We start from the raw sequence: 57,671 nt of genomic DNA on the forward strand, positions 1-57,671 counted from the left end.
CAGCAACCAACCAGACCCTCACGGAACTTGATCAAGCCCTGGCCCCGCACCACGCTCCATCGCGAAGGCCCACTTCACCTTGAAACGCTCTTGGGGCTAACGGGCACCCTGTTGTTCCAGCCATTGCAACATCGCTTGGTTGGTCTCCTCCGGGTTCTCCTGCTGGATCCAGTGACCGCAATCCAGACTGATCACATCCACATTGGGCACGAACGCCGTCAGGTTCGCGGACCTCGAGACCGGGTCCCGGTCGCCGAAGATCATGAGGGCGGGCTGCTTGATGACCGGGTCCACGTCCGCGAGCAGGCGCCAGTTGCGGTCCAGATTCCTGTACCAGTTGATGCTGCCCGTGAACCCCGATGATGCGAAGGCGGAGACGAATACGGCCAGTTCGCCGTCGCTCATCACGGGCTCGCCGAGCGGTGTCGCCGCTCGGGCGAGGTTGATCATCGCCATGCCCGGCTGCGGCTCTGTCGGGGGCTCGTTCTTCCGGTACAGGTTGCGAAGGAACTGGAAGGTGTTGTCTTCGAGTACGGCATCCGCGACGCCCGGCTGCCGATTGAAATGGACGAAGTAGAAGTCGCCGCCGAGCATGGCTTCCATGAACTCGATCCAGGGAGTTTCTCCGCGCTCCTGATACGGCAGGCTCAGGTTGATCACCTTGTTCACGCGGTTCGGATGCAGCAAGGTCAATCCCCAGACGACCATCGCGCCCCAGTCATGGCCGACGAACGTGGCGTCTTCGTATCCGTAGTGATCGAGCAGTGCGATGAGGTCACCGGCGAGGTGCGCGATGTCGTAGTCGGTCACTTCAGCCGGACGGGAGGAGTTGCCGTAACCCCGCTGGTTCGGGACGATGACGTGGTAGCCCGCTGCGACCAGGGCAGGCACTTGATAGCGCCAGGAAAAGGCGAGCTCCGGCCAGCCGTGACAGAGCACAATGGGCGCTCCGGCGTTCTGCCGGCCCGCTTCGAACACTTCGAGTTCCACCCCGTTGACCGGGATGACGGTGGGCTCGGGGAAATCAGTGGGATTGAACATTGCGCTTCCTCCATGGCTTTTCGAGACGATCAGGCGTCCTGAGCGCCGGTCGCCACCACCGTAGGGCGCATTGCGGACAAGATCGGTCCTCGATCAGTGGCACACTGAGAAAATGCGGAAAGATCCCACCGGTCGAGCGCTGCAGCTGCTCTCGCTCCTGCAGACCCATCGATGGTGGCGCAGCGCCGAACTCGCCGAACGCCTCGAGATCACGGAGCGAACTGTGCGCCGCGACGTCGACCGGCTGCGCGATCTCGGCTATCCGGTCGATGCCACGTCGGGTAGATACGGGGGCTACCGGCTTGCGACGGGGACGCACCTGCCGCCCCTGGTCCTCGACGACGGCGAGGCCGTCGCAGTGGCCGTCGGTCTGCGCTATGCCGCGGAGGCCGCCGTCGTCGGCATGGAGGAGACGTCGCTGCGCGCCCTGATGAAGATCGAACAACTCCTGCCGCATCGGCTGCGCCGACGGGTGTCGGCGCTCCATTCAAGCGTTGTTTCGATCCGGCCGGAAGACGACGGCATCGTCGACCCCGAAGCGCTCAGCTTGCTCGCCGCGGCGTGTCGAGACTGTGAGGAGGTGCGTTTCGACTACCGGCGGCACGACGGCGAGCCCAGCGGACGGCTCGTCCAGCCGCACCGACTCGTCACCGCCGGTCGCCGCTGGTATCTCGTGGCGTGGGACCGGCATCGCGGTGACTGGCGCACGTTTCGGCTGGATCGGCTCCGGGAGCCCCGACTGACGGGTGAGCATTTCACGCCCCGCGCGATCCCGGGAGGCGACGCTGCGAGCTTCCTCGCAAGCTCAGTCAGCTCGATACCCCGTCTCCATGTAGCGAAGATCGCCGTCGAAGCCGCGTTCGCCGAGCTCGAGGGTGTGCTCCGGTGGGTGGACCACACGCCGATCGAGATGGAGACGGACGCTTGCCGCGTCCAGATCCGCAGTGAGGATCTCGGCCGGCTCGCCATGACTGTCGCCCGCATCGCACTCACCGCCCCAGTGGCCGTCATCGAACCAGCCGAACTCGCCGACACCGCCAGACAGCTCGCCACCCACCTCACCGCCCCGCCACCATGACCATCAGGAGCGGATCGACCGATCAAGTCATGCAGGCCAGGCCACCGCCGAGAACGGTTTCGCGGCCATGGCCCACGACATTCCAGCGGCGCACCCGTTCGACTGCACCGACGACGACTCGTTCATCGTGTCCGTGCGCGGTGACGACGCAGGCGAAATCACCCAACTGCGCGAGACGCTCGGCGACGGGCGACCGTGATCGTCGATCTGAGTCCGAACGGTCACAGTCCGTCGCAAGCGGGCACAGACGAATATGCGAAAGTTAATCGCCTGTGACCGGCTACTGCCAGTCACAGGCGATCACAAACGGTCACATGGGCCCCGCAAGGGGCCCATGGTGGTGTGGAGCTGCAGGGAATCGAACCCTGGTCCTCCGCTGCCTTTGTGAGGCTTCTCCGGGTGCAGTCCGCTGTGCCTTTTCTCGAGCCCCGCCGATCTCGCGGACAAGTCGGTGAGACGGGCTCCAGCCGCCGAAAGTGTCGTGCGACGACCCAGCGACCAAGTCGTCGACCTAGCGTCCTAGATGATGCCGCGAATCCGGAGCGGACGCGCCCCCGGTGCGGCAGACTACGCTATCGCTTAAGCAGCGAGGGCGTAGTCAGAAGTGCTTTTTGCGTTGGCACTTGTTGTTTTCCAACGTTGGTTTACGAGACAGCGTTGGCTTCCTCGACCCGCTTCCCTCACATCAACACACGGAGTCGAAACCGATCAGCCCCTTGGTTGAGGTGAGATACCCCTGTTCAGTTGTGCTCAGTGATTCTAGCTCAGTCCAACGGGACCCGGCCACGGGATATTCCCGCTACCGGTTCCCGCGCTTCGCGGCGCGGCCGACGGCCCGCTCGATCTCGCGGTCGGCCTCGCGCTTCGCGATGGCCTGGCGCTTGTCGTAGCTCTTGCGGCCCCTGGCCAGACCCAGCTCCATCTTCGCCCAGCCGTTCTGGAAATAGACGGCCAGCGGCACCAGCGTCAGGCCGGCCTCGTCGAGCTTCGGCTCCAGCTTGGCGATCTCGCCGCGGTGCAGCAGGAGCTTGCGGATCCGCCTCGGGGGGTGGTTCGTCCAGGTCCCGTAGTCGTACTCGGGGATGTGGAAGTTGTGGACGCGCGCTTCGCCGTTCCTGATCTCGGCGTACGCGTCGACGATGTTGCCGCGCCCCTGGCGCAGCGCCTTGACCTCGGTCCCGGACAGGACCATCCCGGCCTCGTAGGTGTCCAGGATGTCGTAGTCGTGGCGGGCTTTGCGGTTGGTCGTCACGACGGTGCGCTCGGGGCCCGAGTGCTTGGGCTTCGGCTGCTTCTTCTTGGACACGCGCCAAGCTTAACGATCGAACAAACGTATGTCGACGTCAATTCGGGTGCTGTAAGCGGCACAGACAGGACGGGAGGTAGCCCAAGGGGTTCACGCGCTCGCCGCCCTTCCGGACCTCGAAGTGCAGGTGCGCACCGGTCGAGGCCCCCGTGGAGCCCACCGCGCCGATGCCCTCATTGCGCGAGACGCGCTCGCCCTTGCTCACCCAGATGCTCGACTGGTGGGCGTAGCAGCTGTTCAGGCCGCCGCCGTGTCCGATGCAGGTGAGCATCCCGTAGCTGCCGCTCCAGCCGGCGTGGACTACGGTCCCCGAGTCGGCGGCGTAGATCGTGGAGCCGTGGCCGGCGGCGAAGTCGGTGCCGCCGTGGAACCGGGAGGTGCCGTAGATCGGGTGGCGCCTCCACCCGAAGTCCGAGGACTTCCAGCCGTTGACCGGCACCGCGAAGCCCGACCCTGATTCGCCGTCGGACGAGGAGTCGCCGCTGGAGCCCTCAGAGGAGGACGCGGACCGCAACTCCTCGGCCAGGCGCTCGGACTCGGCCTCCAGCCGCTCGTACTCGGCCTCCGCCTCGACTTCGGCGGCCTCGGCGACGGCGAGGGCGTCGGTGCGCTCGGCGACGAGCTGCTCCACCTCCGCCCGGGCGGCCACGGCCTCGTCGACGCGGACCTCGGCCGCGGCCAAGGCGTCCTCAGCCTCGGCCCCGGCTTCGGCGGCCACGGCTTCGGCGACGGAGGCGGCGGCCTCGACGTTGGCCGCCTCGCGGCGCTTGAGGGTCACGTCCTCGACGGCGGCGTTCTTGCCCTCGACCATGAATTCGAAGTAGGAGAGGCCGTCGACCACCTGGGACATGTCATCGGCGCCGAGGATCGCGTCGACGGTGAGCAACTCGACGCCCCGGTAGATGGCGGTCAACATCTCGGCCTGCGCCTCGCGGGCCTCCTCGACGGCCGCCGCGGCGGCCTCGAACTCGGCCTCGGCCGCTGCGAGCGCTTCACGGGCCTCCTCGGCGTCCTGCTGGGACTCGGCGGCGATGGCCTCGGCGGCGGCGATGCGCCCTTCGGCCTCGTCGACTGCCCGTTCGGCACCGGGCAACCGCGACTCGGTCTCGGCGAGGGTCTGTCCGGCCTCGGCGACCTCTTCTGAGGCACCTTCGAGTGCGGCGGCCATGCGGGCCTTCTCGCGCTCGACGGCGTCCAGTTCGTCTTGCGAGGGCAGGCCGGAGGCGGGGCCGCTCGCGGCCACTCCGAGGAGCAGGGCCGCGAGCGGCAAGCTAATCCGTCTCATGTGTCCCGAACCTAGTCCATCAATGACAGAGATTCGGGCGTTTGTGGCTTACTGCGCTAATAGGGCGACGGTTACACCTTGATATTGAAACGCAGCGTGATCCAGGCGGTGACCGCGCTGATCACGGCCGCGATGCCGGCCAGGATCGGCAGCAGCAGGATCACCGAGTTCCATTCGACCGGCGGCATCAGGCTGAACAGGTTTGAGAACTGGCCGTCGATCACGAAGACCTTCGCGGCGATCAGGGTCCCGAAGGCGAAGATCGCGCCGATGATGCCGGCGAAGACCGCCTCCATGACGAACGGGGCCTGCACGAACCAGTTCGGGGCGCCGACCAGCTTCATGATCGCTACCTCGCGGCGCCGCGAGTAGGCGGCGACCTGGATGGTGTTCGCGACCAGCATCAGTGCGGCCACGCCCTGGACGAGCGCGACGATGAGGGTGAGCTTCTGGGCGCCGCCGAGGATGTTGAAGACGTCGTCGAGGATCTCCCGCTGGTTCGTGGCCTGGTAGACGCCGTCACGCCCGGCGTACTCCTCGATGAGCAGGGGCGCATTGTCGATGTCCTTCAGTTTGATGCGGAACGCCGCCGGCAGGACCTCGGAGTTCACCGAGGCGATCAGCTCCTCGGATTCCGAGAAGGTCTCCTGGAACCGTTCCCACGCCTTCTCCTTCGACTCGAACTCGACCTCGGCGACGTACTGGTTCGACCGCAGGTCCGAATGGATCTGGTCGGTGACTTCTTCGGTGATCTCGCGGTCGAGGTAGATCACCACCTCGAGGTTCGTCTGGTAGTACCGCTCGATGACGTCGACCTGGTTGTACAGCAGCAGGCCGGCACCGAGCATGGTCAGGGAAACCGCCATGGTGATGATCATGGCGACGGTCATGGAGATATTGCGCCACAGTCCGAGGAACACCTCGGACATCACGTACTTCGCGCGCATGTGCTCTGCTCTCTGCCTTCCGCTTAGCCGTAGACGCCGCGAGCTTGGTCGCGGACGATCTGGCCGTTCTCGATCTCGATGACGCGACGGCGCATCTGGTTCACGATGTTGGAGTCGTGGGTGACCATGACGATGGTGGTGCCGGTCCGGCTGATGCGGTCGAGGAGCCGCATGATCTCGATGGAGGTGTCCGGGTCGAGGTTACCGGTGGGCTCGTCGGCCAGCAGCAGGAGCGGCCGGTTGACGAACGCGCGGGCCACCGCCACGCGCTGCTGCTCGCCGCCGGAGAGCTCGTGGGGGTAGCGGTGCTCCTTGCCGCCGAGGCCGACCAGTTCGAGGACCTCGGGCACGACACGGCGGGCGACCGACCGGGGCTTGCCGATGACTTCGAGCGCGAAGGCGACGTTCTCGGCCGCTGTGCGGTTGGGCAGGAGCCGGAAGTCCTGGAAGACGCAGCCGATGCTGCGCCGGTAGGCCGGCACCTTCCATCTGCGCAGCTTGGTCACGTCCATGTCGCCGACGGTGATGGTGCCCTTGTCGGGTACCTCTTCACGCAGCAGGAGCTTGATGATCGTGGACTTCCCCGCGCCGGTCGGGCCGATGAAGAAGACGAACTCTCCCTTGTCGATGAAGACGTTGACGTCCTCGACCGACGGACGGTTCGACCGGGGGTAGTGCTTGTTTACGCCCTCGAGCTGAATCACGTGGCGGAGTCTAGCCGCCAAAGCCCCGCCACGGTCGAGCGGCTCCAGTACATGCGTGGCATACCGTGGCACTTACGGCCCATATGTCCCGTCCGTTTCCGGGTAACGAATCGATTTCGTCCGAACGGGTGAAGCGACTATGGTCACGCGGCCCATGGTTTGCCGCACTTTGCCGCGAAGTGTCGCGCGATCGACCGGTGCCGCCCGCCTAGGACTCCTTCTCGCCGCTCCTGCGCCAGCGGATGCCCGCTTCCAGGAACGAGTCGATGTTGCCGTCGTAGACGCCTCTGACGTCGGAGGTCTCGAAGCCGGTTCGCAGGTCCTTGACCATCTGGTAGGGGTGCTCCACGTAGGAGCGCATCTGGTCGCCCCACGAGGCCGTCGCCGAGCCGCGGAGCTCGTCGACCTTGGCCTTCTCCTCCTCGCGCTTGAGCACGAGCAGCTTGGCCTTGAGCACGGCCATGGCGGTGGCCTTGTTCTGCAGCTGCGAACGCTCGTTCTGGCAGGCCACGACCAGGCCGGTCGGAAGGTGAGTCAGGCGCACGGCCGAGTCGGTGGTGTTGACGCCCTGGCCGCCGGGGCCCGATGACCGGTAGACGTCGACGCGGATCTCGTCGTCGGGGATGTCGATGTTGTCGGTCTGCTCCAGGGTCGGGACCACCTCGACGGCGGCGAAGCCGGTCTGGCGGCGCCCCTGGTTGTCGTACTTGCTGATCCGCACCACGCGGTGGGTGCCCTGTTCGACCGAGAGCGTGCCGTACGCGTAGGGGCCCTTGACGGCGAAGGTCGCCGAGCGGATGCCGGCCTCCTCGGCGTAGGAGACGTCGTAGACCTCGCTGGCGAAGTCGTGCGCCTCGGCCCACCGCAGGTACATGCGCATGAGCTGCTCGGCGAAGTCACAGGCGTCGGCACCGCCGGCGCCCGAGCGCACCGAGACGACGGCGTTGCGCTCGTCGTACTCGCCCGAGAGCAGGGTGCGGACTTCGAGCTCGTCGACGGACTTGCGGATGGAGCCGAGCTCGGCGACGGCCTCGGCCCTGGCGCTCGCGTCGTCCTCGCTCTCGGCGAGCTCGAACATGACTTCGACATCGTCCATGCGCCCGTGCAGGCCCGCGAGCTTGTTCAGCTCGGCCTGGACGTAGGAGAGTCGGGAGGTGATCTTCTGGGCGTGTTCGGCGTCGTCCCACAGCCCCGGGTCGGCGGCGGCGGCTTCGAGCTCTTCCTTCTCACGCCGCAGCGCCGGAAGGTCGAGCACGGCCTCGACGCTCGCGAGGGTCGCCTTCAATTCGCGCAGATCGGCGGAAACATCGACACTGGTCACAACAGATCAGGGTACGCCTGTAGCCCCGCTCATACGAAACGGGACGCTGGACCGCATGTGGTCCGGCGTCCCGTTCCGTGCTTGAAGTGCTTACCCGTGTCTAACGCGCTGCCTAGTGCTTGAAGCTAGGAAGCGCGCTTCTTGATCCAGCTGAGTGCCGACCGGTGGTAGCCGACCGCGAACTCCATCGCGGCTGCGGCGCCCGGGTCCTCGCTGGAGTAGTCCTTCGCCGCGGCGCGGGCCTCTGCCAGGGCTTCCTGGTGCTGCTCGGTGGCGTCGGCGAACATGTCGTTCAGCGTGTCGGCGGACATGTAGTCGGTGAAGGCGGTCCGCAGCGCGACGGGGTCGCGCAGCTGACCGATGCGGGCCGGCTCGTTGAGCCAGCGCGTGAAGGCGCGCTTGCCGTTGGCACTGATCGTGTACGGCACCGATGCGCGCGGACCCGGTTTGCCGACGCGGACGAGGCCCGCCTCGGCCAGCGCCGGGAGTTCGCGGTAGACCTGCGAGCGGGTCATGGTCCAGTACGGACCGAGGCGACGAGTCGCCTCTGCCATGAGTTGCCCACCGGTCATTGGACCTTCGTGTAGCAAGCCCAGCAATGCTGCTGAGGTTGCGTTCAGTTCTTTTCCTGCCATGCCCGACAGGATGCCATGTGGATACGGTTCTGACAAGTGGACAGCTCCAATGTGTCGATTGACCGTTACGAATGCACAGTAGTGACTGTCTACCGAATTCGTTGCAAGCCTTGCGAATCGGCTACGAGCTTCCAGTTCAGTACAACGTGTGTTTGGAGAATTCCAATGTTGTGATCCCGATCGCCTCACCGATTGCTCAAACGCAGTGTCGTGCTCTAGCTACGGAGCATTATCGACTGTCGCCATCGCATTCAGTTGCCCGGCATACGGGAGCCGATGAGGTCGGATCCGGGCATCTGGTCGACATGTTCGCCCTCATTGGAGTCTTCGGGAGCGCTGTCATTCTCGTCTGAATCGGACAAATCATCTGTTTCGATTGCAGGAGTGTCGCTATCCGCCTCGGGCTCATCGAGCCCCGGTGTCGTGGGGTCGACGGTGGGCTCCTCCGGGGGATCGGCGGGCCCGTCGGTCGGTTCGGGGCTGTCGCTCGTCTTCGCGGGGGCCGTCGTCGAGGACGGGTCGGCGACGTCGGTACCGTCGCCGCCGCCGATCCCGGGGAGAGCGAAGAGGACGCACGCGGCGACCGCGGCAAGACCGACCGCTCCGGCGCCGACGAGCGCCCGCGGCCACCGCTTCGAGGGCCTCGCGCCCTCGCGCACCGCGGCGGCGGCGATCTGTGGCAGCGGCGGCGTCGCCGGCGCGGAGGTGATCGGGGCGGTGGCGCCTCGGTCGCGCAGCTCCGGTTCGATCGGGGCGGTCGCCTGCCGCGACAGTCCGGGGGCGAGGCGGCGCAGTTCGACGGCGACGGCGTCGAGGTCGCCGCGCCCGCGCGGGTCGAGCGCGAGGAGCGTCTCGACCACCGTCCACAGGTCGGCGTCCACGGCGGCGGGCTTGACGGGGATCTGCGCCAGATGGCGTTCGAGCACGTCGGTGATCGAGCCGCCGCGGTAGGCGCTGTGCCCGGTGAGGGCCTCGTACAGGACCAGCCCCAGCGCGTAGTTGTCGATGCCCGGGCAGGCGGATTCACCGGCGGCGATCTCGGGCGCGGTGTACTCGGGGGTGCCGTGGGAGGGCGTGGAGGTGGAGCCGGCGGCGCGGGCGACGCCGAAGTCCACGAGCTTGACGCCGTCGCCGACGAGCATGAGGTTGCCGGGCTTGACGTCCCCGTGGAGGAATCCCGCGCGCTGGACGGCGGCAAGGGTCTCGGCGGCGTCCGCGCAGCGGAGGGCGGCCTCGGCGGCCGGGAGAGGTCCGTGGAGGCTCAGGTGCTCGCGCAGGTCGGTGCCTTCGGCGAGTTCGAGGACGATCGCGAGGACCGCGTCGGTGACGACGAAGTCGCGCACGCCGATCACGCCGGGATGGTCGACTGCGGCCAGGATCTCGGCCTCGGAGAAGAAGCCCTCGACGATGTCGACCTCGCCGCGCAGCTCATCGCGGAGGACCTTGACGGCGACCGGTTCACCGCTGGCCTGGTCGTGGCCGCGCCACACGACGCCGACCGCGCCTCGTGCGATCTCGGTCTGGAGGACGAAGCGGTCGGCCAGGACGGTGGCCATGGTGCCTCCTCGGGCTGGTTCGGACCTTGGCGATTCCACTGTAAATCGGCACTTCTAGCAGGTCAGCGGGCTGAGGGGAGGCTGGCACGATCCTGGGATACACGGGTCGCGGCGCGGACCGGCGGGCGCGGATCCAGGTCAGGCGGCCGTTCGGGCGAACGGCCGGGAATCGCGGGTCGTCTCTCGTGCCCGACCAACCACTACACTTGCGCCCATGTCCCTCGAACGGCCATGCTTCAAACAGAATGCCGAAACCCGGTGCGAACTCAGTGGTGATCGCCTGTGACCGAACTACGTTGGCGCTATGGCGCCGCCACCGACGTGGGCAAAGTCCGCGATCTCAACGAGGACTCCCACCTGGCGTCGCGGCGCCTACTCGCGGTCGCAGACGGGGTGGGCGGGGCCGCCGCCGGTGAGGTCGCGAGCGGAGTGACGATCACCGAGGTGACTCGGCTCGCGCGCCGTTCTCCGGTGGAGGCCGAGGCCGAGCTGGGCGAGGTCGTCGACGCCGCACGAGACCGAATCCGCGCGGCGGTGGCCGAGAACCCGGAGTCGGAGGGCATGGCGACGACGCTGACGGCCCTGTGGCTCGGCGACGACTCGGTCGACATCGTCCATATCGGCGATTCGCGGGCTTACCAGCTGCGCGGTGAGGACTTCGTGCAGGTGACCGTGGACGACTCGTACGTCCAGCACCTGGTCGACGAGGGCGCGATCACCCCCGCCGAGGCGCAGGACCACCCCTACAAGTCGGTGGTGACGCGCGTGCTCCAGGCGAATCCGGCGCCGGCGCACTTCGAGACGCGGCCGGCCGCGCTCAAAGACCGGTACATGCTGTGCTCGGACGGGTTGAGCGACGTGGTCGACGACTCGGTCATCGAGGAGACGCTGCGGGACTTCACCGACCCGCAGGCGGCGGCCGACGAGCTGGTGCGCCTGGCGCTGGAAGGCGGCGGGCCCGACAACGTCACGGTCGTGGTCGGCGACGTCTCGGAGCACAAGCGGTTCAAGCGGTGGCCCTGGGTCGCCGCGGCGATCGCGGTGGTCCTGGTCGTCGCGGCGATCGCGATCGGCCTGGCCCTGGGCGGCTGAGCGTCAGGCGTCGCCGAAGGGCACGCCCGCGACCGTCCCCTCCATTCGGGCGGTGTACTCGAAGAAGCCCGCGTCGTCGGCGGTCACGTTGTTCAGGTGCCCGTGCAGTTCGAACGAGATGACGCCGACCAGGCGGTTCCAGGCCAGGATGCCCCGGGCGACTTCGTCGACGACGAGATCTTCGCCCGGCATCAGGTCGAGCATGCCCGGCTCGACGAGGGACGGGTCGCAGGAGGGGCCGGGCGGCGGACGGAACTTCCCGGCGGCCTTCGCGTCCGACAACACCCGGGCCAGCGCGAGCGGCATCCGTCCGGCCGCAGTGGCGGTCTCCTGCGGGGCGGCGTAGCCGGGAACCGGAGTCCCGAACAGCAGCGCGAACTCGTAGCGGTGGGACATTGACCATTCGCGCACGGCCCGCCAGATTGCCAGCCAGCGCTCGCCCGGTTCGGCGGCGGGGTCGTCCGCACCTTCGGCCGCGGAGCCGATGTCGTTGTAGCCGTCGAGGATCAGGGCCGTGAGGAGTTCGTCGCGGCTGGGGAAGTAGCGGTAGATCGCCGAGGAGGCCATGCCGAGTTCGCGGGCGACGGCGCGCAGCGACAGGGCCGAGGGGCCGACCTCGCCGAGTTGGTGTTTCGCCGCGGAGAGGATTTCCTTGGTGAGCTCGGCGCGGGCGCGTTCCCTGGCGGTTCTCGGAGCATTCATGTGATCAGTGTACACAAAACAGAGCGCCGCTCTTGCCCTGAGAGCGTCGACCGGACCGCCCCGGGCGGCACCGAATCCTATGCGGACAGGGCGATGCCGTCGAGGATGTCGTGCTCGCTGATGAGCACGGCGTCCGCGCCGCTCCGCTCCATGATGGTCCGCAGCACCAGCGCCCCGCCGAAGATGACGTCGGCGCGCCCGGGGTGCATCACCGGGATCGCCAGGCGCTCGGCGTGATCGGCCGCCGCCAGGTCACCGGTGACCTTCGCCACCTGCTCGTAGCTCAGCTTGGTGCCGTCGATGGCGTCGGCGTCGTAGGAGGGCAGGTCGAGGGCGATGCCGGCGAGCGTCGTCGCCGTCCCCGCCACCGCCACCAGTTCGCCGGCCTCCCGGCCAGGGTCGGCCACCGACAGGGCCCTGTCCACGACCGACTGGATGTCGGCGACGGCGGCCTCGGCCTCGGGCCGAGTCGGCGGGTCGGAGCGCAGGTGGCGCTCGGTCATGCGCACGCAGCCGACGTCGACCGAGATCGCCGACAGGACCCGTGAGTCCTCGCCGCGCACGAATTCGGTCGAGCCGCCACCGATGTCGACCAGCAGGCGCTGGCCCTCGATCGCGGGAAGCGTCGCCACGGCGCCGGTGTACGACAGGCGGGCCTCGTCGTCACCGGTGATGACCTCGGGGGCCGCGCCCAGCGTCGATTCGACCATCTCCTTGAACTCGTGGGCGTTCTCGGCGTCGCGGCTGGCCGAGGTGGCGGTCATGCGGACCGCTTCGGCTCCGTGCTCGCGGATCTGGGCGGTGTAGTCGGCCAGCGCGACCCGCGTGCGTTCCAGCGCGGCGCCCGAGAGCCGCCCGGTGTCGTCGACGCCTTCGCCGAGTCGCACGACCTCCATGCGCCGCACCACGTCGTGGAGCCGCCCGCTTTCGTCGACGTCCGCGATGAGCAGTCGGATCGAGTTCGTTCCGCAGTCGATTCCCGCTACGCGCCTCATGCGCCCGCCTCCTGGTCCGCTTCGCAACTGCCGTGCTTCCACCATTCGGGGAGCCGTTCGATCGCCTCGTCGCCGAACGGGTCGACACCCGGTCCGGCCGCCAGCGCGTGGCCGACGAGGGCGTGCAGGCACTTGACGCGGTCGGGCATGCCGCCGGCCGAGACCCCGTCGATCTCCGACACGTCGCCGAGTTCCGCTCGCCGTGCGAGGTAGTCCTGGTGGGAGCGCCGGTGGGCCTCGGCGAGGTCTTCGTCCTCGGCGAGCCGGTCGTTCATCTCCTTCATGACCCCGCCGCCTTCGAGCCGCCCGATGGCCGAGGCGGCCTTCGGGCAGGTCAGATAGTAGGTGGTGGGGAAGGGCGTCCCGTCAGGCAGCCTGGGCTCGGTCTCGATGACGGCGGGCTGGCCGCACGGGCAGCGCCAGGCGACGGCGTGCGCGCCGCGGATCGGGCGTCCGAGCTGGTTCGAGACGGCCGCGGCGTCGGTTTCGGTCACCGGCTGCGGTTCTTGGGGCCACGCGTTGGGCTTCAATCCTCTGATTCCTCTTGGTCGAGCTGGTCGGCGTCTTCAAAGGTAGCGACCAGGTCGTCGTACCAGGGCCGGTCGGCGTCGGCTTCGGCGTCGTCGCCGCCGGTGTGCCTGGGGTCCTCCTCGTCCTGGACGATGACGAGGTTCTCCCCCGGTTCGACGAGCAGGAGGCTGGAGCGGATCTGGGCCTTGACGTATTCGGGGTCGTCCCATTTGATGCGCTCAGCTTCGAGCTCGGCGAGGCGTTCGCGCTGCTCGGACTGCTCGGCTTCGAGCCGGTTGATCTCGATGCGCTGTTCAACGTAGGTGCGCAGGGGGTAGGCGTAGGCGAGGGCGAGCGCGGAGAGGACGAGCGCGATGACGGCGGCCCGGCGGGAGAGCCGGCTCTGGGCCCTGGCACGGACGCGCTTGACCTTCGGGCGGACGGGGACGCCGGAAGCGGGCCTGCGACCGGCGCGAGTGCGACCTGGACCGGTCGATCGTGCTCCGGGGCGGCTGGGTCGTCGGCTGGCGCTCACGGGCCCAGCCTAGTCGATCCGGGGACGGGCGAGGCCCCCGCGCCGATCGGCGCGGGGGCCTTCGAACGCGGTGTCGTTACGCGGACTTGTACTTCGGGAAGGCGGACGCGCCGGCGTAGCGGGCGGCGTCGCCGAGGCTCTCCTCGATGCGCAGCAGCTGGTTGTACTTGGCGACGCGGTCCGAGCGGGCCGGGGCGCCGGTCTTGATCTGACCGGTGCCCATGGCGACGGCCAGGTCGGCGATCGTGGTGTCCTCGGTCTCACCGGAGCGGTGGCTCATCATGCAGCCGAAGCCGGCACGGTGGGCCATCTCGACGGCGTCGGTGGTCTCGGTGAGCGAGCCGATCTGGTTGACCTTGACGAGCAGGCCGTTGGCGGCCTGCTCCTCGATGCCGCGGCGCAGGCGCTCGGGGTTGGTCACGAACAGGTCGTCGCCGACGATCTGGACTTTGTCGCCCACCGCCGCGGTGAGGGTGGCCCAGCCGGCCCAGTCCTCTTCTGCGAGCGGGTCCTCCATCGACACGAAGGGGTAGGCGGCGAGGAGCTCCTCGTAGTAGGCGCTCATCTGCTCAGGCGTCCGCTTCTCACCCTCGAAGACGTAGGCGCCGTCCGAGTAGAACTCGGTGGCGGCTGCGTCGATGGCGAAGGCGATGTCAGTGCCGAGCTTGTAGCCGGCCTTCTCTACGGCGACGCTGATGAGGTCGAGGGCCTCGCGGTTCGAGCCGAGGCTGGGGGCGAACCCGCCCTCGTCGCCGAGGCCGGTGTTCAGGCCCTTGTCCTTGAGGACCGCCTTGAGGGCGTGGTAGGTCTCGGCACCCCAGCGCAGGGCCTCCTTGAACGTCGGCGCGCCGACAGGGGCGATCATGAACTCCTGGATGTCCACGTTGGAATCAGCGTGGGAGCCGCCGTTGAGGATGTTCAAGCACGGCACCGGCAGCAGGTGCGCGTTCGGTCCGCCGACATATCGGTAGAGGGGCAGCTCGGAGGAGTCGGCGGCGGCCTTGGCGACGGCCAGGGAGACGCCGAGGATGGCGTTGGCGCCGAGGACGGACTTGTCGGGGGTGCCGTCGGCGTCGAGGAGGGCCTGGTCGATCAGGCGCTGCTCGGAGGCTTCAAGGCCGATCAGGGCGTCGCGGATGGGGCCGTTGACGTTGTCGACCGCCTTCTCCACGCCCTTGCCGACGTAGCGCTTCGGGTCCTTGTCGCGCAGTTCGAGCGCCTCGAAGGCGCCGGTCGAGGCGCCGGAGGGGACGGCCGCCCGCTGTAGCGTGTCGTCGTCGAGCAGGATCTCCACCTCGACGGTGGGGTTTCCGCGGGAGTCGAGAATCTCCCGTGCCCGAATGTCTTCAATTGCAGCCACTGTCACTCCTGAAATAGCCGAATCTGACGTTCAGCCCGATTACGGGCCTGTGTCCCGAGGATTTCGACCGACCCGACACTGCGCCGGCCACAGCTCCTTAGCGTACGCCTCGCCCCCTCCGTCGGTGCTCGCGATCCGAGAAGGCGCGCCGCCGTGCAAACCATGATCGGAATCTGGCCGCAGCCCTATAAGGTGGGGGCGAACCTCAGATCAGACACCCGTGCTAGGCGTGCCCAGCGAATCCAGTGCGCCACTGGCATTCTCGAACGCCCGCACCTCTGGGAATTGGAGCCTCATGCCCACTCGGAACTCCCTGCACCGCCGCGCTGCCCTCGGTGCGGCGGCGGTACTCGCACTAGCGGGCTGCACGAACGACACCGGAGAGGAGACCGATACAGTCTCGGAGGACCAGGCCGCACTGGTGGAACTCGGCGAACGCTTGAACGGCGCCGACGGGCACGCCTACACAGCCGCGTACCTGGTGGAGGGCACCGGCACGTCGGTGCTCCTAGCGGTGGATCCCGAGGCGGCCACGGCCGCCGTGGTGGTCGACGACCGGCCCGAGTTCTGGACCGGCGAGGACGTCGAGGAGATCCCGGGCTGGTTGAGCGGCGAGCTCACCGGGGTGCTGCCGACCGGCGGCGAAGTGTCGGAATGGCTGACTGCGACCTCCGGAGACCCGTCGGCGCGGTCGGAGTTCTCGGACACGACCCTCGCCGGAGAGTTGGCGGACTGCGTGAACGTGCGGGGCGCCGCGGAGTCGCCGGTGGGCGCCTTCGAGGTGTGCGTGACCACGATCGGCGTGATCGCCTCGATCACGGCCGACCTCGGCGAAGTCACCTACACGGCCAAACTGGTGAACTACCACGATGGCGTCGACGACGCGCGGCTGGACGAGCTGGCGGGTACCAGCAGGCACAACAACGAGTAGTTCCGGCGTCGGCGAACCGAAGTCAGGTTAGAGTCTCCCGGCGGGCCGGGCCAGGCGCTACGGGGGTTCGCCCGAAAGGGTGTCAGCGCCGCCCGGTCCGCCCCGCACCATCCGCAACCCCTCGACGCGTATGCCGCGTCACAAGCGACATCCCTGTGGAGCTACCGCGAATCGGTCGGGTAAGCTTGTCGACGTTGCCGCATCGCAGGGTGCGAAACAAGGCCAAGCTCCCGTCGTCTAGGGGCCTAGGACGCCGCCCTCTCAAGGCGGAAACGGCGGTTCGAATCCGCTCGGGAGTACCAGAGTATTGATGTTCGAAAACGGTCGGGTCGAAAGATCCGGCCGTTTCGCGTATGTCCGTTTCTCACACATGAACATGCGCACCAGCATCGAGGGCGCGTCCCCTTCGTCGCGTTTGACGCGATTGCGTGCGGTCGATCAGTATCTGGTGTCTACAGCGCTGGTAGGAGGAGCCATGTTCAGGATCGAGTGGACCGCCCACGAGCCGAAGCCACAGGCCGAGATCGACGAGCTGTACAGCGAGCTGCTCGAATCGATCGAGATCGACGGTCCCTACGAGTTCTCCACCCTGGTATGTGCCGCTCAGCTTCTGGAGACGCGATATGTCGTGGCTCGCATCATCGGATACTCCGATTGCGAGCCGACCTTGGACTACACGGACATCGTCGACCTCTTCGAGAGTATGGATGCGGCGCTTGGGGCCTTGGAGGAGCACCGAACGGGAGTACTCGAGTTCTATCCGGCATCCTCCGAGTCCATCGCCTTCGATGCCTCCCACGACCAGGTCCGGCTCTTCCGAGTGCCCTGGCTCGAAGCGAACGGGATCGATATCAAGAGCCCATTGCCACACCATCTCACCGCGCGCCCAGAGGCCGTATGCGAGCGCAGCGTCCTCGCTGACCATCTCAGGGACCTTCGCCGAGAATTCGCCCAGGCCGCAATCAAGAGCGACCCTCGTCTGGCAGCACACGAACCTCTCCGCCGATGGTCGCTCAACGAGAGTGGCAGCACCTGAGTCTCCTGAAGATTGCCGTACCGAGACACTCCGCCCAGTCCTCGACCGGCTTGCGATCACCAGAGTGCGTGTGAACTACCTTGGTCGCGCCTCAGGGTGCCAGCCCGGGCCAGGGTCGCGCTCCTCCAGTTGGAGGGCGGCACCGGAAGTCGGCGAGATCGGTGACGGTGCCTCGGGCCAGCATGGGGTCAAGGTGGTTGTCGCTGTTGTATTCGCTGGGGTCGGTGAGACTGGAATCGAGGAGGATCGATCCACCGGGCGGACGTTCGATCAGGACCTTCACGTCACCGTGTTGCAGCAGGGTCTGGTCTGGTTCAGGATTCTGGCTGTGAACCGACGCCGGCGCGGAAACCGCATATGGCGACGGCGATCTTCGTAGGCTATGGCGGCGGGCATACGACGAAGCCGGAATGGCGGCCCGCCGATGGAACCGCCGAGAAGGATCAGACGGCTGGAGGCTGACATGGAGTATTGGACGGCGATTCGACTGCGGAAGCCGTTCGCCGACACGGTGGAACGGGTCCGTGAGGCGTTGCAGGAGCAGGGCTTCGGCGTACTCACCGAGATCGACGTGCAGGCGACTCTGCGAGAGAAGCTCGGCGAGGAGACCGAGGACTACCTCATCCTCGGTGCTTGCAACCCTCCCCTGGCACATCAGGCGCTGGAAGTCGACCGGCGGATCGGGTTGCTGCTGCCCTGCAACGTCGTAGTCCGCCGGGACGAGGACGAGACCGTGGTCGAGGCGTTGGAGCCGCAGGTCATGGTCGACGTCACCGGCAAAGCGGACCTCGCTCCGGTCGCGGCCGAGGCGGGTCGGCGCCTGCGTGCCGCGCTTGAGGGCATGCGTTCCTGATCCAGGAGGCCACGTCGGGGCCTTCCTCCGAAGGCGGCGGGGTGGCGCGGAGGGACACGGCGGCAGCTCGGTTCTGGCTCTGTGCCCCGACGGGATCCGACGGTGCGACCTCACCGTTCCTGGTTCGCGGCTCGCTCGGAGAGAGCGCGGCGTAGCCTGGCGGCCGCGCGCTCGGGCGGCAGAGGATTGACCGCGATCCCCGTCCCGAGCTCGAATCCCGCGGCGATGACCAAGCGCGGCAGCAGGCTCAGATGCCACGAGAAATAGTCGGTGTGCTCCTCCCCGTTGGGGGCGCTCACGAGCACGAAGTTGTAGGAGAAGTCGCCGAGCAGGTCCCGCAGTGCGACCAGGAGGCCGCGCAGCAGGGCCGAGGCATCGGTGAGCACCTCGTCGGCCACGTCGGCGAAGGACGCCTGGTGGACACGTGGCACCAGCCGGGCCTCGAACGGGACCCGTGAGGCGTACGGGGCGAGCGCCACGACATGGTCGGCGACGGCGAGGACTCGGGCGCCTTCGGCGAGTTCGGCCGTGGTGACGTCGGCGTACAGGCAGCTTCCGTGGTCGTCGTAGTGGGCCCGGGCGATGTCGAACAGCTGCCGGTATCGCAGCGGCACGATCGGGGTGGCGACTATCTGGGAGTGCGGATGCGACAGCGAGGTGCCGGCGGCCGCACCGTGGTTGCGAAACGGCAGCACCAGGCCCGGTCGAATCCCGCGGAGCGCGCGGGCGCGGGCGCGGTACGCACCGAGAACGGCCGCAACGGCCGCGTCGTCGGCATCGGCCAGGTCCAGGTCGTGGCGGGGAGTCTCGATGACCACCTCGTGCGCGCCGACGCCGTCGGCGGAGACGAGGAGGCCATCGCGGTGGTGGAGGGCCGGCCGATCGGCGGCGGCGAGGACTGGGAACCGGTTGGGCACCACTCGCACCGTCCAACCGTCACCGTCGTCTGTGGGCAGCCGCCACAGCTCGGCCGGCGTCTGGTCCTCGTTGCCCGGGCAGAACGGGCATTTCGGGTCGAGGGTGACAGGTCGAGCGCCCCGGGCGGGTGTCGAATCGGGCACCGGATGCGGCCGGCGCTCGCGCTCCGGGGCGATCACCGCCCAGGCGCGTGTGAACGGGTCCTGACGCAGTTCGGCATTGTCCGGGCCTGTCCTCCCGGCGCGGGACGTCACGCGCCCGCCCGACTCGCCGTACGTAGGAACAGCTGGGGGTTCGCGGCGAATTCGCGGGCGCAGGATTTCGAGCAGAACCGGAACCGCTGCCCGTGGTACGCGTGCTGGAGCTCGGAGTCGGGACGGACCCGCATGCCGCAGACGGGATCGCGATCCTCCCCGGACACACCCGCGGCCGCCAGCGCCTGAGGTGTCCCCGGGTGCCGCTCGAGCAGATCTGAGATCAGCCGCAGCTCGTCGCCGAGCAGGCGGGGCAGCAGGAACCGGTGCAGCACCCGCCTGCGGCCGGCGTCCGCGAGGCGGCGCCCGGCAGCGGGGTCGGCCAGCAGGTCCAGGACGCGCGCGGCGCATTCCTCGACCGAGTCGACCAGGTAGCCGCCCACGCCGTCGGCGAGCTGCAGCGGGATGCCGCCCGCGCGACCGGCCACGACCGGTGTGCCCTTCCAGGTGGCCTCGGACACCACCAGCCCGAACCCCTCACGCAGGGACTTCTGGATCGCCACATCGGCATGGCGCTGGAAGGCGTTGACCTCGATGTTTCCCACGCCGGTGAGGTTGGTGAACAGGTAGATGTCAGGGTCGTCGGCTGCGGCGTCGCTGATCTCGCGGTACACCTGCCAGCCCTCCGGGTCGTCGCGCGCCATCGCCCCGACCAGGGCCAGTTGCACGTCGGGCATCCGGCGCTTGACGATCCGGTACGCGGCGATCACGCCGAGCGGGTCCTTCCAGTGGTCGAAGCGGGACACCTGCAGCAGCAGGGGCCGCGCTACGTCCACCCCGATCCAATCGACGATGGAGACGGCCAGGTGCTCGTCGAGATCGATGTTCTTCGGGCTGAGCGGGTCGATCGCGGGCGGGATGATCTCCACCCGGCCGTGGGAAACGTCCGGCGGGGCGAACGATCCCAGGGTGTACACCGAGGCGTCATAGTCGTCCAGCAGCGGCATGAGTCGGGCCAGGACCTCCGGGTCGGGCGCCGAGCTGTCGATGTGGCAGCGCCAGATCCATCGCGCTTCTCCGCGGCCTCGCAGGTGCGGCAGCGCGAGGGGCTGCGGATCGTGGACGATGACGACGTCGTAGGGCTCTTCCATCTGGGCGGCGACGCGTGCGGAGGTCTGCTCGTATATCTCCCATTCGGCCTGGGTCACGCCGCGGGTGCCGCCTTGCAGTGCGTTGTGAATGGCCTTTGTCACCGCGAAGAACTCCTCGGTGCCGGTGATGGTCTTCCATCGGGCGACGATTCCCAGATCGCGCATCAACGGCACTTCGGACCGCAGGATCTCTGCCACGCCACCGCCGTAGGAGGTGGCGTTCACGTGCAGGACCCGTGCGCCCGCCAGCGGTTCGGCCAGTTCGCGCAGGTCCTGCAGTACTTCGTCTCCTACGGTCGCGCGGTATGCGTCTAGTCTGTTGCGCCCGACGTCAACGTTCTGCAGCATCCTCACCGTCTCCTTCGAGCGCGGTGGCAGGCGTTCGGCCCTCGCCGGCGAGCCCGCACCGTGGCGGTTCGAGGCGCGCCGGGACCGGCGTTTCGGCTGCGGGTCGTCCAGGTGGCGCGGGGTGCGTCCCATGCGATGGGCGAAGAGCGCCCGACCCCGGGCGAGTTCGGGGCAGACTGTCACGAGGGCATACCGCCCACCTGCTCATTCGGTCACCGTACCAGTCTCTCGCCGTCGGAGCCGGTGTTCGTTTGAGCGGTGCCCTGGCACGGATGCACCGAGCTGGTCGGTCTGGCGGACCGCCGCATCCTGCGACACCGTCGGCGGTGGACGAGCAGGCGGTGGAGATGGCGTAGCAGATTCAGATCAGGCGAGCTCCGGACTGAGTCCGGCGCTCGCCTGGTCGAGGCTACTCGGGGTCGGCCGAGCGGCTGGTCTTCTCCCAGGCCCGCCAGGTGGCCATCCTCTGCTCGTGCGAGGCGAGCACCAGGTCGTATCCCTGAGACGCAAGGAGCAGTCGGGTGGGCGGCTCTGCCGCGTCGACGACTTCGAACAGGGCCTCGACGCTGTCGTCCGCCCTCGGCGTCGGACCACCGCTCCAGTTCGCCATCGCGTCCCGCAGCGGCTGATAGAGGGGGTTCGCCTGGGAGCGGCCGGCGGAAGCGCCGGCCCAGTCGGTTGCGAAGGCGGACGGCTCGATCAAGGTGGTCTTGATGCCGAAACCTGCGACTTCCCGTTCCAACGCCTCGGTGAAGCCCTCCAAGGCCCATTTGGAGGCGTTGTAGATGCCCAGGCCGGGGAACGCGGTCACGCCGCCGATGCTGGAGACCTGGACGATGTGGCCGCCACCCTGTTCGCGCAGCAGCGGAATCGCGGCCTGGGTGATCCACAGGGCGCCGAAGAAGTTGGTCTCCATCTGCGCGCGGGCCTCGTCCTCGGTCGTCTCTTCGACGGCGCCGAAATGTCCGTAGCCGGCGTTGTTGACCACTACGTCGAGACGGCCGAAATGACTGTGCGCCTGGTGGACAGCGGCGATTCCGGCGTCGCGGTCGTCGACGTCGAGCCGGATCGGCAGGACGGCGTCGCCGAAGCGGTCGACCAGATCGTCCAATGCGCTGGAGTCGCGGGCGGTTGCGGCGACTCTGTCGCCGCGCTCGAGCGCGGCGGTGGTCCAGGCGCGGCCGAAACCGCGGGAGGTGCCGGTGATGAACCACGTCTTTGACATGCAATGTCCTTTCTTCACTCCGGCGTCTCCGGAGACGACTTGGCGTCGACCGATGCGAGTCGGCGCCGTTGATAATTTCATTGTACGCCAAAGATGTCTCACTGTGCCAACTATGGCTTGATGTGCTTAAGGCAACTCTTTGCGCCGAGCGAGGTATGCTGGTGGCATGGAGGAATCGAAGGTGGGGCTGCGAGAGCGCACGCGCAACATGGTGCGGGCGCAGTTGGCCGACGCCGCCTTGAAGCTGTTCGTCGAGCAGGGCTTCGAGGCGACGACGGTCGAACAGATCGCCGCGGAGACCGGCCTGTCCCGCCGCAGTTTCCACCGCTACTTCTCCAGCAAGGAGGACGTGTTCGGACAGTGGTTCGTGGAGATGGGCCGGCAGCTCGCCGAGGCCCTGGCGGCGCGTCCGCCCGAGGAGTCACCCTGGTTCGCGCTGCGCCGCGCCTTCGACGAGCTCGTGCAGGACATGAGCGCCAGACCCGAGGCGCTGGACATCACCCGAATGGTCGCGAACACCCCCGCATTGCATGCCACACATCTGCAGAAGCACGCCCACTGGCGGGACGTGCTCGCCGACGTGCTCCAGCGGCGCCTGGCCGAGAACGGCCGGGGACCGGACCGGATCGCCTCGGTGGCGCTCGTCGGCGCGGCCCTGGCCAGCCTCGACTCCGCCCAGTCGGAATGGGCCTCGGAAGGCAACGATCTGACGCTCGATGAGCTGTTGGACCGGGCCATGAACGCCGTCGCGCCGCTCTCGGCCCCCGAGGACCACCTGCAGCGCGACTGAGGGGCTCAGGAGGTTCGCACGATGACGGCGTCTCCCGCAGCGACGGGGATGTCGCCGGAGTAAGCGGTGCCGTCGAGGGCGTCGGCGCCTCGGATGCCGGGGACGGTCGTGTCCTGGTCGGTGTGGTTGATGAGGAAGCAGTAGTCGCCGCGGTGGACGATCTCGACGTGTTCGGGGACGCCGATCGGGCGCGGCACTCCAGCGTGGTCGAGGGCTTCGGAGAGCAGTGCCCGCAGCCCGGTGCTGTCGTCGAGGGCGGTGGCGGCGTACCAGGCGGTGCCGGCGCCGAGCCGGTGTCGAGTGAGGGCGGGGTGTCCGGCGTCGGGTCCGTCGGCGAAGGAGGTGAGCGCCTGGGCGCCTTCGAGTCGGACGCGTTCGGACCAGATCCGGCCCCTCGCACCGGAGTCGAGCGACGCCGCGTCGCCCTCGGCTAGCGGGTGGAACTCCTCGACCCACAGGCCGAGGGTCTCGCGCAGCGCACCGGGGTGGGCTCCGGGGTGGACGGTGTCGTGTTCGTCGACGATGCCGGAGAAGTAGGAGACGACCAGGTGCCCGCCGTCTTCGACGTAGCCGCGGAGGTTCTTGGCGGCGGCGTCGGTGAGCAGGTAGGAGGAAGGTGCGACGACGAGGCGGTAGCCGGACAGGTCGGCTTCGGGGTGGGCGAAGTCGACGGTGACGTGCTGCTTCCACAGCGCCTCGTAGTAGGCCTCGACCCTTTCGCGGTAGCCGAGATCGACCGAGGGCCGCCATTCGAGTTCGAGGGCCCACCACGACTCCCAGTCCCACAACAGGGCCACCTCGGATGCGACCTCGGTGCCGGTGACGCCGGCCAGGCGCTGCAGGTCCGCGCCGAGGGCGACCACGTCGCGCCACACTTCGGTGTCGGTGCCGCCGTGAGGGAGCATCGCGGAGTGGAACTTCTCGGCGCCGGACCGGGAGGCCCGCCACTGGAAGAACATGAGGCCGTCCGCGCCGCGCGCGAGGTGGGCCAGGGAGTTGCGGCGCATCTCGCCGGAGGTCTTGGCGAGATTGCGACTCTGCCAGTTGACCGCCGAGGTGGAGTGCTCCATGACCATCCACGGGCCGCCGGCGACGCCGCGGACCAGGTCGGCGCTCATGGACAGTTCGATGTGGTTCTCGGGCCGCTCGGCGACGAGGTAGTGGTTGTTGGAGACGACGTCGACGACGTCGGACCAGCGCCAGTAGTCCATGTCTTTGCAGTTGGGGACCATGAAGTTCGTGGTCGCCGGCGCGTTCGAGTAGCGGGCGACGATCTCGCGCTGGGCGCGGTAGTTGGCGATGTGCTCGTCGTTGGAGAACCGCTGCCAGTCGAGTTGCAGGGCCGGGTTGACGCCGGGCGGGGCGGCGCTGGGAGCCTCGATCTGATCGAAGGAGCGGTAGACGATGCCCCAGAAGGCGGTGCCCCAGGCGTCGTTGAGCCGGTCGATATCCCCGTATCTGCTTTCGAGCCAACGGTGGAAGGCCTGCCTCGAGACCTCGCAGTAGCACGCGACACCGGCCCAGCCGTACTCGTTGTGAACGTGCCACAGCTCCACGGCCGAATGGTCGCCGTAGCGGGCGGCGAGTTGCTCGACGATGCTCGCGCAGGCCTCGCGGTAGACCGGCGAGGAGGGGCAGACGCCATGCCGGGTACCGCCCGCGAGGACGCGTCCGTCGAAGTCGACCAGGCGGATCTCGGGGTGCTCCCTGCGCAGCCACGCAGGAGGCGAGGCCGTCGGAGTGCCGAGGTCGACGCCGATGCCGTTCGCGCGCAGGAGCTCCATGATCCGGTCGAGGCCGCTGAAGTCGTACTCGCCGCGGAGCGGTTCGATGATCCCCCAATTGAAGATCCCGAGGCTGACGAGGTTGACCCCCGCCTCCCGCATGAGCCGGACGTCTTCGTGCCAGACCTCCTCGGGCCACTGCTCGGGGTTGTAATCGCCTCCATAGCGAATCGTCTTCAACACGGTCTCCTGTGAATTCCTCGCACCGACGCCTGTGAACGTGCACGCTACCCGGCCTGCCACAGGTTGGCAACCTGACGCCTCGCAGGTGTTGTTTCAGAATTGTGATCGTTCTATGGACCATTATTGCGTAGATAGATCGCAAACAGGTGCATACTACCCTTGCTTTCAGTGACGCATATCGCTACGTTGATGTAATCGTTCACGGTCTGCCGCTGGACCCCAGCGCCAGAATCCCTCAACTGAGACGAGGACTTGATATGCGAGGCAAAGGAGCTGTCGCCGCCGCGGCGGCGGCGGCGCTCGGACTGTCCGCCTGCGGCGGCCCCCCCGAAGAGGAGCAGGCCACCGAACTGGAATGGGACGCCGACGCCCAGCAGTACGTCATCGAAGAGGAGATCGCCTCCGGCGAAGTGCCACTGAAGGTGTGGATCGAAGAGGAACACCTCGCCGAGGCCGTCGTCACCTCCTTCAAAGAAGAGTTCAAAGAGGAATATCCCGACATCCAGGTCGAGTACGAGCTGGTCGTCAAGAACGACGCTGTCGAGAAGATGTCCCTGGCCGGCGAGGCCGGCAACGGCGCGGACGTCTACATGAGCTTCTACGACCAGGTCGCCCGCGCCATAGACGACGGCACCGCGGCACCGCTCGGCGAATACGAGAACGTCCTCTCCGAGCGCATGAGCGGCACCTTCACCGACGTCGTCTCCGCCGACGACCAGATGTACGCCGTGCCGGTCACCACCGAATCCATGGCCCTGATGTACAACACGACCCTCCTCGAGGAGCTCACCGGCTCCCCTGAGCCGGCCCAGACCTGGGAGGAGATCATCGACCTGGCCGGGGAGTACAACGACCCGGCCGCCAACCGGTGGACCATCCGCATGGTCACCAGCGAGATCTACCGCGCCTACCCGATCTTGTCCGCTGCCGGCTGGCAGGTCTACCCCGACGGCGATGTCGACGATCCCGGATTCGACGACCCGGAACTGGCGGCGGCGCTCGACTACTTCGCCGGCCTGCGCGAGATCTTCAACGTGCCCAGCGCCGACACCACGTGGGAGACCGTCGAGGAGGAGTTCGCCAAGGGCGAGACTCCCTACGTCATCACCGGCCCCTGGAGCTTCTCCACCTTCGACGAGGGCGCCGAGGCAAACGGCTTCGAGTACGGCGTGACGACCTTGCCGACCGCGAACGGCGGCGAGCCCGCGGGGGCCTTCGCCGGCATGCACGTCGCCGTGGTCTCGGGCTATTCGGAGTACCCGGCCGCCGCGCGAGTCTTCGCCAACTTCCTGGCCAGCGACACCGGCGCCGCCACCATCTACGAGCAGACCGGCCAGATCCCGGCTATCACCGCCGATCTGCTGTCGGGGGTCGAGGGCATCGCCGATGACCCGAACGTGGCCGGCATCGTCGCACAGTCGGCCCAGGCGGACCTGATCCCGCAGGTGCCCCAGTACTTCTGGGAGACCGGCAATGTCCTGACGGTGGACGTGTGGAACGACCTGTCCGACACCGCCGCCGCCCAGGAGAAGGCCGTGGCCACCTACAACGAACTGCACGGACTCTAGGAACCGGTCACCGTGAGTACCACCGAATCCGCTACGACCTCCGAGTCCCCCACCCCGGCCGGGGGCCGCGCGCAGCGCGGCCCCGGCCGTGCGGGCCTCCCCTCGTGGGTGCCGGGCGCCGCTTCGGCGCTGGTGTGGGGGGCCGGCCAGCTGATCAACCGTCAAGTCGGCAAGGCCGCTTTCTTCTTCGGGTTCTTCGCCGGCGCCATCGTCACGGAGATCGCCACCGGCAACTACTACTCCGGGATGGAGTTCAGCCCGCGCGGCAACGGAGGGTTCTTCGCCAAAGGCCTGTGGGGCCTGGTCACGCTCGGCACGCAGCCGCGCGAGATGACCCTCACCGGTCTGACAGAGGGCGACAACTCGATCGTCCTCATGGCCAACGGCCTGATCGCGATCCTGACCATGGCGCTGCTCGCGATCCTGTGGATCTGGGGCGTCCGCGACGCCGTCCGCTACCGCCGGACTCTGAACGCCGGTGGCGACCGCGTGACCTCGAGGGACTATTTCCAACGGCTGTGGGATGGCGCTTTCGCCTATATCGCGCTGTCGCCTGGCCTGGTGCTCATCGTGTTCATGTCGGTGCTGCCGGTCCTGTTCGGCATCCTGGTCGCCTTCACCGACTACAACCGCGACAACCTGCCCCCGAAGAACCTCGTCAGTTGGGTCGGCTTCGACAACTTCGCCACCGTCTTCTCGGTTCCCTCCTGGGCCGGGACATTCCTCGGAGTCCTCACCTGGACCTTCGTGTGGGCCGTGCTCGCCACAGCCATGACCTACATCGCGGGGATGCTCCAGGCAGTCCTCCTGGCGAACAAGAAGGTCAGATTCCCGCGCGTGTGGCGCTCGATCTTCCTGCTGCCCTGGGCAGTGCCCGGGATCGTCTCGGCCCTGGTGTTCCGGTCGATGTTCAACGGCCAGTTCGGGCCCATCAGCCAGTTTCTGGTCGACATCGGCCTGACCGACGAGCGGATCTACTGGTTCACCGACCCCTCCAGCCCCAATCTGGCTCGCGGCGTCGCACTCCTGGTGAACCTGTGGCTCGGGTTCCCGTTCTTCATGGCTCTGGTCGGCGGTGTGCTCGCCAACATCCCCGACAGCTACTACGAGGCCGCCCGCATCGACGGCGCAGGCCCGCTCCAGCAGTTCCGGTACATCACGTTTCCGGTCGTCCAGCGAGTGGTCTCACCGCTGCTGATCCTGGCGTTCGTGAGCAACTTCAACAACTTCGGCCTGATCTACTTCCTCACCGAAGGCGGCCCCGACAACGTCGACTACCGGTTCGCCGGCAGCACCGACCTCCTGGTCACCTGGTTGTTCAAGCTCACCCTCGACAACCGGCTCTACAACATCGGAGCGGTGATGAGCCTGATCGTCTTCTTCATCGTCGGCACCATCTCGGTGTGGAACCTCAACCGGTCCAAAGCGATCCGGGAGCTGTGAAACATGACTGCCACCACAAGGAATGAGCCGGGGCCACCGGCGACGCGCCAGAAGCGACCTCGCCGAGGAGACGCCGAAGGCCGTCAGCGGCTGCGCGACGGCACCGCCGGCCTGTTCATCCACATCGAACTCGCGATCGTCGCGTTCATCGTCGTCTTCCCACTGCTGTGGGTCGTCGGCTCCTCCCTCGGGCCCGGCGGCGGCCTGGCCAACGCCACCCCGATCCCCGAGAACGCGAGCCTCGACAACTACGTCCACCTGTTCACCCAGACGGACTACGGACGCTGGTACCTCAACTCCCTGTACGTCGCCACCCTCAACATGGTCGGCAGCGTCATCCTGTCGGCTCTGTGCGGGTACGTGTTCGCGCGTATCCGCTTCCGCGGCCGCAAGGTCAGCATGCTGGGAATCCTCATCCTCCAGATGTTCCCCAGCTTCCTGACCGCCATCGCGGTCTACATGCTGTTCCTCAATTTCGGGCTGCTGGACTCCCTGACGGGGCTGGCGCTGGTGAGCATCGCCGCGGCGCTGCCGTACAACACCTGGCTGATGAAGGGCTACACCGACAACCTGCCCGCGAGTCTGGACGAGGCCGCCGCGATCGACGGCGCCGGTCGGATCACGATCTTCCGCAAGATCGTCCTGCCGCTCATGCGCCCGATGCTCACCTTCGTGGCGATCACCCAGTTCACGATCCCGTGGATGGACTTCATCCTGCCTCGTCTGCTGCTGCAGAGCCAGGACAAGCAGACCGTGGCACTGGGCCTGTTCCAGCTGATCACGAACCAGTACCTGAACGACTTCACCACATTCGCCGCCGGTGCGGTGGTCCTCGCGGTGCCGATCACGATCCTCTACATCGTCCTGCAACGCCACCTGGTCACCGGTGCCATGGCGGGCGCGGAGAAGGGATGAGCATGTACCGGGGAGCGGGTGCGGCCATGACCGCCGAGGTCGAGTCCCTCGGCGAAAGTCCCTGGGCTGGACAGGCCCTCTTCGATCTCGACGGCAGAGGCCTGTCGTCGTCGCAGGCGCTCGGCGGCGCCTGACCCTCGATCGCAAAGGAGCGACTAATGAGACGACTATTCGCGGTGGCCCTCACGGCCACCATGTGCTTCACCGCCTTCGCCACGGCCTCCCCGGCCCAGGCCGTGCGGAGCGACTTCTACATGGGCGTCGACGTCGGCACGCTCGCCGAGGTCGAGGCGTCCGGGGAACGCTTCTACGACGACGGCGTGCAGGGCGACGCACTGCAGATCATGGCCGACAGCGGTTCCAACCTGGTGCGGCTGCGACTGTGGAACGACCCGTACAGCTCATCGGGCCAGCCCTACGGCGGCGGCACGAACGACCTGGCGAAGACGATCGAGATGGCGCAGCGCGCCAAGGCCCTCGGCATGGACGTCCTCCTCGACCTCCACTACTCGGACTTCTGGGCCGACCCGGGCAAGCAGTTCAAACCCAAGGCGTGGCGAAACCAGTCCTACGGCCAGCTCGTCGACTCGGTGCGGAACTACACCCGCGACGTCGTCTCCCAGATGAACGCCGCGGGCGCCAAGCCCGACATCGTCCAGGTGGGCAACGAGATCACCAACGGCATGCTCTGGCCCGAGGGCCGCACCTCCAACTGGTCGCAGCTCGGAGGCCTGCTCAAGGCCGGGATCGAGGGCGTCCACCAGGGCGCGAGCGGCATCGAGATCGCACTGCACCTCGACCGCGGCGGCAACAACGGCGCGTACCGCAACTGGTTCGACAACGCCCACGCGCAGGGCGTCCCGTACGACATCATCGCCATGTCGTACTACCCGTACTGGCACGGCACGATGAACCAGTTGCGGAACAACATGAACGACGTGGCCTCGCGCTACGGCAAGGACGTCCTCGTCGTCGAGACCGCGTACGCCTGGACCCTCGCGGACGGCGACGGCCGCGGCAACATCTTCACCAGCGACCACGCCGAGAGGTCGGGCTACCCGGCGACGGTGGCGGGCCAGACGCAGTTCCTGCGCGACCTGCAGGACGCCATCGCCGACGTGCCGAACGACCGCGGCCGCGGCCTGGTCTGGTGGGAGGCGGCGTGGACCGGCGACACCACCTGGGCCACGTCGGCCGGGATGTCGTACATCGACGACCACGCCGGCGAGAGCAACTCATGGGACAACCAGACCCTGTTCGACCACAGCGGGAACAAGCTGTCGACGCTGGACGTCTTCGGCGAGGTGACCGGCGGTGGTCCCGGAGATCCCGGAGATCCCGGAGAGAATGTGCTGACCAACGGCGGCTTCGAGTCGGGCAGCGGCAGGTCGGCGTCCGGCTGGAGCGTGTGGGCGCAGGACAGCGCCGACACCGACGCGGCCTTCCGGGAGTCGCGCGGGAGCATCCACCAGGGAAGCCACAAGTTCACGCACTGGAAGGGCTCCGCGTACGTCGTGTCCGCCTACCAGTCGCTGAGCGTCCCGAACGGGACCTACACGCTCACGGCCCAGGTCATGAACGGCGGCGGCCAGAACGCCGCGTACATGTACGCCAAGCGGCACGGCGGCGGTGAGCACCGGGCGGACCTCCCGGTGACCTCGCAGTGGACGCAGGTGTCCGTCTCGGGCATCCAGGTCACGAACGGGCAGATCGAGGTCGGGTTCTACTCGGACGCGAATGCCGGAAACTGGATCAACGTCGACACCGTGAGCCTGTCTCGCACCGGGTGAGTGAGACCGGGGAGGCCGCCAGAGCTGTGGGCGGCCTCCCCGCCCACCGGCGATAGGGAAGAATCTGAGCTGGAACGCGAGGAAGAGTTGAAGGACTTGACACGGAAACGACCTACGATCAACGATGTCGCCGAGGCCTCCGGGGTCTCGCGCGGCACGGTGTCACGCGTCCTCAACGAGAAGGGGAACGTCTCACTGGCGGCGGAGACGGCGGTCCGCCGGGCGGTGGCCGAGACGGGGTACGTGGTCAACCGCGCCGCCCGCAGCCTGAAGACCAGCCGCACCGGCTCGATCGTCATGGTCCTGTCCGAGCCGCAGGAGCGCCTGTTCGAGGACCCGAACTTCTCGGTGCTCATGCGCGTGGCGACGAACCAGCTCGCCGACCGCGACATGTCGCTGGTCCTCATGATCGCCGGCGACGACGGCGGACGCGACCGGGTGGCCCGCTACCTTCGCGGCGGCCACGCCGACGGGGCGCTGCTGATCTCCTCCCACGCGGGCGACCCGCTGCTGGAGGCCATCGAGCACAGCGGGGTTCCCACGGTGGCATGCGGCGCGGTGCTGGGGCGCGAGAGCGTCATCCCGTACGCGGCGGCCGACGACCGCGGCGGGGCGCGCGCGATGACCGAGTACCTGGTGGAGCAGGGGCGCCGCAGGATAGGCATGATCACCGGCCCGCTCGACACCCCCGGCGGCTCGCTGCGGCTGGAGGGCTTCACGGGCGTGCTGGGCCGCAGGGCGACCAAGAGGATGGTCGTCCACGGCGACTACACGCAGGCCGGCGGTGAGGCTGCCATGCGCAAGCTGCTGGCGAACGTGCCCGACCTGGACGCGGTGTTCATCGCCTCCGATCTCATGGCCGCCGGGGCGCTCCAGGCTCTCCATGCGACGGGCCGACGCGTCCCCGGCGACGTGGCCGTCGCCGGGTTCGACGACTCGGCGATCGCCACCGCGACCCGTCCGATGCTCACCACCGTCCGCCAGCCCCTCGCCAAGGTCGCAGAGGAGACGGTCCGCCTCCTCATCGCCCTGCTCGACGAGCGGGAGGTCGAGTCCGTGGTACTGCCGACCGAACTGATCGTTCGCGACTCGGCCTGACGCCGAGAGCGAGGCAGCCGGTTCGGCAGGCGCGGCGTACGGCTGATGCCGCCATCGCAGCACCGCGCGGAATCGACGGCGCCGTCGCCGACATGATCGTTCACAGAATCGCTTTGAACGTATTGACTAGATATTGACGTATGGCTATACTTCGTCTTGATGGGATCGTTCACAATCAGATCCTGAGGCCACTGACCGAAGAGGAGAAAACGCCGGCACCGGACCCCTGACCTCTGCTCCAGTGGCCCCTAGCCGTCAACACCCCAGAGGCCGGGAAGGCTCTTGCGACACTGAGCGCGCATTCAGGGTCTCAGTACCAGATCGATCCACCTGCCGGTGGGCACCGGCCTCCGAACCATCCAAGAAGGAGTCAACATGGCAATGCAACGACGCACTTTCCTGAATCTGAGCCTCGCCGGAGCGCTGGGTGCGGGCGCGTCCCTGCTCGGCTCCGGGCAGGCGCTCGCCGATCCCGCCCCGGCCGATCCGTTCGCCGTGGGCGTGCGCAGGTACGACTGGTGGCGCGGCAGCCGCCAGTGCACCACCTACGTCTACTACCCCGCCACCGGCAGTGCCGGCGGGAATCCGATCACCGACGCCCCGACCGCCGACGGCGTCTTCCCCGTCTACAACTTCACCCACGGCTTCCAGAGCAGCCCGCAGAACTCCCTGTTCATCATCCGGGCTCTGGCCGCGGCGGGCTTCGTCGTCCCCGCCCCGCACTTCGACCACAACTTCAACGACGTCAACAACGGCAACGTCTCCCGAGACGTCTCGGAGATCATCACCCAGACCCTCGCCCTCAACAGCAGCGGGCCCCTGGCCGGGCACATCAACACCGACATCGGCGTCGGCGTCTCGGGCCACTCGCTGGGCGGCATGACCACCCACGGCCTGCTGACCTCCTGGCCCGACAGCCGCATCATCTCGGCCAACCCGCAGTCGTGCACCGACATGGGCAACCCGTCCAGTTCCGTCTCGGCCAAGGTCCTGTTCGTCCACGGTGACCGCGACGACCTCACGGGGTACGACTCGGCCCGGCAGGCGTACTCGGAGATCTCCTGGCCCAAGGCGTTCCTCACCTTCGTCGGCGGCAGCCACACCAGCTTCTGGAGCGACCAGCGATTCCCCAGAACCGTCGTCGACTGGGCCCGTTGGACCATGTACGGCGACACCGCCGCTCGGGACCGCCTCCCGGCAGACGCGAGCGGGTCCGGCACCAGGTGGGAAGCCGAGTTGGGCGATCCGCCCAGCGGCTCGGGCCACTACCGCCTGACCGCCCAGCACAGCGGCAAGTTCGCCGACATCGACGCCAGGTCCACCGCCGCCGGGGCACTGCTCATCCAGTGGGCCCCCACCGGTCGGACCAACCAGGACTTCGAGTTCGTCGACTCGGGCGACGACCACTACCGGATCAAGGCGCGTCACAGCGGTCTGGTCCTCCAGGTCGCCGACAACAGCAGCGGAGCCGACATCACCCAGCAGCCGGACACGAACGCCGCGAACCAGCAGTGGCGCATCGTCGACCACGGCGACGGCACGGTCAGCCTCATCAACCGGGCCTCCGGCCTGGCCATGGACGTCTGGGAGTGGTCCTCCGACGACGGCGCCCGCATCTCCCAGTGGGAGTACACAGGCGACTCCAACCAGCGCTTCTCCCGTCAAGCCGTCTGACCCATAGCGATCCGATCCGACGATGACGGCGTCGCACGGTATCCCGGCATACAGTGTCGGCGCCGTCTCGGTCGGGTGCCCCGCAACCCACTACGCACGGAGCAATCATGCGAACACCTCGGATCAGGCGGCTCAAGAGCCTGACGGCACTCGCGGTCGCGGCCCTGGTCGCCGCGGCCATGTTCATCTTCAATCCGTTCGGCGCCTCGGCACAGGTCGACACCGACGCCTGGTACATCATCGAATCCCGGTCCTCGGGCCTGGTCCTCGACATCGAGGGCGCCTCTACGCAGACAGGCGCCGAGCTGGTCCAGTGGAACCGCACGGATGCAGAGAGCCAGCAGTTCCGGTTCATCGACGCCGGCGACGGCTACCACCGCATCCAGGCGCGGCACTCGAACATGGTCCTGGATGTGTGGGAACGGAACCCCGACGACGGGGCCACCATCGCCCAGTACACCGATCAGAACGGCACCAACCAGCAGTGGCAGGTCCAGGAGAGCGGCGGCTACGCCACCTTCGTCAACCGCTTCTCCGACAAGGCGCTCGACGTGTGGGAGAAGTCCACCACCGCCGGTGACCGGATCTCGCAGTACACGCCGAACGGCGGCACGAACCAGCAATGGCGACTGATCCCGGTCGACGGCGACGAGCCGACCGATCCCCCGACCACCGGCGGTCCCGGCGACCCCGGTCAGGGCGGCGACGGCCGGTACGAGGTCGAGGCGCTGACCCGTGGAGTCACGGTCGTGCCGTCCGGCGGTGGGAACCTGGTCAGCTGGCGGCTGCTGGGAACCGACGCCGAGGACGCGGCCTTCAACGTCTACCGAGGCGACACGAAGTTGAACTCCTCGCCGATCACCGGCGCGACCAACTACCTCGACGGCTCCGGATCGTCGGGTTCGCAGTACACGGTCCGGGCCGTCACGGACGGGACCGAGGGTTCCGCCTCGGGTGTCGAGGTCCGGTTCAACTCCAGCGGCTACTTCGATGTTCCGATCCAGCGGCCGGCGGGCGGCACCACGCCTTCGGGCGAGTCGTACAGCTACGTGGCGAACGACACCAGCGCCGCCGACCTCGACGGCGACGGCACCTACGAGCTGATCGTCAAATGGGACCCGACCAACGCCCACGACAACGCGCACGATGGCTACACCGGCAATGTCTACCTCGACGCCTACCGCCTCAACGGCCAGCGGCTGTGGAGGATCGACCTGGGACGCAACATCCGGGCCGGGGCGCATTACACGCAGTTCCAGGTGTACGACTACGACGGCGACGGCGCCGCCGAACTCGCGGTGAAGACCGCCGACGGCACCCGCGACGCCAACGGCACCGTCATCGGCTCGTCCAGCGCCGACCACCGCAACTCCTCCGGCCGGATCCTGGCCGGGCCGGAGTTCCTGACGATCTTCGACGGCCGGACCGGCGCGGCGATGGACACGGTCAACTACCAGCCGGCCCGCGGCAACGTCTCCTCTTGGGGTGACAACTACGGCAACCGGGTCGACCGGTTCCTCGCCGGAACGGCCTATCTCGACGGTGAGACCCCGTCGATGATCTTCTCGCGCGGCTACTACACCCGCACGGTGATCTGGGCCGTCGACTGGGACGGCCAGGACCTGACCACCCGGTGGACCTTCGACTCGAACCAGGCCGGTTCGCAGTACGAGGGGCAGGGGGCGCACAGCCTCTCCATCGCCGACCTGGACGGCGACGGCCGCCAGGACGTCGTGTTCGGGGCCATGGCGATCGGCTCGAACGGGCAGGCGCTGTGGAACACCCGCCTGGGCCACGGCGACGCCCTCCACGTGTCGGACTTCGTGCCGTCCAACCCCGGGCAGGAGGTGTACATGCCCTCGGAATGGACCTCGGGACCCTCCTCGCGCCTGGTCGACGGCGACAACGGCTCGATCATCTTCCAGACCCCGCGCACCGGCAACGACAACGGCCGCGGCGTGGCCGGCAACGTCTGGTCGGGCAATCCCGGCGGCGAGTTCTGGTCATCGTCGGTCGGCGGCATGCAGGACGCCTCGGGCAGCAACATCGGGTCGAAGCCGAGCTCGACCAACTTCCTGTCCTGGTGGGACGGCGACGGCGAGCGCGAGCTGCTCAACGGCACCACCATCGACAACTACTCGCCGGGCCAGCGGCTGCTGACCGGTTCGGGGGTGTCGTCGAACAACGGCACCAAGTCGACTCCGGCGCTGTCGGCGGACCTGTTCGGCGACTGGCGCGAAGAGGTCGTCTGGAGGACCTCGAACAGTTCGGCGCTGCGGATATACGCCACGCCGCACGAGACGGACCTGCGGATACCGACGCTGATGCACGACATTCAGTACCGGGTCGCGATCGCCTGGCAGAACACCGGCTACAACCAGCCGCCGCACCCGAGCTTCTACATCGGTTCGGACGTCACCGCCTATCCCTGGCCTGATGTCCACACCCCGTAGAAGTCAGCGGCACTCGGGCGCGGGGCCGGCGCACCCCGCACCGAGACGATGAGCGAGGCGGACCCGGGGCGGGTCCGCCTCGCTCACTTCCGTCGCTGGATCGGCGACTCACTCCGTGCACAAACGCGGCGGTACGAGTTCGGAGGCGAAGATGTCCGCTGCCGTGAATGCGAAGGTCTCGTCATCGCCGTACCTGACCTCTTCCCGTGCCGCCACCGCATAGCGCAGTTCCTCACCGCCGCCGAGAGAGGCGGCCTTGGCGATCAATGCCGTCTTGATCCGATTGGCGTTCACCGATTTGGCCCACTTCGCCTCGCCGACGAGAACCGGGATTCTGGTCCGCTCGGGTTGGGCCAGCACGACAGCGTCGATCTCGTCTTGGCCGCCGCCGCGCCACCAGGGGCCGACCTTCACGACCCGGTCTCCGAGCAGGCCCGCGACCGCGAGTCGCCGCAGGTGAGCCCGGAATGCCTCTTCGAATGCCCACCCGAAGTGCTCGGAGGTCGCATCGGCGAGCGCGGCGACGATCCGCTCGCCCGAGCCGAGCTCGATCTCCTCGGCGTAGGCAGACAGGGGTCCTAGGTGGAAGGCGAGCAGGTTGTCGGCGATCGCATAGTACTTCCGCCGGGTCCGCGCGCTTTCGGTCACCGGCGTGACGTGCCGGAGCAGACGCAGCTCCTCCAGGCGTTCGAGCGTTCGAGTCGGGTTGGCGCCGACGGCGGTCTGAATCTCGGAGTACTTGGTGCTCCCCTGCGCGACCGCGTGCAGCACAGCCTCGGCCAGGCCGCCTTCGCCGGCCTCGGTCTTGAGGACGAATTCCGCTTCCAGTCGCAGCGGTGCACCGGGGCGGCAGGCGAGTTCCAGGAGGTTGTCTTCGAATGATCGGCCTTGGTCCCACATGGACAGATGCAGCGGCATCCCGCCACAGACGGCCCATACCTTCGCGCGCTCGACCGAGTTCAAATCAGGCAGCATCCCGGCAGACTCGAACGGAAGAAACGGATGCAACTGCACGGCCAGGTCGAAGCGGCCATAGAGGGGTTCACGGGAGTCTTGGAGACCGAACATCGTGCGCACCGCCGATCCGCACAGCAGCACCTTCAGCGAGGTCCTCCCCTCCCATCGATCCCAGAACGCGCGCAGGATTCCCGGTAGGGCGGGTTCGGACTTCAACAGCTCGGGGAATTCGTCGAGTGCCAACAGCGTGGGCGTTGCGACGGCCAGCTCCGCCAGGTGGTCGAGGGCCTCGTCCCAGTCCCGATACGGGTTCGCGCCCGCGAGGTCGCGCCTGAGATCGGGGATCACAGCCGCCACTCGCGCGGAGAGGCTCCTGAGCTCGGCTGCGGCGGGAAGCCCCCGGCCGGTATAGAACACTGCTCGCTTGCCGCCGGTGAAATGACTGATCAACGCGGTCTTGCCGACTCGACGCCGCCCCCAGATCAGCGCGAACCGCGGAGAGGATCCCCACCAGCGCTCCAGGCGCTCCAGTTCCTCACGACGACCGACGAATTTCATACACTGAAAGTATCATACGTCCAGTGCATGTTACATCGAATGCATGTAATAGAAGACCGGGCCCGGTGGCTTGCGCCGCCGGGTCCCGGTCACTGGGCGGTGCTTCAGCTCGGGGCTCCCCCAACCGGGAGTCCCGCTCTTGCGACCGCCCTGTTCTATCAGTGGTTCAGGACCACGATCGTCCGCCCCGCCAGGTCCTCACCAGCGAAGTAGTTCACCGCCGCCAGATAGCGGCCTTCGGGATCGAGGTCCGACCAGCTCGCGGTGACGGTGTATTCGCCGCCTGGAGCGGCGTCGATCGAATCCGGGGTCACCGTCAGGCCGCTCGCGACCTCGGGGAGCGCCCAGGTGTGGACCGAGACCTCGACGGTCTCGACCGGCGCGCTCCACAGGTCCACGTAGATGACGTACGTCTGACCCGGTTCCAGGTCGAGTACCTCGTCGGAACTCGCGTTGGACGTCTCGTCGTACAACGCGAGCGATCCGTCGGAGTCCCTGGTGTAGGCGTAGAGGTCCAGGTCGGTGCCCGCTTCGTAGTCGGCATCGACGGTCGCTACGCGGCCCGTCACGGCGTCTGCCGGGACGGTGAACTCGAACGCCTTGGTCTGCTCGCGCTCCGGCGGGCTGTCCCTGGGGAACGTGGATTTGTCCGCGCCGCTCAGCGTCAGCGTCTCGACCTCGGAGGCGACCGGGCCGGACGCCGTGATCTCCAGCGGCGCCTCGATTCCGGTCCGCACGCCGATCTCGATCGACCCCTCCGGTCCCGAGACGAGGACTTCCTGCGGCGCGGCGATGTCCTTGTACCGGACTGCGATCGGGCTGTGGACCTCATGGCCGTACCAGTCGCGCCAGGTCAGCGAGCCGAACGACCATTCGCCGACGGCGGCGTCAGTGCGGGTGACGGTGAGCGTGTATGTCATCGACGCCCCGGGGGCGACCCTGAGCCAGGCGCGGTCCACGGTCACCTCGAAGCCGGCCGGCGCCTCGATCTCGGGAACGTAGAAGCCGTAGCGGTCGTCCACGTTGGTCACCGTACGGGTGATCGTCTGCACGCCGACCAGGTCATTGACCGCGATCGACGGGTAGTTCAGGTCGCTCGGGTCGATCGCGCCGTGCTCGGCCTCGTTCGCCTGGCAGGTCGCGCCCTCGTCGAGCTGCTGGAACTGCCCGATGGCACATCCGTAGCCGATCCAATCGTCGACGCCCGAGTCGTAGACCAGGCCAGGGTCGAACATGGTCCGCCCGTCGGCGTGTCCGGCCCCGAAGTCGAACGGGGTGGCGTCCTCGCCGCCGCGCTGGATCGGTTCCCCCGCGGTGTCGACCTGGTAGGCGGTCGTCATCAGCGCCGACTTGACCGTCATCGGCGACCAGTCCGGGTTGGCGCTCATGAGCAACGCCGCGAGCCCGGCGACGTGCGGGCTCGACATGGACGTGCCGCTCATGATGCCGAAGTCGTCGTCTCCGGCCATCCAGTCGGGGGCGTACGCGGCGAGGACCTGGACGCCCGGTGCGGTGATGTCGGGCTTGAGCAGGTCGCCGTCCGGCACCAGGCTCGGGCCCACAGAAGAGAACGGCGCCATCTCGGGCGCGGTGTGCTCGACGGGTTCGAGCCGGTGGAGCGTGACGGTCGCCTCGGCGTTGCCGGCAGCATACGCTTCAAGCGCGTCACCGGCCTCGACGTCGATGTGGGCGGCGACGATCGGGGCATCCCAAGAGCTGGTGCGAATGTCGTCCGCTTCGGGGTCGTCGTTGTAGACGACCATCGCCGCACCACCCGCGTCGAGCACTTCCTCGCCCTTGTCGAAGACCATGACCTCGCCTTGGGCGCAGGCGACCGCACGACCGGAGACCGTCTCGGCGTCGAGCGTGCCGGGCAGGCAGAGCCGCGCCTCGCCCGGGTCGGCCCCGTCGAGCGCGGCCTCTTCGGCGAGAACCAAGTCGAGCTCCTTGTCGGCGCTGGACCAGCCGCCGATGGTGCCGTACGGGAAGGCCCGGCCGTCGCCGAGACTCAGCTCGGACTCGATGGCGCGCGGGTGTGTGGAGGCGGCCACGGTGGTCGCCCACGGGCTGTTGTGGTTGACCGTGGCCGGGCCGTCGAAGCCCTGGTTGCCGGCGATGGTGGCGACGAAGACGCCGGCTGCGGAGGCATTGAACATCGCGATCGACACCGGGTCGTTGACGCTGCTCCTCGCTCCGTGGACCGAGAAGTTGATGACGTCTACCCCGTCGTTGACGGCGTCATCGAAGGCCGCCACCGTGTCCGAGATGGCGCAGCCGCTGGGACCCCCGAACGGGGTGCCCCAGCAGGCCTTGTAGAACGCCAGGCGCGCGGCGGGAGCCAGGCCCGAGACGGTCCCCTGCGATTCGCCGTCGAGCACAAGGTCGGTCCCCCAGTTCCCGGCGGCGATGCTGCCGATGTGGGTACCGTGCGTCCAGTCCGAGCGTGGCGATGCCAGGCCGACGCCGTCCGCTGCGAGGCCTTCGGCGTCATACCAGCGCGCACCGATCACCTTGTTGTTGCAGGTGACGTTGTCCTCCGGCTTCTCCTCGCCCTCGACGCACTCACCACTCCACTTGGCGTCGATGATCTCCTGATCGGGCCTCGGCTCGGGCATGGGCGCGAAATGCGGGTGCTCAGGCCAGTAGCCGTCGTCGACGACGCCGATGATGACACCCTCGCCCGCCCGCTCGCCGCCACCGAACTCCGTCTCCCACGACCCGCCGGCACCGGACAGGCCGAGGAACTCGGGCGAGGCGTCCATCTGGAGCGGCTGGCGCCGGTCGGGGAAGACGCCGGCGACGCGGTCGTGCCCGGCCAGCTCGGCCGCCTCGGCGGCGGTGAGCTCGACGGCGACGCCGTTGAACACGGTGTCGAACTCGTAGTCGGGCGTGACGCCCTGGACCTCGGCGAGCACGTCGTCGCGGATCTCGGCCAGGTGGTCGCGGTACTCCTCGACCTGCGGCGAGTCCTGGTCGATGGTCTCGCCCTCGTCGGGGGCGGTGGCGGCCAGGCCGGTGAGGCCGCCGTCGTAGACGGCAACCGGTTCGTCGGAGAACTGGACGAGGTAGCGGCCGTCTCTGAACGAGGCGGCCGGTACAGGGTCGGCCTCGGCGGGGCCGGCGACGAGGGCCGTCGCCGTGAACGCGGCCGCGCCGACCAGCGCGGTGATGCGCCGTCCTCGAGCGGCACGGGATGGCCGTGCGGGTCTCATAATCGGGGTTCCTTTCGGAGGGTTGCGCTTTCAAGTGGCGGGGTCGGCTTGTCGATGGATCCGGGGCGCGCCCGCCCTCACCCTGTGCGCGGGCGCGCCCCGGCTGGCGCGGTCAGCCCGAGACCGCGCCGTGTGGAGGAGATCAGGTCAAGTGGGCCGGGCCGCGGTCCTCGGCGCCGACGGGGAATCGGCGAGCAGTCGTTTCATAACAGTTCGTAGTAATTAGGGTGTTCCTCTCATAAAGCGAAGAACCTTCCCGAAAGGGGAATACGGCGTCACTATGATTGCTTGAATCCACAACGATCGTCAATACGTTCGGATGCTTTTGAGGGGGTGCGAAATAGCCCCCCTGAGAACCCTCGATCCGCTGCGGCAGAGGAAGATTGATGGACAAGGCACAAGCGAGACAAGGAGGCACCGAGCTCGGGCGGTTCTTGCGCGCACGGCGCGAGAGGACCGGCCCCGCCGACGTCGGCCTGAGCGCCCGCCCGGGCGTTCGGCGCACACCGGGCCTGCGACGCGAGGAGCTCGCGATGCTCGCCGGAGTGAGCCCCGACTACTACAGGCGACTGGAGCGCGGCAAGGAATCCCACCCGAGCCCGCAGGTCATCGACGCACTGGCCCGAGCGCTGAGACTCGGCGGTCTCGAGCACAGGCACCTGCGCGAACTGGCGGCGCGAGCCGGCTGCGCCAAAACGGCGCCCACCGCGCCGAGTCGGGCCCTACCGCCCGCGGTGCCGCTCATGCTGGAGCGGCTGCGGCCGTATCCGGCGATCGTGGTCAGCCGTGTCTTCGACGTGCTGGACGCCAATCCGAGCGGGCTGCGGATGCTGATAGGGATAGAGGACTGGCCGGCCGAGGAACGCAATCTCGCCCGTCTCCTGTTCCTGCACCCGTCCACCCGGAGAGTGTGCGGCGACTGGGAGCATCTGGCCCGCCGCTGCGTCGCCGGGCTCCGCACACTGGCCGGAACCGAACCCGATGCCCCCGACCTGGCAGGCGTCGTCGGCGAGCTGATGGCCGAGAGCCCGGAGTTCGCGAAGTTCTGGGACCGCTACGAGGTCGAAGGACACACCTTCGGCGACAACACCTTCCACTTGCCGGAGCTGGGTACGATCAGGGTGGGCTACCAGGGCATGGTCTTGCAGGGCACCGGAGGGCAGCGGCTGATATTCAGCTTCGCCCCTCCCGGCGGCCCCGACTACGACGCGCTGGTGAGGCTCGACGCGGAGGCCGCCGAGCACTTAGCACCCGCGGATCTCCTCCACGGCGATCGGCTTCTCCGGGAACGAGATCCGGACGCTCCGGGCCGACCGGGCCGGGAGTTGGAGGTACGCCGAGAGCTCGTCGCGATGCGACCCTCGAGCACGCGCCCGTCCCCGGCGGCCTGGCGGCCGAGTGCAGGTCCGCGGCGACATCGGTGCAGTAGGGGTCGCGGAACGAGTCCTCCGCCAGGCCGAAGGCCTGCGCCTTCTCGCATGTGGCCTGCACCTCAGTCGTTATCGAACCGTGATGATTCAGAGACCGTTTCGTTTGTTTCGATCTCGTAGCGTATCGGTTAATCGATTAACGCTTCCGGTGGAGCCGCGCGTTAGGATAGTTAATCGATTAACCTCTCGGAAGGAATGCCAACGGTGACCAAGCAACCCCGACTCGCCGACGTCGCGAAGGCCGCGGGCGTCTCGACCGCCACGGCCTCCATGGCGCTCAACGACACCGGCGGCTCACGCATCGGACGCGAGACCCGCGAGCGGGTCCGCACGGCGGCAGCCGAACTCGGCTACCGCCCCAACACCGTCGCACGCGGCCTGCGCACCAGGCGCAGCCAGATGATCGGCTTCGTGGGCGACGACGTCGCCACCACTCCCTTCGCCGGCCAGATGATCCGCGGCGCCCACGACGCCGCCCGCGAGGCCGGATTCCTCCTGCTCATGGTCGACACCACCGGCGACTCCGCCGAGACCGGCGAGGCCATCGCCGCCCTCCAGGAGCGCCAGATCGACGGCGTCCTCCTCGCCACCATGTACCACCAGGTCATCGAAGTCCCGGAGGCGATCGGCTCGACCCCGCACGTGCTGCTCGACGCCCGAACCGCCCACGGCTCGTCCTCCTCGGTCGTCCCCGACGAGCGCGGAGGCACGCTCGGCGTCCTCGCCGAACTGACCACCGCCGGGCACACCCGCATCGGACACGTGACCACAGTAGAGCAGGTCGAGGCGCGGCGACTCCGCCTGGCCACCTGGAGCGAGCACGTCGCCGCCTACGGACTCGACCCGGCCGAGCTGCTGGCCGAGGGCACCGGGTCGACGAGCCCCGGCGGCTTCGCGGCGGCGATGCGGCTGCTGCGCCGCCCCGACCGGCCCACCGCGATCTTCTGCTTCAACGACCGGATGGCCATGGGCGTCTACCGCGCCGCCGCCGAACTCGGCCTGTCCATTCCAGACGACCTCTCCATCGTCTCCTACGACGACCAAGAACTCATCGCCCCCGAACTCGTTCCCGGGCTCACCTCGGCGGCCCTCCCCCACTACGACATGGGGCAGTGGGCCGTCCGGGAACTGCTGCGGCGTCTCGGTGAACCCGACGCCGAACCCGTCCGGCACCTCATGCCATGCCCGGTGAGCCGACGCGAGTCGGTCGCCGGGCCCCGACCCTTCCATTCGATCCCTTTGGAGACATGAACATGCAACGACGCAACCTCATGAAGCTCGCCGCCGCGACCGGCGGCGCCGCCCTCACCGGACCGGCCCTGGCCGCCTGCTCCGCCTCCAGCGGCGGCTCGTCCGACGGCGAGCTGCTGCTGTGGACCCACAGCGCCGGCAACGAAGAGGAGCTGGCCGTCACCGACCAGATCATCGACACCTTCAACTCCCGACAAGACGCCTACACCGTGAAGCGCGAGTCCTTCCCCCAAGGCGCCTACAACGACAGCGTCAACGCCGCCGCGCTCTCGGGCGACCTGCCCGACCTGCTCGATGTGGACGGCCCCAACGTGCCCAACTGGGCCTGGGCCGGACACCTCCAGCCGCTGGACCTGCCCAGCGAACTCACCGACAAGTTCCTCCCGACCGCGCTCGGCGTCTTCCAAGACCAGCTCTACTCCGTCGGCCACTGGGAGGCCGCCTGCTCGATCTTCGCGCGCGAGTCGGTACTGGAGGCCGCGAACGTCCGCATCCCCACCATGGACGAGCCCTGGGGCCGCGAGGAGTTCGACGAGATCCTCCAACGCCTGGTCACCGACGGCGGCTACCAGTGGGCCATCGACTTCAGCACCGCCGACATCGGCGAGTGGTACCCCTACGCCTACTCCCCCTTCCTCCAGAGCTTCGGCGGCGACCTGATCGACCGCTCCAGCTACCTGACCGCCGAAGGCGCGCTCAACGGCGACGCGGCCGTCGAGTGGGGCCGCTGGTTCCAAGGCATGTTCACCGGCGGGCTCTCCAACATGGAATCACCGGCGGGCGCCGAGGACTTCAACCAGGGCGCGGCCGCGCTGGCCTTCAACGGCAACTGGGGCGCGCTCGCCGCCATCGACCTCTACGACGACATGCTGTTCCTGCCCCCGCCGGACTTCGGCGACGGCCCCAAGATCGGCGGCGGCTCCTGGCAGTGGGCCGTCTCCGCGGGCGCCGACCCGGCGGGCGCGAACTCCTGGATGGAGACCGCGCTGTCGGACGAGTTCGTCGCCGAGTTCGCCAACCTGACCGGCCTGATCCCGGCCACCGAGTCCGCCGCCGACCTCACCGAGCACTACAGGACCGACGGCGACCTGCGGATGATGATGGACTACTCCCGCGCCTACGCGGTCCTGCGTCCCGAAACCCCCGCCTACACGGTCATCGCCAGCGTCTTCACCAAGTACGCAGGCGACATCATCCACGGCGGCGACGTCGCGGAGGCGCTCGACGCGGCCGTGTCCGAGATCGACGCCGACATCGAATCGAACTCCGGATACGGGTTCTGAAGGAGCGGTCACGAATGACCATCGCCAGCACCGACCGACCCGCCCCCGCCGCGCCTGCCGCCTCGCACGAGGCGCGCAGGCGACGGCGCGGCCAGTTCTCGCGGGCCGAGCAACGGGCCGGAACGGCCTTCGCGATCCCCGCGATCGTCCTGCTCCTCGTGTTCGTCATCGGCCCGGCCGTGGTGGCGCTCGCCATGAGCTTCACCAACGCCAGGCTCATCTCACCGGTGGCGCCCGAATTCGTGGGGCTCGACAACTTCCGGCGTGCCTTCCTCGACGACGCGGTCTTCCACCGCTCGATCCTCAACACCTTCCTGTTCGCGGGGCTGGTCGTCCCGCTCCAGGGCGGGCTCGGCCTGGTGCTGGCGCTCCTGGTCAACCAGAAGCTCGCGGGGCGGAACTTCTTCCGCACCGTGTACTTCCTGCCGGTGATCACCTCGATGGTCGTCATAAGCCTCCTGTGGCGATTCCTCTACCAGGAGGAGGGCCTGGTCAACTCGGCCCTGTCGATGATCACCGGCGGGTTCTACGCCGGCCAGGCGTGGCTGGCGAACCCGTCGACCGCGATGTTCGCCATCGTCGTGATGAGCGTGTGGCAAGGCGTCGGCTTCCACATGGTCATCTGGCTCGCCGGCCTCCAGACCATCCCCGATGTCGTCTACGAGGCCGGCGCGCTCGACGGCTGCACCCCCTGGCAGCGCTTCCGGCACATCACCCTGCCGCTGCTGAAGCCGACGTCCGTGTTCGTGCTGATCACCATCACCATCGCCGCGATGAGCCTGTTCGTGCAGGTCGACGTCATGACCGGCGGCGGGCCCCTCAACTCCACCAGTTCGATCGTCTTCCAGATCGTCCAGAAGGGCTTCGAGCAGCAGCAGATCGGCTACGGCGCCGCTCTCTCACTGATCTTCTTCTGCATGGTGTTCGCTCTGGCGCTCATCCAGCGCCGCCTGACCAGGGACAAGGACTAGGCCAATGACCACGACGGCTCTCAAGCACCCCGCTCCCGCAAGGCGGCTCTGGGTCTACCTGCCGATGACGATCCTGGCCGGGTTCTTCCTGTTCCCGATCGTGTTCATGGTCGCGGCCAGCCTCAAGACCGACCACCAGATCTTCGCCGACATGGACTCGCTGCGCGCGTTCCTGCCCGTCGGCGACGTCTCGTTCGCCAACTACGCCGCCGTTTTCGACCGAGTCCCGTTCTGGCGGTTCCTCGGCAACACCCTGTTCGTGACGTTCATGGTCACCGCGCTCGGCCTCGTCGTCAACTCCATGTGCGGCTACGCCCTCGCACGGATGAAATGGAAGGGCCGCGGCCTGGTCTTCGGCTTCATCATCGCCACGCTCATCCTGCCGTTCGACACCACGATCGTCCCGATGGTCTACCTCGTGGCGAACCTGCCGTGGATCGGATTCGACGGCTTCAGGCCGGTGCTGGAGATCGGGTGGCTCAACAGCTACCACGTGCAGATCGTGCCGTTCATCGTCAACGCCTTCACGATCTTCCTGTTCGCCCAGTACTTCAAGAGCCTCCCCAAAGGACTCGAGGAGGCCGCGGCGATGGACGGCGCCGGATGGCTGCGAACCTACTGGCGCATCATCGTGCCACTGTCCAAACCGGTGTTCGCCACCGTCACCATTCTCATGGTCGTCACCTCCCCAGCCACCTGGAACGCCTACCTGTGGCCGCTCATGACCGTCCAGAGCGAGGAGCTGCGCCCGGTCATGGTCGGCGTCCAGTACTTCTTCCAGCTCGACACGTCCTGGGGCGAAGTCATGGCCTACATCTCGATGATCACGATCCCCATGGTCGCCGTCTTCATCGCCTTCCAACGATCCTTCATCCAGAGCATCGCCGGCGCCGGCATGAAGGACTGAACCACCGGTTCCCGAGACACCCGACACCGCAAAGGAAACCAATGCTCAAGCTCGCCGACCACTGGGTCTGGGACTCGTGGTACGCCACCGACGACGCCGGACGCCACCACGCGTTCTTCCTGCGCGCCTCCCGGGCGCTGCAGGAGGAGGAGCGGCGCCACCAGCGGGCCTCGATCGGGCACGCCGTCTCCGACGACCTGGCCGACTGGACCCTGCTGCCCGACGCGCTGGTCTTCGACGACGGTCCCGCCTGGGACGACCGGGCCACCTGGACCGGTTCGGTGGTGCGCGGCGACGACGGCCGGTGGCGCCTGTTCTACACCGGCGTCTCGCACGCAGATGACGGCAAGGTGCAGCGGATCGGCTCGGCGGCCTCCGACGACCTCATCACCTGGCACCGGCTGCCGGGCCCGCAGGTGGAGGCCGACGCACGCTTCTACGAGAAGTACCGCCCCGGCTCGGACTGGTTCGACGAGGCCTGCCGCGACCCGTGGGTGTTCCGCGACCCGGCCGGCGCGGGCTGGCACATGCTGTTCACCGCGCGCGTCGACGGCCCCGAGCCGGCCCGCGAGCGCGGCGTGGTCGGCCACGCCAGGTCGTCCGACCTGGACTCGTGGGAGGTGCTGCCGCCGCTGAGCCGCCCGGACGCGCTCGGCTTCGGGCAGATCGAGGTGCCCCAGCTGCACCGGGTGGACGGCCAGTGGCTGCTGCTGTTCTGCTGCGGTCCGAACGAGGCGTCGGACGCCCGCCGAGCCTTGGGCGAGATCGGCGACAACTTCACGGTGCCGGTCGAGGACTTCCTGGGCGGCTTCGACATCGCGAAGGCGAAGCCGTTCGCACACGAGAGCCTGTACGCTGCCCGTCTCCACGACATCGACGGGCAGGCGCATATCATCGGCTTCCGGAACTTCGAGGACGGCGAGTTCGTCGGCGAGATCGCCGACCCGGTCCCTGTGCGTTGGAACGGAGAGAGGCTGGTGTGCAAATGATCGGCGTGATCGGCGAGGCCCTGATCGACCTGGAGGTGTCAGAGGCCGAGCCGCGGCGCCCGACGGCGCATCCGGGCGGCAGCCCCATGAACGTCGCGGTCACACTGGGCCGCTTGGAGTCCGAAACGGCGTTCTTGGGGCGGCTGTCGTCGGACGCTTTCGGGCGGCTGCTGCGCGGCCACCTCGCCGACTCGGGGGTGGACCTGCGGTGCGCGGTCGACGCCTCCGAGCCGACCAGTCTGGCGATCGTCTCGGTCGCCCCTGACGGATCGGCGAGCTACTCGTTCCACGTGTCGGGTACCGCCGACTGGCAGTGGACGGCCGCCGAGCTGCCGGGGGATCCGGGCTTGGACGCCGTCCACGCCGGGTCGCTCGCGCTGGCTGTGGAACCTGGCGCTGCGGTGGTCGAGCGGTGGCTGGCGGGGTTGAGCACCGACACGACGGTGAGCCTGGACCCGAACGTGCGCCCGGCGCTGCTGGGCGATCGGGAGGCGTTCCGGGACCGGATCGACCGGTGGCTGGCGTTCTCCTCGATCGTGAAGGTCTCGCATGAGGATCTGGAGTGGATCTGGCCGGGCGCCGACCAGGCCGAGCTGGCGCGGCATTGGGTCGACAAGGGCCGCGAGCTGGTCGTGGTGACGCGCGGCGGAGACGGCTCGCTCGTGGTGTGCGGCGGCGAGACGTTCGAGGTGCCCGCGGCGGAGACCGACATGGTGGACACGGTCGGTGCCGGGGACGCGTTCAGCGGCGGCCTGCTCGACTGGCTGGGCCGGCACGACCGGCTGCGGCCGGAGGGCCTGGCGCGCCTGAGCGCGGGCGAGGCGCGAACGGCGGTCGAGTTCGCCTCCGAGGTCGCGGCGATCACCTGCTCGCGGGCGGGCGCGAACCCGCCCCGCCGCGACGAGCTGTGAAGATGCGCTGGGCCCGTCACTCGGTATCGAGTGCCGGGCCGTGAGTCGCTCTGACGCCCGGGTGTCACCCGTCCTTGAAGAGATCCTCGATGTTCGATACGTACGGCGTCTTGAGTAGCCAGGCTTGCAGCTGCTCGGGGTCGAGGCACGAGGTGATGCGCTCCCGGTCGGCATCGCTGAACCGGACGCCTCTCTTGTCGAGAAGCGCGATGATTCCGTCGGCAAGGCCTTCCGCGCGGAATTCTTGACGGAGTTCTGAGACGTATCCGAAACTCATGGTCTTCATTATCTTCTTCCAGATCTCTCGTTGGCAACCTTCGCCGAGACCGCCCTCGGAGGAACAGCGGTTGCCCCGGACCGCCACTACCCGGTCTCGGCGTGCCCACGAAGCGGGCACGCCTTCTCCATCTTCAGAGTTCTAGGAGCCTGATGCCTGCGGCGATGTGCTTGACCTCTTCGATGCCTTGGCGGCCGAAGGGGTCGCGGACTTCGGCCGCCAGGCCCGGTTCGAGGAGCACCACCGCTTCGCGTTCTCCGGCGAAACCGTTGTCGCCCAGCGGCTCTGTCGCCCAGTCGGCGTCCTTCTCGTGGTAGTCGATGAGGAACTCCCGCAGGCCCTCCGCGTCGGTCAGGCGCGCGCCGCGCATGGCGTGGACTTGGAGGTCGACGCGCCATGCGTCCTCGATCTGCGACTCCCACACGCGCTGCACGAACTCGACTTTGCCCCACTCGAACTCGAAGTCGGACGGCTCGCCGAGCCTTTCGGGCAGATAGGTCATGGCGAGGCGATCGATGGCGTCGTTCTGCTGCCTGATACTCATGTCGACATTGTACTTTCTGACCGCCCTACGACTGTTGTTCGTCGAAATCATGTATGTCCGAAACTCGCCGTGCTCGTCAGAGATATGTGGTCTGTGCGTCGAACATTGCGTTCACTCTGCGCCTGGTCGGGTCATCCCAAGACCTCGCGCCGCCGTCGAATCAGAGGGAGACGACGCTGATGAGCGCCGTCAGGCCCGCGAGGCTTGAGCCGACGATGCCGAGCACCAGGCCGGTCGTCGCCAGGCCGCGGCCCGAGACCCCGCCCGCGGCGCGCCGGATCTGGCGCCGCGAATACACCGCCAGCACGATCGAGCCGCCGCCGAGCAGCGCCGTCAACATGAAGAACGTCAGGCCCGCCCACGGGCTGAACGCGGCGAACACCAGCCCCGGCAGGGACGCCGGAATAGCGCCGATCCCGGCCACGAGCGACCCGATCGCCGGCCCCGACGGTATCGGTTTGAGACGAGGTTGCACCAGGAAGAACCCGTCGACCATGGCAGGTGCTGGGACTGCCATCGGCGGCCATTGGACCGAATGCGGCTGATAGACGGGCCCGGGATACGAGCCCCATCCCGGACGGGGGTGCTGCTGCGGTGCCGGCTGAGGGTAGGCCGGCGGCTGCATTTGGGGCTGGTACGGGTCCTGAGCGTTCACGGCCCCAGCCTATCTATTGCGCAGCGAACGTGCGACCTCCTCGAAGTACTCGTCGACTTCCCCGGTGTCGTAACCGCGCATGGTCATCTGGAAGCCGAGGTTGGTGAGTGAATCCGGGTGCGGGGGCGCGCCGGCCTCCATCGCCCTGCCAATGCGTGACACCGCTCGGTCAACTTGGGTTCGGTCGTATCCGCGAAAGCGGACAGAGAAGAAGGGGTTCTCCATACGTCACAGTGTGCCAGGTGATCGCCACCCGGTGAGAGCGCCCTGCCGTTTGGGTCACCATCCATTCACATACCGACACCTAACGGACACAAGCTAGGTCAGGACACGCTTCCACCGGCTGCCACTCGCGTCAGCCTCGCGGCAGTAGGCCAGGGCGATACGGGCGGCGGCTTCGGCGTCGGCCTCGTCCACCGAGCCGGGCGCGAACGCCGCCTGATTCACCAGCCGCGGCAGGCCCTCGGCAGAAGCGCCGACCGTCCCGGCCCGAGCGGCGGCCTCCTCGGCGTTCGCGTGCGCGCCGACTTCGACCCCGGCGCGGGCCGCCGAGCCGAGGACCTCGGCCCACGCCCCGGCCACCCGTTCGGCCGGGCTCCCGCGCCGCAGCCGACGCCGCCGGCGGAGTCTCCGGCGCGCCTTGAGGATCAGCGGGATTGAGCCGATCACCAAGGCGGCGGCGATCCACCACGCCCAGGTCGGGATGACGTCGTTCGCCGCGCTGGTCGCGGCGTCGAAGTCGCCCTGGTCGTCCTCCAGAGCCGGGTCGTTGAAGTCCTCGGCGTCGCCGCCTCCGGACTCGGGCTCGGGCTCCTCGGTCGCCTCTTCTTCGAGCTCGTCGAGGGTCTCCTCGGGCGGGACCGGCGCGACGCCCCCTGCGGGCATGGGGTCGAAGCGGACCCAGCCGACGCCGTCGAAAGCGATCTCGGGCCAGGCCAGGCCCTGCGCGGCGGTGACGGTGGATGGCCCGCCGGGGACGTCGAAGCCGACGACGACGCGGCTGGGCAGGCCGGCGAGGCGGGCGATGAGCGCGTAGGTCGCGGCGAACTGCTCGCTGGTGCCCCGCTGGCCGCCTGCCTCGACGGGGGCCTCGAGGAAGAATTCGAGCGCCGGGTAGTCGTGGCCGGAGGGCGACTCGGGGTCGAAGCCGTAGTGCTGGGAAAGGAAGTCGGCCAGGCCCTGGGCGCGGTCGTAGGGAGTGTCGTAGGTGGCCGTGATGTAGTCGGCGATGGCCGTCATGCCCTCGGGGGCTCCCGGCGGCATGGCGACGCTGACCGGGTCGGACAGGTCGGGGCGGGCGCCGACGGCGTCCTCGGGGTCCACGATGAGCGGGTCGGAGCCGACGTGGAAGGTGTCGCCGGTGGCGAGCCCGTCGGGGGTGAGGAGCCCTCTGGTCCGAAGGTTGACGGCGACGGGCAGGTCGGTGACGGCGGCCGGGTCGGCGACCGCCGGCACGAGTTTGCCGCCGAGCTCGATGATCTCCACCTCGGCGGCGAAACCGCCGTCGCCAGAGCCGGGCAGGACCGACCCGGCGGTGCGGAAGTCGCCGCCGGCCTGCCAGGTGACGCCGTCGTACTCGGTGAGGACGCCGAGGCGCATAGCGGCGTCGCCGTCGATGTCGGCGCGGAACAGCTCCCGGTCGGGGTTCTTGGCCCATTCGGGGATGCGCGCGAGCGGGTTGAGGTCGATGTCGGTCAGCTGCGGCGGTTCGACCAGCTCGCGCGGGTCGCCGGGGCTCGTGGTGACCAGTCGCGTCGCCATGGGCGCCAGCGCGGCGACGGCCACGAGCAGGACCGCGGCGCCGATCACCGAGCCGACGAGTGTCGCCGAGCGCCTGGGGGCGCCGCCGTCGACACGGGCGTCGCTGTCGGGTCTCCTGCCGGGCGGCGCGGAAGTCGCGGCCAGGGCGACTGCGGCGAGCAGGCAGTAGACGACGGTGACGGCGATGGCGGGGTCGGCGTTGGGGCCGACGAGGTAGAGACCGGCGGTGTACAGCAGCGTCGGCGGCAGGCAGCCTGAGAGCGTGCGGCCGTAGCGGATCGCGAGCTCGCAGGCGAGGGTGGCGGCGAGCCAGGTGAGGAAGACGGGGACGCCGACGGTGTCGGGGGCGGGTTCGACGGGGATGAGCGCGGTGAGCGTGCGGGGGACGGCGTTGACGATCGCGTCGACCACGACGGTCGGTAGCGGCTCGGCGCCGTCGGCGGTGAGGGCGAAAGAGCCGATGAGGTACGCGGCGAGTCCCCAGAAGGATACTGACGCGGCGAGCCAGGGGGGCTTGTTGCGCAGCAGGAAGCCGACGGCGAACGCGGCGACGGCGGCTCCGGCGACCAGCCCGGTGAGGACGGGGCCGTGGTAGACGCGGGCGGCGACCGTGCCGGCCAGCGCGCACATGACCGTCAGGCACGCGGCGACGACGGCGATTCGGAGTCGGTAGCGGCTCACTCTCATAGGGCCGCGCCTCCGCCGTCCCAGGCCGCGGCGAACTGCTCGCCGTCAGCGGCCTTGAGCGAGGGCAGACCGCCGACGAGCACGGCGGAGGTGTGGAGGCCGGGCGCGAGGTGGACGGCGATGACGACGGGGTAGACGCGTTTGAGTGCGGCGAGGCGGGCCGTGGGGGGCTCGGTGCCGGTGATCCACACGAGGGTGTCGCCGAAGCGGCCCGCGGTGAGGCGGGCGACGTAGGCGCCGAGGGAATCGGTGGCGTCGCAGGCGAGTTCGGCGAGGAGGTCGCCGTAGGCGTCGCGGCCGCTCCCGGAGAGGGCGCTGCCGGAGGCGGTGACGAGCGCGGCGTGGTATTCGGCGCGGAAGCAGGCGGTGAGGACCGAGTAGGCGGCCTCGCAGGCGGCTTCGAAGGAGTCCGGGCCCGTCCAGGATTCGGCCCGGTCGTCCAGTGCCACGGCCACTGTGGGCATCGAGGTGTCGACGTGTTCTTTGACCATGAGCTGGCCGATGCGCGCCGACGTGCGCCAGTGGACGTGCCGCAGTTCGTCGCCGATGACGTATTCGCGCAGCGAGTGGAACGTCAGTGACCCCTGTTCGACCTTGTCGGCGGTGCCCTCCAGGGAGCGGGCGAAGCCGTCGGGCGTGCGCCCGAGCGTCCACAGTCGCGGGTGAACCCAGAGGCGGGCGGTGGGCCCGAACGAGCCCGCGGTGGCCGCGAGCCCGAGGAGGTCGCGCTTGCCGATGCCGAGCGGTCCGGCGTCGACCACGCCGCGCCGCTCGGCGCGGATCGCGTAGGTCGCGTTCGCCGACTTGCCGGGCCGCAGTCGCGCCAGCGGGACCGCGACGCGGCGGGTGGCCTGCGCGACGCCGCTGTGGCTGTCGACGGCGCGGGCGTTGACCGACCGCCAGCGCCCGGCGTTGCGCACCTCCAGAGCGACCGTGGCGCTCTGCCCCACCGAGACGCGGTCGGGCGCGACCGAGCGCTCGACTTCGAGGTTCGGTTTCGCGGCGATGACGGAGACCGCGGCGGCGCACGCGAGGCCGGCGGCGGCGCCGATCGCGACGAGTTCGGGATAGCCCCACTGCCAGCCCGCGAGGATCAGTACAGCCGCCGCTGCGGCCAGTCCGACTCCCCGCGCGGTCACCGGGACCGCACGGAGGAACTCCAGGCGGTTCATGCCGCCGAAGCGGGCAGCGGGACGGGGACGGACTCGAAGACCTCGGCGACCACCCCGGCTCCGCTCGCGCCGCGCATGGCGGCGTCCGGCGCCAGTTGGATGCGGTGCGAGAACACCGGTTCGGCGAGGGCTTTCACGTCCTCGGGGATGATGTAGGTGCGGCCCTGGGAGAGCGCGTACACCGAGGCCGCGCGTGTCAGCGCGATGAGCCCGCGCGGGCTGACCCCGACCGCGACCTGCGGGTGTCCGCGGGTGGCGTTCGCCAACTGCACCAGGTAGGCGTACAGGGGGTCGGCGATGTAGACGTACTTGGCGACCTCGGCCATCTGCTTGACCGTGTCGGTGTCGACCACGGCCGGGATGTTCTCCGGGGAGCGCTGGTGGGTGCCGCGCAGCACCTCGATCTCGGCGGCCTCGACGGGGTAGCCGACCGACAGCTTCACCAGGAACCGGTCGAGCTGGGCCTCTGGAAGCCGGTAGGTGCCGTCCATCTCGACCGGGTTCTGGGTGGCCACGACGACGAACGGGGACGGGACCGAGTGCGGGTGCCCGTCCACCGTCACGCGGCCCTCCTCCATGACCTCCAGCAGCGCCGACTGGGTCTTGGGGCTGGCCCGGTTGATCTCATCGGCGATGACGATGTTGGCGAACACCGGGCCGGGGTGGAACTCGAATCCGCCCGAGCCCTGGTTGAAGATGGTGACACCGGAGACGTCGGACGGCAGGAGGTCCGGAGTGAACTGGATGCGCCGCCACTGGCCCGAGACCGCCGAGGCGATCGCGCGGGCCAGGGTCGTCTTCCCGGTGCCGGGCACGTCCTCCAGGAGGATGTGGCCCTCGGCGAACATGGCCGTCAGCGCCAGGCGCACTACGTCGGGCTTGCCGAGCACGACGGTGTCGACCGCGGCGGCGAGACGTTCGAACGTCGCGGCGAACGCCTCGGCCTGCCCGGGGTTGAGCGTGACCGGCTGCTGCACGGGCCGAGGCGCCTGCAACGGATGGGTCTGCTCGCTGTCCTGCATGTTCTCTCCTACTAACAGGTCGGGATGTCGCCGGTGCTGTTTACTCCGACACCCTGGACCCGCAGCCAAACGAACGGAATGTATCCGGCCTCGCCTCCGAAATCGACCCGAACCCAGATATTCGAGTCCTTCTTCTTAGGGTGGTAATCGCGGTGTACGCCGTTCGAGTCCGGTCCTCGCGGTGTGATCGTGGCGCCCTTCTTGTAGCAGTAGGCGTTATAGGTCTTTCCTGGCCCGGTGGCCCCGATCTCTTTGGTGTCGTGGGAGGTTCCGGCTCGGACCGAGACCCGGTTCGCATCGGTGCCGTTGCAGTAGGAGTCTCCGGCCGGATCCTCGCAGTGGAAATACACGTCGGCCTTGATGACCGTGGTCGAGATGTTCCGGACGTCCGAGAGGTCCATACCGACGGCGTTGTTGATCTGGACCTGGTAGCTGCCCTCGGTCGAGGCCCGCCGATTGCCATCGGTGAGCGTCTGGTCGCACGGTCCGTCGTCGACGATGCCCTTGCCGCGATGCAGCTCGCATGTGGCCTCGCCGCCGCCGTCGTCGTAGGTGACGGTCACCGACACCGAAGTGGGGGTCGACGAGGTCGAGGCGATCTGCACCTGCGGCGCGGTCATGGTGTTCGAGGTGGTCTCGGCCGGTTCGGACTCACCGGCCTCGTTCACGGCCGTGACCGTGACGGTCACCTGCTTGCCGTCGGCGAAGCCTTCCATGCGTGCGTTCGTCTGCCCGGAGACCTCCTTGGTCTGGTCGCCCGCGCGCACGATGTACTTCTCGATCGGGCGGCCGTTGTTCTGTGGCTGGTCCCAGGTGACGTCGATCGATCCGGCCGCGTCCGAGGCGGTCTCGGCGAGCAGGTTGGTCGGCGGCTCGGGGACGTTGAACGGCCTGATCGAATTCGACAGTGCCGAGGGCTCGGAGGCGGCCGCTCCGGCGAGTGTGGTCACCGAGAACGCGTACTGGGCGTCGTAGGACAGTTCGCCGTCGGGGACCGTCAGCGAGGTCCCGTCCGATTGGCCGACCACGCGCCGGTCACCGCCGCCGCTGACGCTGAGGGCCTCGACCTGGTAGCCGGTCACGTCGTTGCCTTGGCCGTCGGCCTCGTCCCAGGTCACGTCGACCGTGCCGTCGCCGACCGCGACCGCCTCGACGTTCTCGACCGGGTCGGGGACCTCGGCGGAGGGGGTGATCGACGGCGAGGTCGCCGTGTCGCCCGCCCCGATCCCGTTGTGGGCGGTCACGGTGAACGTGTAGGGCTCGCCGTTGTCGAGCCCGTCGATCTCCAGCACGCGCTGGCCGGGGGCGATCTCCCAGTTCTGGCCTGCGCCTTCGACGACGTACTTGGTGAGCGCCGAGCCGTTGTTCGGGGCGGCGTCCCACGACAGGTTGATCAGGCCGTCGCCGACGGTGCCCGCGAGGTTGGTGACCGCGCCGGGCGGGCCGACCTCTTCACCGCCTTCGCCTTCGCCTTCCTCGTCCTCGTCCTCGTCGCCGGAGGAGTCGTCCTCGTCGTCCTCGGGCGGGGCGTTACCGCCGAGGATGTCGTCGCGGTCCTTGGGGGCCAGGCGGGCGTTGCCGTCGGAGGAGACGACCACGGCGTTGTTCGTGTTCACCGCGTTCGCGAAGAGCGTGTCGCCGGTGTGGTACAGCTCGATCGGGCCCTTGGCGGAGTCGATCTCGATCTTGTCGAGCTCGTTCCCTTCGAGGTCGTAGACCCACACCAGGCCGGCCGCGCCGTCGGGAACGTACACGCGCTGGTGGAATTCGAGGGAGGCCCCGAGGAGGTTGGAGGAGCCCGCGGCGATGTCGAAGCGGCGGGAGTCCTCGTCGTTGACGGTGATGACCGCCGGCGGGTCGGTGACGGTCACGGCCGCGACGGTGCCGGGGCTGGTTTCGGCGGTCTCGGTGGGGCCGAGCAGTTCGATGGCGCTCTCGGACATGCGGCCGTCGCTGCGCAGGGTCGTCATCTTCTGCACCGTCGAGTTGAGGACGGCGACACCGTCGCCGAGGACGGTGAGGGACAGCTGCTGGCGCGGCTCGGCCACGACGTGAGTGTCGAGGGCCTCGGCACCGGAGTCGCGCGGCTCGATCTGGACGATGGTGCCTTCGCGCGGCACGCCGACCCACAGCTTGCCCTCCTTGTCGAAGGCGCCGCCGGTGAGCCCGGCCGCGAAGGACAGCGGGCCGCCGATCGCTTCCAGGGTGCTCGGGTCGACCTGGTTGACCAGGCCTTGGGTCTGGTCGACGATGAACGCGCCGTCGTCGTGGAGGGCGACGCGGACGCCTTCGCCCGGAACGGTCTCGGCTTCGCCGGTGAGCGCGAGCGTGGAGAGGTCGATCGCGCTGACCTGGCCGGTGGCGATGTTCCGCAGCAGCAGGTGTGTGTCGGTCTGCACGATCTGGACGGCGTTGCCGGCGGCGTCGGTGACTTCGAAGCGGGCGTCGGTCGCGGCGGTGAGGCCGTTGACGCGCGCGATCTCGCCCGCGGGGGTGGTCCAGAGCCAGAGGCTGCCGTCCTCGCCTTGGTTCTCGCGGCTGAAGGCGCCGGTGCCGAGAAGGGTGGCCACCAGGGCTCCGACGAGCACGACCGGGAGTCCAACCGCGATGAGGAGGCCCTTGACGTTGAGGCGCCGGGCATCGGAGTTCAGAGTGGTCATCGTGAGGCGGTTCCTCTTTGGGATCAGCTGTGGGCAGGGCGCACGAGTGCGGGGGTTCGGCCCCGGAAGGGTCCGGAGATGCTCAGGAGGTTCAACACACGACGTTGAGCCTAATTCGTCCACACGCCCCCTACCAGGCTCTCAATGTCACAAGAAGGTCTCGGAACCGGGTGTCGCCAAGTGGGCTCGGCCCTGTTCGGGCGGCGCGGGAGACGCACCGCCCGACCCGATCGCAGTCAGGCGGTGTCTGGGCCAGTTCGGCGAGTTCGGGGACCGGGACTCCGGCTGTGGTTGCGTAGCCGCCGTCGGTGAAGTCGGCGATCACCACGGCTCCCGAGTCGCGGAACATCCACGGGTCGCCGCCGGTGCCGGTGCCGGTGACCTTGATCCTGGCGACGCGGCGGCCGGAGCGGGTCAGGCCGCGGATGACCGAGGCACACTCCTAATAGGACAAACAGGGTCGGCTGAAGGCCCCTGTTGATGGAAGACACGAGCGGCCGGATTCCAGGCCACGGTGGCAGACCTGGAGTCGGTCTTTGTAAAGAGTGGATTCGATGAACGTGCGAAGGCGTCCGGACCACGCGGCGAAAAAGGGTCGCCCGCTAGGGCGGCCCTGTCGCTGAGCTGCGGAGCTACAGTTCCCGGCGGCGTCCGGCGACGGCGCCGATGACGATCACCGCGGGGTGGTTCGCCTCGGTCGACCCGAGCGTTTCGAGGGTGCAGCCGCGCACGGTCTGGTTCTTCGTCGTGGCGTTCTCGACGATGCGGACCGGGCTGGAGGCGTCGCGCCCTCCGTCGATGAGCGCCTCGGCGATCGCGGCGCGGTTCTTGACGGCCATGAGCATCACGAGGGTGCCGTTGGACTTCGCGAGCGCGTCCCAGTTCACGCGGCTCTTGGGGTCGGCGGGCGGCACGTGCCCGGTGACGACGGTGAAGTCGTGGACGATGGCGCGCTCGGTGACGCTGATGCCCGCCGCGGCGGGCCCGGCGATCGATGAGGACA

At 68.4% G+C, this 57,671-nt stretch carries 50 protein-coding genes, 1 tRNA gene and 1 other RNA gene (1 of these 52 running past the window's edge); 23 read left to right on the forward strand and 29 right to left on the reverse strand.

Going from position 1 to position 57,671, the window contains the following annotated elements:
• Positions 1–96: 96 nt before the first annotated feature.
• Positions 97–1,041 (reverse strand): alpha/beta hydrolase, encoded by a 945-nt coding sequence (locus L0U85_RS10455; protein WP_241377705.1) that lies wholly within the window; start codon positions 1,039–1,041, stop codon positions 97–99.
• Between the two features lie 112 nt (positions 1,042–1,153).
• Here L0U85_RS10455 and L0U85_RS10460 point away from each other — a divergent pair, with 112 nt between their 5' ends.
• Together L0U85_RS10460 and L0U85_RS20675 are read left to right on the forward strand one after the other, a co-directional pair.
• Positions 1,154–2,119 (forward strand): YafY family protein, encoded by a 966-nt coding sequence (locus L0U85_RS10460; protein WP_241377706.1) that lies wholly within the window; start codon positions 1,154–1,156, stop codon positions 2,117–2,119.
• 67 nt (positions 2,120–2,186) lie between these two features.
• The gene (locus L0U85_RS20675) at positions 2,187–2,318 is read left to right on the forward strand and encodes a hypothetical protein (protein WP_277605650.1); all 132 of its coding nucleotides are present in this window, start codon (positions 2,187–2,189) and stop codon (positions 2,316–2,318) included.
• Positions 2,319–2,459: 141 nt separating this feature from the next.
• Here the strand turns inward: L0U85_RS20675 and ssrA are convergent.
• The 8 genes from ssrA to L0U85_RS10500 form a co-directional block, all read right to left on the reverse strand.
• Positions 2,460–2,835: a transfer-messenger RNA gene (gene ssrA / locus L0U85_RS10465) on the reverse strand.
• Positions 2,836–2,918: 83 nt separating this feature from the next.
• Complete coding sequence (smpB, locus tag L0U85_RS10470; RefSeq protein ID WP_347177416.1) at positions 2,919–3,425, reverse strand: SsrA-binding protein SmpB; 507 nt, start codon at positions 3,423–3,425, stop codon at positions 2,919–2,921.
• A 37-nt stretch (positions 3,426–3,462) separates the two neighbouring features.
• The gene (locus L0U85_RS10475; RefSeq protein ID WP_241377707.1) at positions 3,463–4,710 is read right to left on the reverse strand and encodes a M23 family metallopeptidase; all 1,248 of its coding nucleotides are present in this window, start codon (positions 4,708–4,710) and stop codon (positions 3,463–3,465) included.
• 71 nt (positions 4,711–4,781) lie between these two features.
• Positions 4,782–5,657 carry a permease-like cell division protein FtsX gene (gene ftsX / locus L0U85_RS10480; RefSeq protein WP_241377708.1) on the reverse strand — a complete coding sequence of 292 codons (876 nt, stop codon included), beginning with the start codon at positions 5,655–5,657 and terminating at the stop codon, positions 4,782–4,784.
• Between the two features lie 23 nt (positions 5,658–5,680).
• Positions 5,681–6,361 carry a cell division ATP-binding protein FtsE gene (ftsE, locus tag L0U85_RS10485; RefSeq protein ID WP_241377709.1) on the reverse strand — a complete coding sequence of 227 codons (681 nt, stop codon included), beginning with the start codon at positions 6,359–6,361 and terminating at the stop codon, positions 5,681–5,683.
• Positions 6,362–6,569: 208 nt separating this feature from the next.
• Entirely contained in the window at positions 6,570–7,682 is a 1,113-nt protein-coding gene (gene prfB, locus L0U85_RS10490) for a peptide chain release factor 2 (protein WP_241377710.1), read from the reverse strand.
• A 125-nt stretch (positions 7,683–7,807) separates the two neighbouring features.
• The gene (locus L0U85_RS10495; RefSeq protein WP_277605652.1) at positions 7,808–8,317 is read right to left on the reverse strand and encodes a PadR family transcriptional regulator; all 510 of its coding nucleotides are present in this window, start codon (positions 8,315–8,317) and stop codon (positions 7,808–7,810) included.
• A gap of 251 nt (positions 8,318–8,568) precedes the next feature.
• On the reverse strand, positions 8,569–9,873 hold the full coding sequence (locus tag L0U85_RS10500; RefSeq protein ID WP_241377712.1) for a serine/threonine-protein kinase: 1,305 nt from the start codon (positions 9,871–9,873) through the stop codon (positions 8,569–8,571).
• Positions 9,874–10,155: 282 nt separating this feature from the next.
• Between L0U85_RS10500 and L0U85_RS10505 the strand changes: the two genes are divergently transcribed.
• Positions 10,156–10,965 (forward strand): protein phosphatase 2C domain-containing protein, encoded by an 810-nt coding sequence (locus L0U85_RS10505; RefSeq protein ID WP_241377713.1) that lies wholly within the window; start codon positions 10,156–10,158, stop codon positions 10,963–10,965.
• Between the two features lie 3 nt (positions 10,966–10,968).
• Here the strand turns inward: L0U85_RS10505 and L0U85_RS10510 are convergent, their stop codons facing one another.
• The 5 genes from L0U85_RS10510 to eno form a co-directional block, all read right to left on the reverse strand.
• Positions 10,969–11,667 carry a TetR/AcrR family transcriptional regulator gene (locus tag L0U85_RS10510; protein WP_241377714.1) on the reverse strand — a complete coding sequence of 233 codons (699 nt, stop codon included), beginning with the start codon at positions 11,665–11,667 and terminating at the stop codon, positions 10,969–10,971.
• 77 nt (positions 11,668–11,744) lie between these two features.
• Positions 11,745–12,662, reverse strand: coding sequence for a Ppx/GppA family phosphatase (locus tag L0U85_RS10515; protein WP_241377715.1), 918 nt, complete (start codon positions 12,660–12,662; stop codon positions 11,745–11,747).
• Positions 12,659–13,156 (reverse strand): DUF501 domain-containing protein, encoded by a 498-nt coding sequence (locus L0U85_RS10520; RefSeq protein ID WP_241377716.1) that lies wholly within the window; start codon positions 13,154–13,156, stop codon positions 12,659–12,661. The genes L0U85_RS10515 and L0U85_RS10520 overlap by 4 nt, the downstream gene beginning before the upstream one ends.
• A gap of 32 nt (positions 13,157–13,188) precedes the next feature.
• On the reverse strand, positions 13,189–13,707 hold the full coding sequence (locus tag L0U85_RS10525) for a septum formation initiator family protein (protein WP_241377717.1): 519 nt from the start codon (positions 13,705–13,707) through the stop codon (positions 13,189–13,191).
• A gap of 76 nt (positions 13,708–13,783) precedes the next feature.
• A complete protein-coding gene (gene eno / locus L0U85_RS10530; RefSeq protein WP_241377718.1) occupies positions 13,784–15,067 on the reverse strand; it encodes a phosphopyruvate hydratase in 1,284 nt (427 codons plus the stop codon).
• 295 nt (positions 15,068–15,362) lie between these two features.
• On the opposite strand from eno, the gene L0U85_RS10535 reads away from it, so the two are divergent.
• From L0U85_RS10535 to L0U85_RS10550, 4 genes are all read left to right on the forward strand, one after another.
• Positions 15,363–15,998 carry a hypothetical protein gene (locus tag L0U85_RS10535; RefSeq protein ID WP_241377719.1) on the forward strand — a complete coding sequence of 212 codons (636 nt, stop codon included), beginning with the start codon at positions 15,363–15,365 and terminating at the stop codon, positions 15,996–15,998.
• A 226-nt stretch (positions 15,999–16,224) separates the two neighbouring features.
• A tRNA-Glu gene (locus L0U85_RS10540) sits at positions 16,225–16,300 on the forward strand.
• Positions 16,301–16,368: 68 nt separating this feature from the next.
• Positions 16,369–17,034: a hypothetical protein gene (locus L0U85_RS10545; RefSeq protein ID WP_241377720.1), complete on the forward strand. Its 666-nt coding sequence runs from the start codon at positions 16,369–16,371 to the stop codon at positions 17,032–17,034.
• 463 nt (positions 17,035–17,497) lie between these two features.
• Entirely contained in the window at positions 17,498–17,887 is a 390-nt protein-coding gene (locus tag L0U85_RS10550) for a DUF302 domain-containing protein (RefSeq protein ID WP_241377721.1), read from the forward strand.
• Positions 17,888–17,997: 110 nt separating this feature from the next.
• On the opposite strand, the gene galT is transcribed toward L0U85_RS10550, so the two are convergent.
• The 3 genes from galT to L0U85_RS10565 form a co-directional block, all read right to left on the reverse strand.
• On the reverse strand, positions 17,998–19,059 hold the full coding sequence (gene galT / locus L0U85_RS10555) for a galactose-1-phosphate uridylyltransferase (RefSeq protein WP_241377722.1): 1,062 nt from the start codon (positions 19,057–19,059) through the stop codon (positions 17,998–18,000).
• A complete protein-coding gene (locus L0U85_RS10560; RefSeq protein WP_241377723.1) occupies positions 19,056–20,498 on the reverse strand; it encodes a glycosyltransferase in 1,443 nt (480 codons plus the stop codon). Before L0U85_RS10560 ends, galT begins: the two co-directional genes overlap by 4 nt.
• 409 nt (positions 20,499–20,907) lie before the next feature.
• Complete coding sequence (locus tag L0U85_RS10565; protein WP_241377724.1) at positions 20,908–21,723, reverse strand: SDR family NAD(P)-dependent oxidoreductase; 816 nt, start codon at positions 21,721–21,723, stop codon at positions 20,908–20,910.
• A gap of 166 nt (positions 21,724–21,889) precedes the next feature.
• Here L0U85_RS10565 and L0U85_RS10570 point away from each other — a divergent pair, with 166 nt between their 5' ends.
• Positions 21,890–22,513, forward strand: a complete 624-nt coding sequence (locus tag L0U85_RS10570) for a TetR/AcrR family transcriptional regulator (protein ID WP_241377725.1) — start codon at positions 21,890–21,892, stop codon at positions 22,511–22,513.
• Positions 22,514–22,518: 5 nt separating this feature from the next.
• Here L0U85_RS10570 and L0U85_RS10575 read toward each other — a convergent pair whose 3' ends face one another.
• The gene (locus L0U85_RS10575) at positions 22,519–24,480 is read right to left on the reverse strand and encodes a beta-galactosidase (RefSeq protein WP_241377726.1); all 1,962 of its coding nucleotides are present in this window, start codon (positions 24,478–24,480) and stop codon (positions 22,519–22,521) included.
• 257 nt (positions 24,481–24,737) lie between these two features.
• Here L0U85_RS10575 and L0U85_RS10580 point away from each other — a divergent pair, with 257 nt between their 5' ends.
• The 8 genes from L0U85_RS10580 to L0U85_RS10615 all read left to right on the forward strand — a co-directional run bounded on the left by L0U85_RS10580 (position 24,738) and on the right by L0U85_RS10615 (position 35,421).
• Positions 24,738–26,048, forward strand: a complete 1,311-nt coding sequence (locus L0U85_RS10580) for an extracellular solute-binding protein (protein WP_241377727.1) — start codon at positions 24,738–24,740, stop codon at positions 26,046–26,048.
• A 12-nt stretch (positions 26,049–26,060) separates the two neighbouring features.
• Complete coding sequence (locus tag L0U85_RS21300) at positions 26,061–27,491, forward strand: sugar ABC transporter permease (RefSeq protein WP_241377728.1); 1,431 nt, start codon at positions 26,061–26,063, stop codon at positions 27,489–27,491.
• 3 nt (positions 27,492–27,494) lie between these two features.
• The gene (locus L0U85_RS10590) at positions 27,495–28,406 is read left to right on the forward strand and encodes a sugar ABC transporter permease (protein ID WP_241377729.1); all 912 of its coding nucleotides are present in this window, start codon (positions 27,495–27,497) and stop codon (positions 28,404–28,406) included.
• Complete coding sequence (locus L0U85_RS10595) at positions 28,403–28,540, forward strand: hypothetical protein (protein ID WP_241377730.1); 138 nt, start codon at positions 28,403–28,405, stop codon at positions 28,538–28,540. Before L0U85_RS10590 ends, L0U85_RS10595 begins: the two co-directional genes overlap by 4 nt.
• Positions 28,541–28,564: 24 nt before the next feature.
• On the forward strand, positions 28,565–30,196 hold the full coding sequence (locus L0U85_RS10600; RefSeq protein WP_241377731.1) for a glycosyl hydrolase 53 family protein: 1,632 nt from the start codon (positions 28,565–28,567) through the stop codon (positions 30,194–30,196).
• Positions 30,197–30,292: 96 nt separating this feature from the next.
• A complete protein-coding gene (locus tag L0U85_RS10605) occupies positions 30,293–31,294 on the forward strand; it encodes a LacI family DNA-binding transcriptional regulator (RefSeq protein ID WP_241377732.1) in 1,002 nt (333 codons plus the stop codon).
• Between the two features lie 375 nt (positions 31,295–31,669).
• Positions 31,670–32,968, forward strand: coding sequence for an RICIN domain-containing protein (locus L0U85_RS10610; protein WP_241377733.1), 1,299 nt, complete (start codon positions 31,670–31,672; stop codon positions 32,966–32,968).
• 107 nt (positions 32,969–33,075) lie between these two features.
• Entirely contained in the window at positions 33,076–35,421 is a 2,346-nt protein-coding gene (locus tag L0U85_RS10615) for an RICIN domain-containing protein (protein WP_241377734.1), read from the forward strand.
• Between the two features lie 108 nt (positions 35,422–35,529).
• Here the strand turns inward: L0U85_RS10615 and L0U85_RS10620 are convergent, their stop codons facing one another.
• Together L0U85_RS10620 and L0U85_RS20685 are read right to left on the reverse strand one after the other, a co-directional pair.
• Positions 35,530–36,936 (reverse strand): DUF234 domain-containing protein, encoded by a 1,407-nt coding sequence (locus tag L0U85_RS10620; protein WP_241377735.1) that lies wholly within the window; start codon positions 36,934–36,936, stop codon positions 35,530–35,532.
• Positions 36,937–37,094: 158 nt separating this feature from the next.
• On the reverse strand, positions 37,095–40,148 hold the full coding sequence (locus L0U85_RS20685) for a S8 family serine peptidase (protein ID WP_277605654.1): 3,054 nt from the start codon (positions 40,146–40,148) through the stop codon (positions 37,095–37,097).
• Between the two features lie 386 nt (positions 40,149–40,534).
• Here L0U85_RS20685 and L0U85_RS10640 point away from each other — a divergent pair, with 386 nt between their 5' ends.
• The 7 genes from L0U85_RS10640 to L0U85_RS10670 all read left to right on the forward strand — a co-directional run bounded on the left by L0U85_RS10640 (position 40,535) and on the right by L0U85_RS10670 (position 47,890).
• On the forward strand, positions 40,535–41,698 hold the full coding sequence (locus L0U85_RS10640; protein WP_241377736.1) for a helix-turn-helix transcriptional regulator: 1,164 nt from the start codon (positions 40,535–40,537) through the stop codon (positions 41,696–41,698).
• 84 nt (positions 41,699–41,782) lie between these two features.
• The gene (locus L0U85_RS10645) at positions 41,783–42,829 is read left to right on the forward strand and encodes a LacI family DNA-binding transcriptional regulator (RefSeq protein WP_241377737.1); all 1,047 of its coding nucleotides are present in this window, start codon (positions 41,783–41,785) and stop codon (positions 42,827–42,829) included.
• Between the two features lie 2 nt (positions 42,830–42,831).
• Positions 42,832–44,112 carry an extracellular solute-binding protein gene (locus L0U85_RS10650; protein ID WP_241377738.1) on the forward strand — a complete coding sequence of 427 codons (1,281 nt, stop codon included), beginning with the start codon at positions 42,832–42,834 and terminating at the stop codon, positions 44,110–44,112.
• 14 nt (positions 44,113–44,126) lie between these two features.
• Positions 44,127–45,083, forward strand: coding sequence for a sugar ABC transporter permease (locus L0U85_RS10655; protein WP_241377739.1), 957 nt, complete (start codon positions 44,127–44,129; stop codon positions 45,081–45,083).
• 4 nt (positions 45,084–45,087) lie between these two features.
• Entirely contained in the window at positions 45,088–45,990 is a 903-nt protein-coding gene (locus tag L0U85_RS10660) for a carbohydrate ABC transporter permease (protein ID WP_241377740.1), read from the forward strand.
• A gap of 41 nt (positions 45,991–46,031) precedes the next feature.
• The gene (locus L0U85_RS10665) at positions 46,032–46,979 is read left to right on the forward strand and encodes a glycoside hydrolase family 68 protein (protein ID WP_241377741.1); all 948 of its coding nucleotides are present in this window, start codon (positions 46,032–46,034) and stop codon (positions 46,977–46,979) included.
• Positions 46,976–47,890, forward strand: coding sequence for a carbohydrate kinase (locus L0U85_RS10670; RefSeq protein WP_241377742.1), 915 nt, complete (start codon positions 46,976–46,978; stop codon positions 47,888–47,890). The genes L0U85_RS10665 and L0U85_RS10670 overlap by 4 nt, the downstream gene beginning before the upstream one ends.
• Before the next feature lie 64 nt (positions 47,891–47,954).
• Here the strand turns inward: L0U85_RS10670 and L0U85_RS10675 are convergent, their stop codons facing one another.
• From L0U85_RS10675 to cobA, 9 genes are all read right to left on the reverse strand, one after another.
• Positions 47,955–48,287, reverse strand: a complete 333-nt coding sequence (locus L0U85_RS10675; protein ID WP_241377743.1) for a hypothetical protein — start codon at positions 48,285–48,287, stop codon at positions 47,955–47,957.
• 13 nt (positions 48,288–48,300) lie between these two features.
• Complete coding sequence (locus L0U85_RS10680; protein WP_241377744.1) at positions 48,301–48,711, reverse strand: hypothetical protein; 411 nt, start codon at positions 48,709–48,711, stop codon at positions 48,301–48,303.
• A gap of 160 nt (positions 48,712–48,871) precedes the next feature.
• Positions 48,872–49,228 carry a hypothetical protein gene (locus L0U85_RS10685; RefSeq protein ID WP_241377745.1) on the reverse strand — a complete coding sequence of 119 codons (357 nt, stop codon included), beginning with the start codon at positions 49,226–49,228 and terminating at the stop codon, positions 48,872–48,874.
• A gap of 147 nt (positions 49,229–49,375) precedes the next feature.
• Positions 49,376–49,528 (reverse strand): DivIVA domain-containing protein, encoded by a 153-nt coding sequence (locus tag L0U85_RS21305; RefSeq protein WP_241377746.1) that lies wholly within the window; start codon positions 49,526–49,528, stop codon positions 49,376–49,378.
• Positions 49,529–49,684: 156 nt separating this feature from the next.
• Positions 49,685–51,814 (reverse strand): transglutaminase-like domain-containing protein, encoded by a 2,130-nt coding sequence (locus L0U85_RS10695; RefSeq protein ID WP_241377747.1) that lies wholly within the window; start codon positions 51,812–51,814, stop codon positions 49,685–49,687.
• Entirely contained in the window at positions 51,811–52,986 is a 1,176-nt protein-coding gene (locus tag L0U85_RS10700) for a DUF58 domain-containing protein (RefSeq protein ID WP_241377748.1), read from the reverse strand. The genes L0U85_RS10695 and L0U85_RS10700 overlap by 4 nt, the downstream gene beginning before the upstream one ends.
• Positions 52,983–54,008, reverse strand: a complete 1,026-nt coding sequence (locus tag L0U85_RS10705) for a MoxR family ATPase (RefSeq protein WP_241377749.1) — start codon at positions 54,006–54,008, stop codon at positions 52,983–52,985. Before L0U85_RS10705 ends, L0U85_RS10700 begins: the two co-directional genes overlap by 4 nt.
• A gap of 11 nt (positions 54,009–54,019) precedes the next feature.
• A complete protein-coding gene (locus tag L0U85_RS10710) occupies positions 54,020–56,668 on the reverse strand; it encodes a fibronectin type III domain-containing protein (protein WP_241377750.1) in 2,649 nt (882 codons plus the stop codon).
• Between the two features lie 632 nt (positions 56,669–57,300).
• A protein-coding gene (cobA, locus tag L0U85_RS10715) for a uroporphyrinogen-III C-methyltransferase (protein ID WP_241377751.1) crosses the window boundary here: on the reverse strand, positions 57,301–57,671 show its 3' portion. The gene runs 829 nt beyond the window's last position; only the last 371 of its 1,200 coding nucleotides appear in the window; its start codon lies beyond the right edge, outside the window; the stop codon is at positions 57,301–57,303.

The organism is Glycomyces sp. L485 (assembly GCF_022548875.1).
Taxonomy (GTDB): domain Bacteria; phylum Actinomycetota; class Actinomycetes; order Mycobacteriales; family Micromonosporaceae; genus Glycomyces.

Coding starts and splice junctions, on each gene's coding strand:
- L0U85_RS10455 (WP_241377705.1), bottom strand. CDS start 1,041: ATGTTCAATCCCACTGATTTCCCCGAGCCCACCGTCATCCCGGTCAAC.
- L0U85_RS10460 (WP_241377706.1), top strand. CDS start 1,154: ATGCGGAAAGATCCCACCGGTCGAGCGCTGCAGCTGCTCTCGCTCCTG.
- L0U85_RS20675 (WP_277605650.1), top strand. CDS start 2,187: ATGGCCCACGACATTCCAGCGGCGCACCCGTTCGACTGCACCGACGAC.
- L0U85_RS10475 (WP_241377707.1), bottom strand. CDS start 4,710: ATGAGACGGATTAGCTTGCCGCTCGCGGCCCTGCTCCTCGGAGTGGCC.
- ftsX (WP_241377708.1), bottom strand. CDS start 5,657: ATGCGCGCGAAGTACGTGATGTCCGAGGTGTTCCTCGGACTGTGGCGC.
- L0U85_RS10495 (WP_277605652.1), bottom strand. CDS start 8,317: ATGGCAGGAAAAGAACTGAACGCAACCTCAGCAGCATTGCTGGGCTTG.
- L0U85_RS10500 (WP_241377712.1), bottom strand. CDS start 9,873: ATGGCCACCGTCCTGGCCGACCGCTTCGTCCTCCAGACCGAGATCGCA.
- L0U85_RS10510 (WP_241377714.1), bottom strand. CDS start 11,667: ATGAATGCTCCGAGAACCGCCAGGGAACGCGCCCGCGCCGAGCTCACC.
- L0U85_RS10515 (WP_241377715.1), bottom strand. CDS start 12,662: ATGAGGCGCGTAGCGGGAATCGACTGCGGAACGAACTCGATCCGACTG.
- L0U85_RS10535 (WP_241377719.1), top strand. CDS start 15,363: ATGCCCACTCGGAACTCCCTGCACCGCCGCGCTGCCCTCGGTGCGGCG.
- L0U85_RS10545 (WP_241377720.1), top strand. CDS start 16,369: ATGAACATGCGCACCAGCATCGAGGGCGCGTCCCCTTCGTCGCGTTTG.
- L0U85_RS10550 (WP_241377721.1), top strand. CDS start 17,498: ATGGAGTATTGGACGGCGATTCGACTGCGGAAGCCGTTCGCCGACACG.
- L0U85_RS10560 (WP_241377723.1), bottom strand. CDS start 20,498: ATGCTGCAGAACGTTGACGTCGGGCGCAACAGACTAGACGCATACCGC.
- L0U85_RS10565 (WP_241377724.1), bottom strand. CDS start 21,723: ATGTCAAAGACGTGGTTCATCACCGGCACCTCCCGCGGTTTCGGCCGC.
- L0U85_RS10570 (WP_241377725.1), top strand. CDS start 21,890: ATGGAGGAATCGAAGGTGGGGCTGCGAGAGCGCACGCGCAACATGGTG.
- L0U85_RS10580 (WP_241377727.1), top strand. CDS start 24,738: ATGCGAGGCAAAGGAGCTGTCGCCGCCGCGGCGGCGGCGGCGCTCGGA.
- L0U85_RS10590 (WP_241377729.1), top strand. CDS start 27,495: ATGACTGCCACCACAAGGAATGAGCCGGGGCCACCGGCGACGCGCCAG.
- L0U85_RS10595 (WP_241377730.1), top strand. CDS start 28,403: ATGAGCATGTACCGGGGAGCGGGTGCGGCCATGACCGCCGAGGTCGAG.
- L0U85_RS10600 (WP_241377731.1), top strand. CDS start 28,565: ATGAGACGACTATTCGCGGTGGCCCTCACGGCCACCATGTGCTTCACC.
- L0U85_RS10610 (WP_241377733.1), top strand. CDS start 31,670: ATGGCAATGCAACGACGCACTTTCCTGAATCTGAGCCTCGCCGGAGCG.
- L0U85_RS10615 (WP_241377734.1), top strand. CDS start 33,076: ATGCGAACACCTCGGATCAGGCGGCTCAAGAGCCTGACGGCACTCGCG.
- L0U85_RS10620 (WP_241377735.1), bottom strand. CDS start 36,936: ATGAAATTCGTCGGTCGTCGTGAGGAACTGGAGCGCCTGGAGCGCTGG.
- L0U85_RS20685 (WP_277605654.1), bottom strand. CDS start 40,148: ATGAGACCCGCACGGCCATCCCGTGCCGCTCGAGGACGGCGCATCACC.
- L0U85_RS10640 (WP_241377736.1), top strand. CDS start 40,535: ATGGACAAGGCACAAGCGAGACAAGGAGGCACCGAGCTCGGGCGGTTC.
- L0U85_RS10650 (WP_241377738.1), top strand. CDS start 42,832: ATGCAACGACGCAACCTCATGAAGCTCGCCGCCGCGACCGGCGGCGCC.
- L0U85_RS10655 (WP_241377739.1), top strand. CDS start 44,127: ATGACCATCGCCAGCACCGACCGACCCGCCCCCGCCGCGCCTGCCGCC.
- L0U85_RS10660 (WP_241377740.1), top strand. CDS start 45,088: ATGACCACGACGGCTCTCAAGCACCCCGCTCCCGCAAGGCGGCTCTGG.
- L0U85_RS10665 (WP_241377741.1), top strand. CDS start 46,032: ATGCTCAAGCTCGCCGACCACTGGGTCTGGGACTCGTGGTACGCCACC.
- L0U85_RS10670 (WP_241377742.1), top strand. CDS start 46,976: ATGATCGGCGTGATCGGCGAGGCCCTGATCGACCTGGAGGTGTCAGAG.
- L0U85_RS10680 (WP_241377744.1), bottom strand. CDS start 48,711: ATGAGTATCAGGCAGCAGAACGACGCCATCGATCGCCTCGCCATGACC.
- L0U85_RS10685 (WP_241377745.1), bottom strand. CDS start 49,228: ATGGCAGTCCCAGCACCTGCCATGGTCGACGGGTTCTTCCTGGTGCAA.
- L0U85_RS10695 (WP_241377747.1), bottom strand. CDS start 51,814: ATGAGAGTGAGCCGCTACCGACTCCGAATCGCCGTCGTCGCCGCGTGC.
- L0U85_RS10700 (WP_241377748.1), bottom strand. CDS start 52,986: ATGAACCGCCTGGAGTTCCTCCGTGCGGTCCCGGTGACCGCGCGGGGA.
- L0U85_RS10705 (WP_241377749.1), bottom strand. CDS start 54,008: ATGCAGGACAGCGAGCAGACCCATCCGTTGCAGGCGCCTCGGCCCGTG.
- L0U85_RS10710 (WP_241377750.1), bottom strand. CDS start 56,668: ATGACCACTCTGAACTCCGATGCCCGGCGCCTCAACGTCAAGGGCCTC.